This window comes from Mycolicibacterium sp. CBM1 (assembly GCF_054073305.1).
Genome location: NZ_JBSXPP010000014.1, coordinates 115,343 through 173,013 on the forward strand (window position 1 = coordinate 115,343; position 57,671 = coordinate 173,013).

At 66.4% G+C, this 57,671-nt stretch carries 50 protein-coding genes (2 of these 50 running past the window's edge); 16 read left to right on the plus strand and 34 right to left on the minus strand.

The features are described 5' to 3' along the window. Nucleotides 1–261: the 5' portion of a bifunctional glycosyltransferase family 2/GtrA family protein gene (locus ACXDF8_RS18765; RefSeq protein ID WP_457224786.1), read on the minus strand. Its footprint begins 1,008 nt before the window's first position; only the first 261 of its 1,269 coding nucleotides appear in the window; it begins with the start codon at nt 259–261; its stop codon lies beyond the left edge, outside the window. A gap of 825 nt (nt 262–1,086) precedes the next feature. On the opposite strand from ACXDF8_RS18765, the gene ACXDF8_RS18770 reads away from it, so the two are divergent. Beyond that, nucleotides 1,087–1,878 (plus strand): class I SAM-dependent methyltransferase, encoded by a 792-nt coding sequence (locus ACXDF8_RS18770; RefSeq protein WP_457224842.1) that lies wholly within the window; start codon nt 1,087–1,089, stop codon nt 1,876–1,878. 43 nt (nt 1,879–1,921) lie between these two features. Here the strand turns inward: ACXDF8_RS18770 and ACXDF8_RS18775 are convergent, their stop codons facing one another. Beyond that, a complete protein-coding gene (locus tag ACXDF8_RS18775; RefSeq protein WP_457224787.1) occupies nt 1,922–2,785 on the minus strand; it encodes a universal stress protein in 864 nt (287 codons plus the stop codon). Between the two features lie 143 nt (nt 2,786–2,928). Between ACXDF8_RS18775 and ACXDF8_RS18780 the strand changes: the two genes are divergently transcribed. Next, entirely contained in the window at nt 2,929–4,302 is a 1,374-nt protein-coding gene (locus tag ACXDF8_RS18780; RefSeq protein WP_457224788.1) for an APC family permease, read from the plus strand. Nucleotides 4,303–4,404: 102 nt separating this feature from the next. Here the strand turns inward: ACXDF8_RS18780 and ACXDF8_RS18785 are convergent, their stop codons facing one another. Both ACXDF8_RS18785 and ACXDF8_RS18790 read right to left on the minus strand, forming a co-directional pair. Then, nucleotides 4,405–4,842: a hypothetical protein gene (locus tag ACXDF8_RS18785; protein ID WP_457224789.1), complete on the minus strand. Its 438-nt coding sequence runs from the start codon at nt 4,840–4,842 to the stop codon at nt 4,405–4,407. 74 nt (nt 4,843–4,916) lie between these two features. Beyond that, nucleotides 4,917–6,380, minus strand: coding sequence for a sugar transferase (locus tag ACXDF8_RS18790; protein ID WP_457224790.1), 1,464 nt, complete (start codon nt 6,378–6,380; stop codon nt 4,917–4,919). Nucleotides 6,381–7,274: 894 nt separating this feature from the next. Here ACXDF8_RS18790 and ACXDF8_RS18795 point away from each other — a divergent pair. After that, nucleotides 7,275–7,592 (plus strand): NIPSNAP family protein, encoded by a 318-nt coding sequence (locus ACXDF8_RS18795; RefSeq protein WP_457224791.1) that lies wholly within the window; start codon nt 7,275–7,277, stop codon nt 7,590–7,592. Nucleotides 7,593–7,643: 51 nt separating this feature from the next. Here ACXDF8_RS18795 and ACXDF8_RS18800 read toward each other — a convergent pair whose 3' ends face one another. The 3 genes from ACXDF8_RS18800 to ACXDF8_RS18810 all read right to left on the minus strand — a co-directional run bounded on the left by ACXDF8_RS18800 (nt 7,644) and on the right by ACXDF8_RS18810 (nt 9,469). Continuing rightward, entirely contained in the window at nt 7,644–7,961 is a 318-nt protein-coding gene (locus ACXDF8_RS18800; protein WP_457224792.1) for a hypothetical protein, read from the minus strand. A gap of 82 nt (nt 7,962–8,043) precedes the next feature. Continuing rightward, nucleotides 8,044–9,351, minus strand: coding sequence for a threonine/serine exporter family protein (locus tag ACXDF8_RS18805; protein WP_457224793.1), 1,308 nt, complete (start codon nt 9,349–9,351; stop codon nt 8,044–8,046). Further along, nucleotides 9,332–9,469 (minus strand): hypothetical protein, encoded by a 138-nt coding sequence (locus ACXDF8_RS18810; RefSeq protein WP_457224794.1) that lies wholly within the window; start codon nt 9,467–9,469, stop codon nt 9,332–9,334. The genes ACXDF8_RS18805 and ACXDF8_RS18810 overlap by 20 nt, the downstream gene beginning before the upstream one ends. Before the next feature lie 224 nt (nt 9,470–9,693). Here ACXDF8_RS18810 and ACXDF8_RS18815 point away from each other — a divergent pair, with 224 nt between their 5' ends. Next, nucleotides 9,694–10,272: a copper resistance CopC family protein gene (locus ACXDF8_RS18815; RefSeq protein WP_457224795.1), complete on the plus strand. Its 579-nt coding sequence runs from the start codon at nt 9,694–9,696 to the stop codon at nt 10,270–10,272. Between the two features lie 26 nt (nt 10,273–10,298). On the opposite strand, the gene ACXDF8_RS18820 is transcribed toward ACXDF8_RS18815, so the two are convergent. Then, nucleotides 10,299–11,171, minus strand: a complete 873-nt coding sequence (locus ACXDF8_RS18820; RefSeq protein ID WP_457224796.1) for a coiled-coil domain-containing protein — start codon at nt 11,169–11,171, stop codon at nt 10,299–10,301. A 196-nt stretch (nt 11,172–11,367) separates the two neighbouring features. After that, the gene (locus ACXDF8_RS18825; protein ID WP_457224797.1) at nt 11,368–12,243 is read right to left on the minus strand and encodes a universal stress protein; all 876 of its coding nucleotides are present in this window, start codon (nt 12,241–12,243) and stop codon (nt 11,368–11,370) included. 130 nt (nt 12,244–12,373) lie between these two features. Between ACXDF8_RS18825 and ACXDF8_RS18830 the strand changes: the two genes are divergently transcribed. The 3 genes from ACXDF8_RS18830 (at nt 12,374) to ACXDF8_RS18840 (ending at nt 14,862) form a co-directional block, all read left to right on the plus strand. Next, nucleotides 12,374–12,868, plus strand: a complete 495-nt coding sequence (locus ACXDF8_RS18830; protein WP_457224798.1) for a TspO/MBR family protein — start codon at nt 12,374–12,376, stop codon at nt 12,866–12,868. A 67-nt stretch (nt 12,869–12,935) separates the two neighbouring features. Beyond that, complete coding sequence (gene mmuM / locus ACXDF8_RS18835; protein WP_457224799.1) at nt 12,936–13,844, plus strand: homocysteine S-methyltransferase; 909 nt, start codon at nt 12,936–12,938, stop codon at nt 13,842–13,844. Nucleotides 13,845–13,932: 88 nt separating this feature from the next. Continuing rightward, complete coding sequence (locus ACXDF8_RS18840) at nt 13,933–14,862, plus strand: ABC transporter substrate-binding protein (protein ID WP_457224800.1); 930 nt, start codon at nt 13,933–13,935, stop codon at nt 14,860–14,862. Nucleotides 14,863–14,882: 20 nt separating this feature from the next. On the opposite strand, the gene ACXDF8_RS18845 is transcribed toward ACXDF8_RS18840, so the two are convergent. The 5 genes from ACXDF8_RS18845 to ACXDF8_RS18865 form a co-directional block, all read right to left on the minus strand. Next, nucleotides 14,883–16,562: a YncE family protein gene (locus ACXDF8_RS18845; protein ID WP_457224801.1), complete on the minus strand. Its 1,680-nt coding sequence runs from the start codon at nt 16,560–16,562 to the stop codon at nt 14,883–14,885. A gap of 473 nt (nt 16,563–17,035) precedes the next feature. Continuing rightward, nucleotides 17,036–17,347 (minus strand): hypothetical protein, encoded by a 312-nt coding sequence (locus tag ACXDF8_RS18850; protein ID WP_457224802.1) that lies wholly within the window; start codon nt 17,345–17,347, stop codon nt 17,036–17,038. A 78-nt stretch (nt 17,348–17,425) separates the two neighbouring features. Then, the gene (locus ACXDF8_RS18855; protein WP_457224803.1) at nt 17,426–19,819 is read right to left on the minus strand and encodes a PEP/pyruvate-binding domain-containing protein; all 2,394 of its coding nucleotides are present in this window, start codon (nt 19,817–19,819) and stop codon (nt 17,426–17,428) included. A gap of 3 nt (nt 19,820–19,822) precedes the next feature. Beyond that, nucleotides 19,823–20,800: a TIGR03617 family F420-dependent LLM class oxidoreductase gene (locus ACXDF8_RS18860; RefSeq protein ID WP_457224804.1), complete on the minus strand. Its 978-nt coding sequence runs from the start codon at nt 20,798–20,800 to the stop codon at nt 19,823–19,825. After that, complete coding sequence (locus ACXDF8_RS18865; protein WP_457224805.1) at nt 20,797–21,972, minus strand: Rv3169 family protein; 1,176 nt, start codon at nt 21,970–21,972, stop codon at nt 20,797–20,799. The genes ACXDF8_RS18860 and ACXDF8_RS18865 overlap by 4 nt, the downstream gene beginning before the upstream one ends. Here ACXDF8_RS18865 and ACXDF8_RS18870 point away from each other — a divergent pair. From ACXDF8_RS18870 to ACXDF8_RS18880, 3 genes are all read left to right on the plus strand, one after another. Next, nucleotides 21,971–22,597: a TetR-like C-terminal domain-containing protein gene (locus ACXDF8_RS18870; protein ID WP_457224806.1), complete on the plus strand. Its 627-nt coding sequence runs from the start codon at nt 21,971–21,973 to the stop codon at nt 22,595–22,597. The two genes, ACXDF8_RS18865 and ACXDF8_RS18870, sit on opposite strands and share 2 nt — an antisense overlap. Before the next feature lie 101 nt (nt 22,598–22,698). After that, nucleotides 22,699–24,741, plus strand: coding sequence for a toprim domain-containing protein (locus ACXDF8_RS18875; protein WP_457224807.1), 2,043 nt, complete (start codon nt 22,699–22,701; stop codon nt 24,739–24,741). A 9-nt stretch (nt 24,742–24,750) separates the two neighbouring features. Beyond that, the gene (locus ACXDF8_RS18880) at nt 24,751–26,889 is read left to right on the plus strand and encodes a DNA gyrase subunit A (protein WP_457224808.1); all 2,139 of its coding nucleotides are present in this window, start codon (nt 24,751–24,753) and stop codon (nt 26,887–26,889) included. On the opposite strand, the gene ACXDF8_RS18885 is transcribed toward ACXDF8_RS18880, so the two are convergent. Next, complete coding sequence (locus tag ACXDF8_RS18885) at nt 26,886–28,274, minus strand: oxygenase MpaB family protein (RefSeq protein WP_457224809.1); 1,389 nt, start codon at nt 28,272–28,274, stop codon at nt 26,886–26,888. The genes ACXDF8_RS18880 and ACXDF8_RS18885 overlap by 4 nt on opposite strands. A 92-nt stretch (nt 28,275–28,366) precedes the next feature. Continuing rightward, the gene (locus ACXDF8_RS18890; RefSeq protein WP_457224810.1) at nt 28,367–29,551 is read right to left on the minus strand and encodes a lycopene cyclase family protein; all 1,185 of its coding nucleotides are present in this window, start codon (nt 29,549–29,551) and stop codon (nt 28,367–28,369) included. Nucleotides 29,552–30,044: 493 nt separating this feature from the next. Between ACXDF8_RS18890 and pcaH the strand changes: the two genes are divergently transcribed. The 4 genes from pcaH to pcaC are packed head-to-tail and all read left to right on the plus strand — an operon-like array spanning nt 30,045 to nt 32,942. After that, the gene (gene pcaH, locus ACXDF8_RS18895; protein WP_457224811.1) at nt 30,045–30,830 is read left to right on the plus strand and encodes a protocatechuate 3,4-dioxygenase subunit beta; all 786 of its coding nucleotides are present in this window, start codon (nt 30,045–30,047) and stop codon (nt 30,828–30,830) included. Continuing rightward, nucleotides 30,827–31,381 (plus strand): protocatechuate 3,4-dioxygenase subunit alpha, encoded by a 555-nt coding sequence (gene pcaG / locus ACXDF8_RS18900; protein WP_457224812.1) that lies wholly within the window; start codon nt 30,827–30,829, stop codon nt 31,379–31,381. Before pcaH ends, pcaG begins: the two co-directional genes overlap by 4 nt. A gap of 2 nt (nt 31,382–31,383) precedes the next feature. Next, the gene (locus tag ACXDF8_RS18905) at nt 31,384–32,580 is read left to right on the plus strand and encodes a lyase family protein (RefSeq protein ID WP_457224813.1); all 1,197 of its coding nucleotides are present in this window, start codon (nt 31,384–31,386) and stop codon (nt 32,578–32,580) included. Next, nucleotides 32,577–32,942 (plus strand): 4-carboxymuconolactone decarboxylase, encoded by a 366-nt coding sequence (gene pcaC, locus ACXDF8_RS18910; RefSeq protein WP_457224814.1) that lies wholly within the window; start codon nt 32,577–32,579, stop codon nt 32,940–32,942. Before ACXDF8_RS18905 ends, pcaC begins: the two co-directional genes overlap by 4 nt. A gap of 3 nt (nt 32,943–32,945) precedes the next feature. On the opposite strand, the gene ACXDF8_RS18915 is transcribed toward pcaC, so the two are convergent. Genes ACXDF8_RS18915 through ACXDF8_RS18930 form a run of 4 tightly spaced genes read right to left on the minus strand, consistent with a single transcriptional unit; the run spans nt 32,946 to nt 36,338 of the window. After that, the gene (locus ACXDF8_RS18915; RefSeq protein WP_457224815.1) at nt 32,946–33,596 is read right to left on the minus strand and encodes a CoA transferase subunit B; all 651 of its coding nucleotides are present in this window, start codon (nt 33,594–33,596) and stop codon (nt 32,946–32,948) included. Continuing rightward, nucleotides 33,593–34,381, minus strand: a complete 789-nt coding sequence (locus tag ACXDF8_RS18920; protein WP_457224816.1) for a CoA transferase subunit A — start codon at nt 34,379–34,381, stop codon at nt 33,593–33,595. The genes ACXDF8_RS18915 and ACXDF8_RS18920 overlap by 4 nt, the downstream gene beginning before the upstream one ends. Then, entirely contained in the window at nt 34,378–35,130 is a 753-nt protein-coding gene (pcaD, locus tag ACXDF8_RS18925) for a 3-oxoadipate enol-lactonase (protein ID WP_457224817.1), read from the minus strand. Before pcaD ends, ACXDF8_RS18920 begins: the two co-directional genes overlap by 4 nt. Further along, nucleotides 35,127–36,338, minus strand: a complete 1,212-nt coding sequence (locus tag ACXDF8_RS18930) for an acetyl-CoA C-acetyltransferase (protein WP_457224818.1) — start codon at nt 36,336–36,338, stop codon at nt 35,127–35,129. Before ACXDF8_RS18930 ends, pcaD begins: the two co-directional genes overlap by 4 nt. Before the next feature lie 76 nt (nt 36,339–36,414). On the opposite strand from ACXDF8_RS18930, the gene ACXDF8_RS18935 reads away from it, so the two are divergent. Beyond that, on the plus strand, nt 36,415–37,296 hold the full coding sequence (locus ACXDF8_RS18935) for a LysR substrate-binding domain-containing protein (RefSeq protein WP_457224819.1): 882 nt from the start codon (nt 36,415–36,417) through the stop codon (nt 37,294–37,296). Here ACXDF8_RS18935 and ACXDF8_RS18940 read toward each other — a convergent pair. The 14 genes from ACXDF8_RS18940 to ACXDF8_RS19005 form a co-directional block, all read right to left on the minus strand. Next, nucleotides 37,268–38,428 (minus strand): FAD-dependent monooxygenase, encoded by a 1,161-nt coding sequence (locus ACXDF8_RS18940; protein WP_457224820.1) that lies wholly within the window; start codon nt 38,426–38,428, stop codon nt 37,268–37,270. The genes ACXDF8_RS18935 and ACXDF8_RS18940 overlap by 29 nt on opposite strands. A gap of 249 nt (nt 38,429–38,677) precedes the next feature. Continuing rightward, nucleotides 38,678–39,373, minus strand: coding sequence for an AraC family transcriptional regulator (locus ACXDF8_RS18945; RefSeq protein ID WP_457224821.1), 696 nt, complete (start codon nt 39,371–39,373; stop codon nt 38,678–38,680). Between the two features lie 893 nt (nt 39,374–40,266). Beyond that, the gene (locus tag ACXDF8_RS18950) at nt 40,267–41,136 is read right to left on the minus strand and encodes an FAD binding domain-containing protein (RefSeq protein ID WP_457224822.1); all 870 of its coding nucleotides are present in this window, start codon (nt 41,134–41,136) and stop codon (nt 40,267–40,269) included. Continuing rightward, on the minus strand, nt 41,133–43,415 hold the full coding sequence (locus tag ACXDF8_RS18955) for a xanthine dehydrogenase family protein molybdopterin-binding subunit (protein WP_457224823.1): 2,283 nt from the start codon (nt 43,413–43,415) through the stop codon (nt 41,133–41,135). The genes ACXDF8_RS18950 and ACXDF8_RS18955 overlap by 4 nt, the downstream gene beginning before the upstream one ends. A gap of 2 nt (nt 43,416–43,417) precedes the next feature. Further along, on the minus strand, nt 43,418–43,921 hold the full coding sequence (locus ACXDF8_RS18960; RefSeq protein WP_457224824.1) for a (2Fe-2S)-binding protein: 504 nt from the start codon (nt 43,919–43,921) through the stop codon (nt 43,418–43,420). Beyond that, nucleotides 43,918–46,092 (minus strand): oxidoreductase, encoded by a 2,175-nt coding sequence (locus tag ACXDF8_RS18965; protein WP_457224825.1) that lies wholly within the window; start codon nt 46,090–46,092, stop codon nt 43,918–43,920. Before ACXDF8_RS18965 ends, ACXDF8_RS18960 begins: the two co-directional genes overlap by 4 nt. 326 nt (nt 46,093–46,418) lie before the next feature. Next, nucleotides 46,419–47,225 (minus strand): IclR family transcriptional regulator, encoded by an 807-nt coding sequence (locus tag ACXDF8_RS18970; RefSeq protein WP_457224826.1) that lies wholly within the window; start codon nt 47,223–47,225, stop codon nt 46,419–46,421. A gap of 128 nt (nt 47,226–47,353) precedes the next feature. Continuing rightward, nucleotides 47,354–49,207, minus strand: coding sequence for a hydantoinase B/oxoprolinase family protein (locus ACXDF8_RS18975; RefSeq protein ID WP_457224827.1), 1,854 nt, complete (start codon nt 49,205–49,207; stop codon nt 47,354–47,356). Further along, nucleotides 49,111–51,222: a hydantoinase/oxoprolinase family protein gene (locus tag ACXDF8_RS18980; protein ID WP_457224828.1), complete on the minus strand. Its 2,112-nt coding sequence runs from the start codon at nt 51,220–51,222 to the stop codon at nt 49,111–49,113. Before ACXDF8_RS18980 ends, ACXDF8_RS18975 begins: the two co-directional genes overlap by 97 nt. Nucleotides 51,223–51,267: 45 nt before the next feature. Continuing rightward, complete coding sequence (locus ACXDF8_RS18985) at nt 51,268–52,311, minus strand: NAD(P)H-dependent amine dehydrogenase family protein (RefSeq protein WP_457224829.1); 1,044 nt, start codon at nt 52,309–52,311, stop codon at nt 51,268–51,270. A 50-nt stretch (nt 52,312–52,361) separates the two neighbouring features. Further along, nucleotides 52,362–53,285: an alpha/beta hydrolase gene (locus ACXDF8_RS18990; protein ID WP_457224830.1), complete on the minus strand. Its 924-nt coding sequence runs from the start codon at nt 53,283–53,285 to the stop codon at nt 52,362–52,364. A gap of 18 nt (nt 53,286–53,303) precedes the next feature. Then, entirely contained in the window at nt 53,304–54,230 is a 927-nt protein-coding gene (locus ACXDF8_RS18995; RefSeq protein WP_457224831.1) for an alpha-ketoacid dehydrogenase subunit beta, read from the minus strand. 28 nt (nt 54,231–54,258) lie between these two features. Further along, entirely contained in the window at nt 54,259–55,212 is a 954-nt protein-coding gene (locus ACXDF8_RS19000; protein WP_457224832.1) for a thiamine pyrophosphate-dependent dehydrogenase E1 component subunit alpha, read from the minus strand. Between the two features lie 276 nt (nt 55,213–55,488). Further along, entirely contained in the window at nt 55,489–56,799 is a 1,311-nt protein-coding gene (locus tag ACXDF8_RS19005; protein WP_457224833.1) for a 2-oxo acid dehydrogenase subunit E2, read from the minus strand. A 171-nt stretch (nt 56,800–56,970) separates the two neighbouring features. On the opposite strand from ACXDF8_RS19005, the gene ACXDF8_RS19010 reads away from it, so the two are divergent. Continuing rightward, nucleotides 56,971–57,671 carry the 5' portion of an alkene reductase gene (locus ACXDF8_RS19010; RefSeq protein ID WP_457224834.1) on the plus strand. The gene runs 430 nt beyond the window's last position, so the window shows 701 of its 1,131 coding nt (coding positions 1–701); its start codon is at nt 56,971–56,973; its stop codon lies beyond the right edge, outside the window.

A 57,671-nucleotide genomic window follows, 5' to 3' on the forward strand; every position in this document is an offset into this window, starting at 1 on the left:
TGCGGCGATGCGCGGCGTGTCGTCGACACTGGCGTTGTCGGCGATGGTGATTCGAACCGGGTAGGGCAACGCCTCGGCGAGGTAGCGGTGCAGCGTGTGCACCGAACTCGACAGGGCCGCCTGTTCGTTGTAGACGGGAATCACGACGTCCAGGACCGGCACGCCGCGGCGGGCGGCCTCGGCCAGCGCGCTCGGTCGCCGAGCGGTGGACGCGCCGCTCTCGGCGGCGTAGTCAATCAGCATCTTCGTCATGTCCACCATCGTGCGGCCGCGACATGGGCGGGATGTGAGACGAATCTGTTCGAAAGCTATGCGCATCTCCCCGTCACAGCCACCCAGTGAACATCCTCCCGGCCGCATAACTGATCCATAACGTGACCACAGGCCCCGTACACGCGCGATGGGAAAACGTGGAGAGGTACCGCATCACTACACCGAGAGGATCGCGTACATGAAGCGACACAAGGCATTTGTCGGCATAGCGCTGTTATCGGGAGGATTGGCATTGAGTAGCGGCATGGTTGGCCTGGGTCTCGCCAACGCTGCCCCACCGCCGCCGTGTGCACCTGGTATGCCCTGCGGGCCGGGTGGGCCCGGCTTCGGGGGACCCGGGCCCGGTGGGCCCGGTTTCGGGGGACCTGGGCCGGGTGGGCCCGGTTTCGGGGGACCCGGGCCGATGGGGGGGCCCGGCTTTGCGGGAGCGAGGCCGATGGGTGGGCCCGGTTTTGGCGGACCTGGCGCTCCGCCGCCGCCACCAGGACCCGGGCCGGGTTTGTGCCTGCCCCTCGCTCCGTGCGGGCCGCCGCCACCCCCATTCTGATCCGGGGCCTGTAGGGCGAGCCTCCCGACGTCGGCGTCGGGTCGAAAACCTGCCGTCGGCATCGGGGAGTCCCGTGTCCGCACCGATACCAACCTGCATAACTGTGGTGCGCTGTTGATTCGGCTGGTCCTTGTTACCGAGTCATCATGCTTCTCAAAGGTTTTCACAGCAACGTCATAGCCGGACGAAATGGTTCGTTATCTACGGTGGGAGGGAATTATTCGGGCGCGGAAGGAGATACGGTGAACAGTGAGGCCCACGCCGCGATGGCGGTCGGCGCGATGCCACGGGGCGGTCCTGATGCCTCGTGGTGGGACCAGCTGTTCGAGACCGAAGCGCTGGAATACATCGATCGCAGCGACGCGCCTGACCGACTCAAGCAACGGGTGATTGCGGGGCTGGCTGCCGTCGGTGAGCGCTTCGGCACGCACCGCAGGTGCGCTCGGTTAGCGCTAGACGTCGTTTCCGACATTCCCAATCCGAGGATCCTCGAGATCGGCTCGGGTCACGGCAAGGTCTCTCAGGAAATCCTGAACCTACATCCCACGGCAACCATCACGGCCAGCGACCTCGACCCGACGTCGGTGGCCAATATGTCCGGCGGTGTGCTCGGCTCGCACCCACGCGCCAGCGCCCATGTCATCGATGCCACGGCGATCGATTCCGCCGATGACGCCTACGACCTCGCGGTGTTCGTCTTGGGCTTCCACCGCCTGCAGCCTGAGCAGGCGTACCGGGCGATCTCCGAGGCCACTCGCGTCGCGCACCGCTTCCTGGTGATCGACCTGGAGCGATCCTCCCCGCTGGCGATGCTGCGGCGCATGGCCATGGTCCCGATGTCATTGGCGCTGATGCCGATATCATCGATCATCCCGACCATGCACGACGGCGTCATCAGTTCGCTGCGGGCCTACTCACGTTCAGCGTTCGTCGCACTCGGCAAGGCTGTCGACCCAAACATGGAGGTCGAGTTGCTGACCAAGACCCGGGTAGGCGCCGACCCGCCGGCGCTGACCGTGTTGTTCTCGCGGCCCGCTACAGGTTCGAAGTGGTTATGAGACAAAGAGTCTCAGTGCACGGAATCGAACGATCGAAGGCGCCTCAGCCCCGGGGCCACACGATCATTGGGACCGGCAGCGCGCGCATGATCTTGCTCGCCGAGTGGCCGAGAAACAGTCGCCGCGGTTGCGCCAGCCGGCTGGAACCGATCAGCACCACCTCACTGTCGGAGAATTCCAAGCCCTGGACGGCCCCTTCCAGTGAGCCACCCTGTCCGACAACACTTGTCACGTCGGCATCGTCGGCAAGTTGCTCGGCAGCCTTCCCGACCAGCGTCGCGGCATGCTCCTGGGCCAGGGCAGTCCATTCCTGACGCCGTTCCTCGCTTCCGCCCTCGCCCACCGCCACCAGCGACATCAGCCGAAGCGGCACCTTCCACTCGGCAGCCAACCGGATCGCGTTGTCCAACAGGGCCTCGTTACCGGGCCGCATGCCGACCGCGCAGGTGATGCGGGTGATGCGGGAATAGCCCGGATAGTCCGCCGGGGCCAAGGCGACTGGCACCGGCGAGGCGTGCAGCAGGGCGTCGGCCAGGCTGCCCAACCCGAACCGGCCGCTGCGCACGCGGTGATAGGTGCCGACGACGATCAGCGCCGCCTCGCCCTGGTCGGGATCGGTGGCGGCCTCGAGTAGACCCTGCGTGATCGACTCCGCCCGGCGCAGATGGCTCTCGGCGCGCACGTCCTTCGGCACCCGGGCCAGCCCGTCCACCAGCCATTCCCGGCCCTGTTCTTCGACTTCGGCGTTGAAGGCGTGGTCGGGTGAGTACCGGTGAAAGGTCGGCGCATCGCTGGGCAGTACGGAGACCAGATCGAGCGTCGCTCCCGAGGACCGGGCCAGTGTCGCCGCGAGACTGACGCCGTCGACACCGCGCTGGTGAGGTCCGTAACCGACGACATACCGCATGGTTCGTGACGCTAACACGGGGATACCGTCCGGCATGGCCGACTGCGGCGACCAAACGCCGACCAAACATCGTCGGGGCAGACCTCGTTGTGGTAAGTCCCCTTGGGTACGGTTCGGCACGATTCGACGACGGCGAGAACAACATGACTGAGGCTGCCTCGGGGACCACGGGAACCACCACGCTGGCCCGCACGCTCGGACTATGGGCGATAGTCGGGCTGGGCCTGGGCTACATGACACCGACCGTCGTCTTCGACACCTTCGGCATCGTGTCGACCGAGACCGGCAATGTGGTTCCGACCGCCTACATCTTCGCGTTGGTTGTCATGATGTTCACGGCGATCAGCTATGGCCGGATGACCCAGGTCTTCCCGTCCGCCGGTTCGGCATACACCTACACCACCGAGACCATCAGTCCGAATCTCGGCTTTCTGATCGGCTGGGCGGCACTTCTGGACTACCTGCTGCTGCCACTGGTCAATGCGTTGATCATCCGCAGCTACCTGTATTCGTTCTTCCCGTCCGCGCCGGCCTGGATCTGGGTGGTCGTCTACGTCGCCATCATCACCGGAATGTGCCTGTTCAGCATGACCAACACCTCTCGGGTGAACATGTTGCTGGTGGTGTTCGAGGTCGTCCTGATCGGGGTGTTTCTCGTCCTGGCCGGCAAGTCCCTGATCGACGGGATGGGTAACGGGACCCTCTTCTCCACTCAACCGCTGTGGCACGAGGGGGTGCATCTCAACCTGGTGATCACCGGCGCGACAATCGTGGCTTTCTCGTTCATCGGGTTCGACGCGATCACCATGTACACCGAGGAGGCCAAGGACGCCGCGACGGTGCCCAAGGCGATCATGCTCGCGCTGCTGATCGGCGGGGTCATCTTCTTCGTCGCGGCCTTCTTCACGCAGTCGCTGTTTCCCGACGTCTCGAACTTCAGTGAGGAGTCGTTGGAGAACAGCGCGTTGCCCGAGATCGCGTACAACGTGGGTGGGCACCTGTTCAAGATCCTGCTCACCTCGGCGGCGTTCGCGGCTACCGTGGCTTCCAGTCTGGCGTCCCATGCGTCGGTCTCACGCCTGCTCTACGTGATGGGGCGTAACGGCCGCGGGCCGATCGGGCGCTTCTTCGGCTATCTGCACCCGAGCTTCCAGACGCCCGCCTACGCGATTGTCTTCGTGGGTCTTGTCTCGCTGCTGGCGGTCGCGTTCAACTTGGATTTCGTCGCGTCCCTGATCAACTTCGGCGCCCTGGTGGCATTCACATTCGTGAACTTGACGGTGATCGTCTACTTCGCTTACCGGCGTCGCGAGGTGCACGGGGCATCCCAGATCGGGCGAAACATCGTCCTGCCCGCAATCGGGGTCATGCTCACGGTTGTGTTGTGGCTCTACCTTTCGGCCGACTCCACGCGCTACGGAATCATCTGGTTCGCCATCGGAATCGTGGTTCTGCTGTGGCTCACGCGCTTCTTCCGGCGGCCGCTGACGGTGAACATGGGTGAGGCCGATTCCTGAGGGGCAGCGGGGCAGTGCTGCGATTGGCCCGCGCGATGGTCGCCATCCACGTTCCGGCCGTCCCGAACCGGTTGCGCACGCCGGCGAGGGGCCGGCCGGTTCTCACACCTCGACCCGCAGTTCGGCGCCGGGGTGCGAACTGAGCCGGATGACGACAGTGCCGGGCCCCGGCTCGAAGGTGGTGCTGGCATAGCCTACGAACCCGTAGTGCCCGTCAACCGTCGACACTGCGGTGATGTCACCGCTGCCCGACGCACCGGTGTCGACGTTGTTCCACTCCGCGGTGACAGTGAGTGCGCAGGACCCGTCGTAGACTCCGGCGTCGTAGTGGATCGCCACGCGCACAGCGTTTTCGACGCGATCGTCGATCTGGACGGGTGCCACCGATGCGTCCGCACTAACGCTGCCGGCACATGTCGGGGACGCCACGACGGGTACCGCGCCGAGTTGCGCGTAGCTGTCCGCTCGGGCCGGTGCCGCCCCCAGCGAGAGCGCGGCCAGGGCCAGGCCCAGGCCGCCGACAACTCGCAACGCAGTCATGCCCCTGTATCGGCGGCGGTGGCTGCGGTGTTAGCGCCTGGTCCTGGGTCCGCCTTCCGCACCGCACGCGCCCCTCATTCCGCGCCGCGTAGGACGGCGAGCACCGTCATCGCCAGGATCTTGAAATCTAAAGACAACGACCAGTTTTCGACGTAGTAGTTGTCCCATTCCGCGCGATCGGCGATGGACGTCTGGCCGCGCAGCCCGTGTACCTGCGCCCAGCCGGTCAGTCCGGCCTTGACCCGATGTCGTTCCCCGTAGCGACGGATCTGCGTCTCGAACAGTTCGACGAACTCCGGCCGCTCCGGGCGCGGGCCCACCAGGCTCATCTCACCTTTCACCACGTTGATCAGCTGCGGCAGTTCGTCGAGCGACGTCGAGCGGAGCACCTTGCCGATCGTCGTGCGGCGGTCCTGACCCTCCACACCGCCCGGAGCGCTCCCCTTACCCGGTGAGAAGGCGGTGGCAGGGGCCGGGTCGGCCCGCATCGTCCTGAACTTCAGGCACTCGAAGATCTGGCCGTCGCGTCCCACCCGTTCCTGCCGAAAGAACACCGGACCAGGTGAGCTGGCCTTGACCAGGCCCACCAACGCCAGAAACACCGGCGAGATGATTAGCAGGCCCGCAGCGGCGAGTAGCCGGTCGGTGAGATGCTTGACGGCGAACTGCCAGCCGCGCGGATTGGTGTGCGGCAAGGCCAGCAACGGCAGCCCGCCCAGATGGTCGACGCGCGCCCGCTCCCCCACCACGTCGAACATCCGCGGCACCACCCACACGCGCATGTCATGCTGGTGGGCGGCGCGGATGCTCCTGGTGAGTAACTGGTCGTGCACTCGGGAGAAGGCAATCAGCACCGCCTCGGCGCGGGTGTCACGAATCGCCTCCTCGATGTCGTCCGGCGTCCCGATCCAGGGGATGCCCAGTGCCGACTGCTCGGCCGAACCGCGCCACGGCGCATCCGCCGACAACAGCCCGACCGGCGCCAAGCCGTATTCGGGAGATTGCGTCAGTCGGTCGACGATCTGATGCGCGATCTGCCCATTACCGATGATCAGTGTCGGAGCCAGCAGGTAGTGGTGATCGCACAGCCGCCGCCGCGTCATCGACGTGATCAACCGGACACCGAGAATCAGCGTGGCAGCGCACACCCACACCCTCGGCACCAGTGCGCCCAGGTGGCCGGGGAGTCCGGCGAATACGAGAACGCTGAGGGTGACGATTGCGGCCAACGCGACCGAGGTGGTGACAGCGCCGATTTCGTGGACGAACCTGCGGTCGAGTCCACGTCGATAGACCGATCGCAGGGCGAGGAAGACGATCACCAACGCCACGAACAGCGGCGGCATCCAAATCGGTGTTGTGATCGGATTAGCGCGTACCGCCCACTTGACACCGATGATCACCGCGACCGTGGCCGCGGCAGTGTCCAGCGATACCAAAGTGATTGTGCGGAGCGGTTCCGTCCGAATCGCGCGCGCGAACCTGGTGTCCGACGGTAGGGAGTCGAGCGGCGTCAGGGGTTCGGTAACGCGTGGCATGGCAACTTCCCCCACGCCGGTAGCCGGCTCAATCAACTCGTCGTCTGTTCAGGACGAACTCCCGATACTCCCATAACGTTTGCACATTAACGCCAGGCAATCCCCGTCCGCAATGTTTGCTACCAACTCCCCTCAATGTCGCGGACGACAATTTCACGCCGATCGCCGCCGCGGGCGCCGCGGCCAATACTCGAGGAGGTTGCGCGCGCACCGCTCCCGCGGCCGGCCGGCGACGCGACAGCGTCGCCGACATTGGATGCCGGAACACTGCTCTACCCGAGCCGTTTTCAGACCATTCGTCTGATCCCGACTGTCCGTCCGCCGCGCATGAGAATCGACTCGTCCGCCCCCGACCGACGTTCCGGACACCTACGCAGCGCTGCTCGGCCGCGCCTGTTCTCATCGCGATCTGATGTTGCTAGTGAATCCCAACAGCGACATCTAGCCGCGCCGACGCCGGGGCGCGGCCGTCGGTGATGCGGCACCGGAGGCCGACCCGTCCCTCGGCGTGGTTGTCCTGCCCATCGGCTATAAGCCGCGCAATCATCAGATCTCGAACGAGGCGCTCCACCGAATCTGCGGCAAGTCGACTCGGAGCCGCCCAGGATCGACAGTCTTTGGCGAGCAGTCTTTTTCGCGATCGAGCGCGGTGCCATGCCGCCCAGTGGCGCCACCCGCTACAACTGGATCGATGGTCGAGCGGTCCCGACCGGAGTGCGACGGGTCACGCAGTGTCCGCCGTCCTTCACCTGAGCGCCAGGTGCAACGCGATAGCTGCGATACAGGCACTAGCGTCGCTATTGACACCCCCCAGCTCTAGAGTTAGCGTTGCTAGCAGCCCACCGGAAGGGGGCCGTTTCGATGATCTGAATTCCGCTACCAGGAGTGCCACCGATGTTCCAGCTCAGGATCTACACGTTGCGATCAGCCGATGCGCTCGAGAACTATGCGATGGTGCACTGGGTCCGCCACCTGCCAACCCTCCGCAGCTTCGGAGTGATTACCCACGGGGTATGGACCGAACGCGGCGACGACGCGCACCGGCTTGTCGCGCTAGTCGAATACCCAGCAGGCTCAGATCCCGATGAGATGTCACGCCAGATCATGGCAAGCCCCGAATTCGCCTCCGACATGGCGGGTTTCGATATCGCGGACATGGTGGACGTTCAGACCACACTGCTCGACCCGACCTCGTACTCACCGCTTCGCTGACAGGCACGGGAGCTCGGCGAGCACTTACCCGACGGTGTGGCGATGGGTAGTTCATGTCGCAGCAGTGCGCCCGGGGCCACCAGCGACGTCGGGATCGAGGATGTACAACCCGGCCAGTGTCCGATCGTCACGGAAAGTGATGCGAGCGACGAGATCCCCCGCCTCAAACAACAGCGGCGTGTTGGTGATGGTGAAGTCTCCGGCGCGCACGGCGTCGGTGTCACCGCGGCTGGCGTAGGAACCGGCAAGCCCGACGATGTAGTCGTATTCGTGGACCTGCGCGCCGGTGGCATCGCCAGCGTCGAACGTCCACGTGGTAACCAGGACCCGGTCGTCGTCGATGTCGATCACCGACCGCGTCGCATTCACTTCCCACCTTCCCGCGCCACCCCGAGCGCCGCGGCATCGTGCCGCGCGTCGGTGCCACAGCAGCCGCCGCGGTCTGCAAACCCTAGGAGGTGACATGCCCGGTGGTCGGCGGGCCGTGGCGGCGATGCAGGATGCGATCCCGCACGCGAGTGGGCAACGCGAGGCCGATCGCCATGCAGACCACAGTCAGGGTTGCGGTGGCGCCGTTCACCGCGATCTCGCCGAGCAGTTGCGGTGACGCAGTGGCGCCGGTAGCGAGTTCCATGAAACCGGCGACGGCTCGGAACACGAACATCCCCGGTACCAACGCGACCACGGCTGCGAAACCGACTGCGGCGAAGGGGATCCGCTGCCAGCTGGCTACAGGCGTCATGATCGCCCCGACGAGCAGACTTGATGCCAGCGCAGCCAACGGCACGCCGCCATTGCCGACCTGTAAGACCCACCAATGCAACGCGTGAGCCGCCATCCCGATACCGATCGGCCAGATCAACAATCGGTACGGGGTGGAGAAGAACACCGGATAGCAGCCCGCCGCAACACCGGCGGCGAGCACATCGGCGGCCAACGGCACCTGGGCATCGGCGCCGCCCAGGGCCAGTGTGTGACCGGTCAATCCCAGACCGACCACGAGGCCCGCGGCGATAGTGGCCAGTATCAACGACGCGTAGCCCAGCCGGGCGAGGGCCAACGGCATCCGGAAGGCGAGCAGGTCCATCGCACCGATGAGCACCTGCGGACCAGGAACGAGAATCATCGCCGGACACAGCGCCACCAGGGTGCTCTCGGCGCCGACCGGCCACTGCGTGGCGAGCCCACTGGCGATCCCCGCGATGAACGCGGCACTGAAGGTCTGTGTCAGCGGACCGAACGCCCAGTGATCCAGCGCCCGCCGAACGATCGCGCCGACCCCGGCCGCCACCGCGACCGCGATCACGGTCCAGGCTGTGGTGGCACCGAAGACGATGGCGAGTGCGGCCGCACACACCGCCGAGGCGGTCACGAACGCCGGCGTCGACGACGCGGGCAGTCGGTCGGCGGCCGACAACGCCCGTTCGACCTCGTCGCGGTGCAGCGGACGGTCCTCGGCATCGTCGACCGCCGACATGAGCGCGGCAACCTTGCGCATGTTGACTGCGTTGGGCCGTGTCGCGGCAACGCGCGGGTGCGCCCCACCCTGGCGGGGGTCGTAGGCGGTGATCGCCGACCACCCCATGACCAGCACACACGGCTGGTCCAAGCCGCGGGCGAGACGGTCCGCGGCGATGAGGGTCATGCTGGTCGACTGCCCGTGGTCGTGCAGCAGCGCGGCGGCCCGCACGATGGTGTCCAGGGCCGATTCGCCATGCTCGTCGGCCATGCGCTGCTGGTCAGGCACCAGTGACGCCATGGCCGATCGGCATGTGGTCGGTGCCGAGAATGCCGAATTCGGTGCGCACACCGGTGGCGTCGATTCCGATCGCGACTTCGGTGTAGGTGTGCGGCGAACTGTTGTCCTGCTGAGTCACTTCAATGTCCTGTTCAATGTCCTGTTCATGATCCGACGGCGCACGCAGCCCTAGAGCGCAGGCGCACCCATGCTCCGCTAAGACTCTCTGCGTCAGCAGTCCGCGATGTCCAATACCGTTTCTCTAGGCGTTCTCTAGGTGCCCATGCGGGCTCGCGCGTGAGTAGGTAATCGGGACATACACTCAGCCGTGCCGGCCGCGCGGCCTCGGCGAAAGGAGCACGGATGACCCGGACGATCCGCGCCGTCTTAGCAACGTTATGTGCGTTGGTCTTTCTGTCGTGGGCTGGTGGGGTCGCCGCCGCCCATACCGCGCTCACGAGTTCCGACCCCGCCCGCGATGCGCGTATCTCGACACCCGTCACCACCGTCGTACTGACCTTCAACGAGAACATCAACCAGTCGTTCGCCAGCGTCGTCGTCCGCGGCGCCGACGGCCACGATCGGGTCTCCGGACAACCCCGCGTCGACGGGCAGCGAGTCAGCGTCGACGTCGGGCCGCAAGCGCTGACCAACGGGCCCTACACCGTCGGCTATCGCGTGGTTTCTGCCGACGGTCATCCGGTGACCGGCTCGTACGCCTTCACCGTGGTCGGCATGCCCGAACCGACGCCTCCGACTACCGTGTCCGCCAATCCCTCGCCGAGCACCACGGCCGCACCGCCCGCAGCGGCGCCGCCGGCCAGACCCGACACCAAGACGTCGATTCTCACCGCGGGTGCGGCCGGCCTAGCCCTGGGCGGCATCATCGCGTTCTGGCAGTCGCGCAGGCGCCGCCGCGACGACACCGTGGCGACCGGCTGATCGCCCCCGCTGCCCTCCGCGGGAGGTCAGGACACGGTGATGTGGACGTGGTTGAAGTGGTTGGCCACCCGCCACATCGTGTACGACACCCCGAAGCGCTCAGCCTGACTTTGCACGTCGGCGTTGATGACATCGCCGAGCGCCATATCCGAGCCGATCATGATGTCGATGGCGTGGCCGCTCGGGTGATCCGGAATCGGATCCGGGCGCACCCCACCGACGGACTGCACGCCGGGATAGGTGGCGATGACGTACGCGGCCAGGGTTCGGGCGCTGGGGACCAGACCGCTCATACCGACGGTCGGGATTGCTCCGCCGGGGCCCAGCAGCGCCTGCTGAGCGGCAGGCAACGCGTAGTAGGTCGCCCGCACCAGCCGGACCTGGGTCTCCACCTCGGATTGTTTGGTCTCCAGCTCCGCTTGCAGCGCCGCCGCGGCATCGGCGGCTGCCTTGGCCTGGGCGGCGGACTCGGCCGAGGCCGCCTCGACGGCCTGGGCCCGCAGCTGGGCCCGGCGGAAGTCGGCCAGGTGCCCCGACATGTCGTCGGTGATCGCCCGTTGGACGGCCAGCTCGTCGATCAGGCGCTGCGGTGAGGCCGCGGTGAGGAACGCGCTCACGCTGTCGGTACGTCCACCGGCATAGAACGCGGCCGCAGCCTTGTCGACAACCGCCTGGTAGCCGGCCAACTGCGCCCTGGTGTCTTCGAGCACCGCCAGGTCGTCGGCGTGCTTGCGCTCCGCGACGCTCTGCAGCTGCAGTTTGCGGTCGAGGTCCTGCTCGACAGCTTGGGCGGTCTCGATGAGGTGTTGGGCCTGTTCGGTCAGCTCGTTGAGCTTGGCCAGCTCATCCACTTCGGGCTCGGCGTAGGCGACTGCGGCTCCGACGAGGCTGAGCGCCACGAGGCACGCGATCGCTCCGGACGCGGGCCTACCGACGCCCGATCTCGCCCTCATGGGCGGGAAAAACTTCACGACTGCGCATCCTTTGACTGCCGTCGGCGTCTTCTTCGCCGAACTGCCAGGCCCGTGTGCCCCCGGTCCCGGCCAGGTTACGAAACGGACACGGCGTTGTCCAACCGCAGGTCAACCGGGATCACTACCGGACCACCAGCACCGGGCATTCGGCGTGATGGATCAGGTTCTGACTGACCGAGCCGAGAATCGCGTCGGCAAGTCGGCCGCGGCCGTGGCTGCCGACAACTACCAGTTGAGCCTCCCGGGACAGGTCAGTGAGCCCCTTCGCCGGGCTGGCGTCCTTGAAGACCTTGGTGACGTGGGCGTTCGGGTACTTGCCGGCCAGTGGCTGGACCAGCTCGTCCATCCGCGCGCGCTGTTGGGTTTCCAGCACGTCCAGCAAGGCCCAGTCCATGTTCCCCGGGCCACCGAGATCACCCATTCCGACCGCGGCGTCGATCTCCCACATGTGCGCCACCGTCAGGTGTGCGTGCAGCATGCGGGCAATGTCGAAGGACTCTGCGAGCGCACGTGCCGCCGCCTCGGATTCATCGACCCCGACGACGACGGGCAGCGGCTTGTCGGTGCGTTTGGCGACCGGGGCGCGCCAGACCAGCACGGGGCACTGCGTGCGATGGAGGGTTCTCACGACGTGACCACCCAGCGTTCGATGAGCCGACGCACCGGTGCCCATCATCAGCATCCGGGCGGTCTGCGAGGCGTCTGCCAGGACCGTCGCGACCGCGCCTTTGACAGTGGCGGTGCGCACAGGCAGGTCGGGATGGGCAGACCGCACGACGGCTTCCGCCGCGGCGAGCACCGCGTCGCCGTTTCCCTCGGCTTCGGCGGGCTGGTCCGCGCCGGCGAAATGCAACTCCAGCCGTGGAATGGCGTGCAGGAGGGTCAACGGATGCGAGTGTTGCGTGGCGAACTCGGCTGCCCACCGGGCAGCGCCCAGGGCGGCCTCGGATCCGTCGATACCGACGACGACGGGTTGCTTGTCGGGTGCGGTGGTCATGGGTTGAGACTATGGGCTGCCGGCGCAGCATCACTGTCTCCCGCGTGGATCGCTAGGGTTGGCGGGTCGCACAGTAGCCCGCCACGGATACCTCACGTGCAGCTAGAGGTTCCGGCAGAAATGGACGCAGATGACCTCGAAGACCCCGGCCACGACTCGCTCCCGGCACATCCCCGCGCTTGTCGGATCGCTCGTCGCGGTCGCCGTGGCGGCAGCCCTGGGCGGGCTTGCCTCTGCTGGTGCCGCGAGCGAGTACGGACGGCTCGCACAACCCGATTGGGCGCCGCCGCCCAACGTCTTCGGACCGGTGTGGACTGTCTTGTATGCGCTGATGGCGATCGCCGCCTGGCTCGTGTGGCGGGCCGACCCCCGATTCGGTAACCCGGCGATCATCCTGTATGCCGCGCAACTGGTCCTGAATCTGATCTGGTCACCGTTGTTCTTCGGCCTCGGCTGGCGCGGTGTGGCACTCGTGGACATCGTGCTGCTCGACGTGATCCTGGCCGCGACCCTTGTGCTGTTCTGGAAGGCCAACCGAACGGCTGCCGCGCTGCTCATCCCGTACTTCGCGTGGAGCCTCTTCGCGACAGCCCTGAACTACACGGTGTGGTCGCTGAACAGCTGACCAATCTAGGGATCGAGGCCGGCGAACTCACCGCCGCGATGGGTTGCTTCTCCCTTACGGTGTGCCGATGACTACTTCGGGTTTCACCGTGCCCGCTGACGGTGTGCTGATCACCGACGGCGGCCTGGCGACCGAACTCGACGCTCGCGGCCACGACCTGTCCGACGACCTGTGGTCGGCACGGTTGCTCGCCGAAGCTCCCGGTGAAATCGTCGCGGTGCACGAGTCGTTCTTCCGCGCCGGCGCCCAGTTCGCGACAACCGCCAGCTACCAAGCCTCCTTCGAAGGCTTCGCCCACCGCGGGATCGACCGCTCCGCCGCCGAACGGCTGCTGCGCCTCAGCATCGAACTCGCCCGCGCGGCGCGCGACTCGTCGGCTCCCTCCGGATGGGTGGCGGCCTCGGTCGGGCCCTACGGTGCGATGCTCGCCCACGGCGAGGAATACGTCGGCCGCTACGGACTCAGCGTGGCCGAGTTGGCCGCTTGGCACCGGCCGCGACTGGAGGTGCTGATCAGCGCCGAGCCGGACGTGCTGGCGCTGGAGACGGTTCCTGACAGCGACGAGGCCGAGGCACTGGTGGGCTTGGTCCACGAACTCACGGTTCCGGCCTGGCTGAGCTACACCATCGCGGGCGACCGGACGCGGGCCGGTCAGCCACTCGAGGAGGCGTTCGCGGTCGCCGCCGACGTGCCCGAGATCGTCGCCGTCGGCGTCAACTGCAGCGCACCCGGCGACATCCTGGAGGCCGTGGTCACCGCGCGCCGGGTGACTGGCAAGCCGGTGATCGTCTACCCGAACAGCGGCGAGGTGTGGGACGGCGAGAACCGGGTGTGGGTCGGTTCGCCGGGTTTGGACACCGACCTGGCCGCCGAGTGGGTGGCCGCCGGAGCCCGGATCGTCGGCGGCTGCTGCCGGGTGCGACCGACCGACATCGCGGCGATGGCGGCGGCGATCGGCGACTTTCGGTCAGCGTGATCGGTATGACCTCACCCCATGTGGCGAGCCTGTAGTTTCTTTACGCGCACGCAAACAATGCGGCGGATGAGGTGGCGAGAGGGTCGACGTGTTCACAGGACAAGACAACGGGCAGCGTTGGTGGCGGGCCGCGGCGGTGGTCGCCGTGGCCGGAAGCCTGGTCCTGTCGGGCTGCTCCAAGAACAGCGAGACGGCGTCGAGCACCTCGACGGGGCCCACCAACTCCACGGTCGCCGTCAAGCCACCCAAGGTGGACGAGATCGCCGCGACCGTGCCCGAGGAGATCCGCAAGTCCGGCAAGCTCGTCGTCGGCGTGACGATCCCCTACACCCCGAACGAGTTCAAGGACGCCGACGGCAAGATCGTCGGCTTCGACGTCGACCTGGTCAACGCCGTGGCGGCCACGCTGGGACTGACCGCCGAGTATCGCGAATCCGACTTCGCCAAGATCATCCCGTCCATCGAGGGCGGCACCTTCGACGTCGGGATGTCGTCGTTCACCGACACCAGGGAACGCGAGCAGCAGGTCGACTTCGTCACCTACTTCTCTGCCGGAAGCCAGTGGGCGCAGAAGGCCGGCGCGGGTATCGACCCCAACAACGCGTGCGGCAAGAAGGTGTCGGCCATGGCGGCCAGCACCCAGGTGACCGACGAACTGCCCGCGAAGAGCAAGGCGTGCGTCGACGCCGGCAAGCCGGCTATCCAGATCCTGACGTTCGACGGTCAGGACGCCGTAACCAACGCCGTCGTGCTCGGGCAGGCCGACGCCATGTCGGCGGATTCACCGGTGACCGCGTGGGCGATCAAACAGAGCAAGGGCAAGCTTGAAGCTGCCGGACCCGTCTTCGACTCGGCCCCCTACGGCTGGCCGGTGAAGAAGGGCTCGCCGCTGGCGCAGTCACTGCAGAAGGCGCTGGAGCACCTGATCGCCAGCGGCGACTACAAGACCATCGTGTCGAACTGGGGCCTCGAAGAAGGCGCCATCGACAAGCCCGTCATCAACGGGGCCATCAACTAGCGCCGGTAACCGGGCGGCAGCTACGACATAGCCGCGGTATCGAGCACGGTCACACGGGTCACGTACACCGAGGTCAACAACGACAGAAGCGTCGCGTGTGCGCTGTTCGGCATCGTGGTGTCGTAGATCGTCGTGCCGTCCGGGCTCAGCAGCAGTCCAGCGGGCGCCGAACCATGCAGGGTCACCGGACGGCCCACGGGTGCTGCGGTGACAGCGTCCAGCGCGACCAGCTGTGGCCGCTCGTTGTTGGTCGTCTCCACATACACTCGCCCGTCGCCTGGCCCGACGAGAACGCCGATGACGCCGGCCGGCATCTCGGCCGTACCGGTCACGGTGCCGTCGCGGTCGATCACTGCCAGACTTTCCGTGGTCGGCACGTACACGCTGGCGCCGTCAGCACTGGCGACGAGTCTGCCGAAGCCCGGCACGCTGATCGAATCACCGACCGCCGTGCCGTCAGAAGTGTCGACGACGGTGACCCATGTCGGACCGTAGTAGCCCCCTGCGGCGACGAACAGTCGGTCCCCGGCCGGGTCGGGTACCAACGCAGTCGTCTCACCGGTGACGACACCGGGCAGAGTGAGCGTGCCGACCACGTGGCCATCGCTGCTATCGAACACCGTCACCTGGGGAGACGAGTTCTTGACCGTGACCAGGCTGACCCGAGATCCGTTGTCGCTGAACATCGGCGCATAGGCCGAGTAACTAGCCGAGCCGTCGGCCGTGGCCGTCCACGCGACGCTCCCGTCGGCAAGATCGACAGAGATGATCGTGGTCGTAGTGCCCACCGAGACTGCCTGTGCCGCTGTGGTGGCGTCCGGGTTCACGACGATGCCCCCGGCCGCGGATCCGATGAGCGTCACCCGATTGATCAGCGAGGTGTCGGCGGCGTCGATCACCGAGACATATGCGGTCTGCGGCTGACCGTCGCCCTTGTTGGGACTCTGAGTGGTCAGACTCAATCTCGATCCGTCCGAACTCACCATGAGCGCGCCGACCACCGAGCCGCCCGACAGGGTCACCGGGGTGCCGACTATCGCGCCGCTGGCGGTGTCGATGGCCGTGACCGTCTGGTTGAAGCCGCCCCCGGAGGTGACCTGGTAGAGGCGGCCGCCGTCCGAGCTGAGCACCGGGTTGCCCGGCGCCCAGCCGGCGAGGGCCACCGGTGTGCCGATGACGGCGGTGGTCGACGTGTCGACAGAGGTTACGTAGGTTGTCTTGGCTTCACCGTGACTCCACACCGTCGATGTCACGTACACGCGCGTGCCGTCGGGGCTGACGACGGGCGGATACTGCACCTCACCGCCGATACGAACCTGGCCGACAACGGAATTGGAGTCGGTGTCGATCACCGTCAGGATCGAGTACGGCGAGTCGGTCCGGGAGAACAGGCCGGAACGGACGACCGGAGCGGTGATTTGGTAGAGCTGAGTTCCGTCGGGGCTGAGTACGGTGCCGGGCGTTCCACCGGCCACGATGTAACTCGGCGGGGCGCCGAGGAGGCGTATCGCCGTGGAGTTCGGCAGCGAGCTCGGCGGCGCCAATGCGTCGAGCAGGTTGCGGACCGCCGTGGTGTTCACCACCACCACCGCGGCGCGCCTGATGGCTTCTTCTGCCTGGTGGACCGCCCCGGTGAGATTCGGCGGCGGCGGTAGTGCGGCCAGAGCAGGGAACGCCGCACGGGCAGGGTGTGCGGCCACGCCCAGTGTGGCTGCGGCGGGGGTAGGCCGCCTCGTCGACGACAAGGGAGCCGAAGCTGCGGCCGTCACGCTGCTCAACACCGATAGACCCACGGGTAGGGCATCTTTCGAGGGTCTGGCTGGTGATCCGACCGCGTGCGCAGCCCGCACCGGCCCCACCGCTGCGGGTCGGATCCGCTGGGTGTGCGACGAGTCCGACTGTTGAGTGGGGTGACGCGACGACCCGCTGCCTGACGGTGTCCCGCCGTCGGCGGCCGCGACACCCGAACCAGCGGCGATGGCGACTCCCACACCCACGGCGCCCGCTGCCAGCCACAGGCCGGGCTGCAGGTGCGCCATCAGTGTCTCCCGGTTCGATCGCCAAGCTCGCGGTCGAACCGTAGCCGTTGTCGGGTGTCTTCAAGGCCGAATCCGACTAGCGAACTGTCACGCGGCATCGATTCCGTCGCCGCCGGCGAGGGGCTCAAGGGGCGTTACGGCGCGTAGCAGGGCTCCGCGCCGGGTGTGTAGTACGGCAGACCCGTCGGGGAGATGCAGGGCGCCTCACCGGGGAACGCCGGAACCAGCGAATACGCATAGGTCTCCGGGAAGCCGTAGCGGACCCAGTCGCCGGCGACCGCCGCATCGACCGCGTCGCCGGCGATCCCCGGGGTACAACCCCCAACGGTCACGTGCCGGCCGCCGATATCGCCGCACACGTCAGCCTGGGCGACCGGGATGACCGCCGCGGGGACCGCCGACAGAGCAAGCGCACTCAACAGGACTACTGCAGATTTCTTGTACATGCCGTCAGTATCGCGCGCCCGCGAGCGCCCGTTACGGCATCGTCAATTCAGCTACTCCGGGGCAGGGCTCGCGACCGGTCAGCGCGATGACAGCCGGGTGATCAGGCCTTTGTCGCCGTCCACTCTGACGCGATCACCGGTCTTGAGGACATGCGTACCGACGAGCGTGTTGACAACGCACGGTAGTCCGTACTCGCGGGCGACGACCGCCCCATGCGACACCGCGCTACCGATGTCGGTGACCAGCGCCGCGATCACGGTGAAGTACGGCGTCCAGCCGACATCGGTGACGGGTGCGACGAGGATCTCGCCGCGCTGCACGCCGCGCGCTTCGTGGATGGACTTGGCTACGCGAACAGTGCCCTCGGCGATCCCCCGGCTTGCCGGGCGGCCCGCGAGTTGGTCATCGGCGAGAGTGCCCCGAACCCGCGTGAGGATGGGAGTAGGCCGGCCCACCGACACGTCGTCGAACTCCAGCGACTGCTGGAAGGGCAGGGCCTCGCGGCGCTGCAACGCGCGTTGCACCAGGTCGTCGATGTCGCCGTCGCCGACGACCCGCGGCAGCTCGGCACGGTCGAAGAAGAAGACGAGGTCGGCGTCGGGAAGCCGCCCGGACTCCGCCAGCACCTGGCCCAGGTGGTGGTATCCGAGCTTGAGCCGGTGGGCCATCAGCGCCATCTTGGACTTGGTCTCCTCGCGCCCGCGGGCTCCGCCCTGAGCCAGGCGGGCCAGCAACCGGACGGTTCGGGATCGGGGCGCCTCGGCATGTTTGGGCGGCGCTGGCTCCTCGACAACGGAACTGCGGGCAGACTGCACCATCACGTGCATCATCGACCCCAGTCCCTCGGTGTCCTCGGCCCACGCGGGGTCGCGCATGCACAGCTCCCGGTAGCCGCGGTGGCCGTGCCGAATCAGGAACTGCCGCAACGCGGCACCGGCCCGGCTGTCCCCATCGCGCAATTCGATCAGGGCATCCGATGGCGACGCGCCGAGGAACCGCTCGGCGGTGTCGTCGGCGGCGGCGATCTCACGCACCACCGCATGCAGCTCCTCAAGCATCATCGCGCTTTCGACGTCGGTGGCACCGGCCATCAGGCGCGCGGCCTCGGCTTGGCCCTCGTGTTCGTCGAGACCGCGCTTGACGGCGTCGCGCACCAGATAGCTCTCCAGTACGTTTGCGCCCACCGCGGCCCGCGATGACGATCGCACGTGCACCAACGTGACGTAGCAGTACAGCTCGACACCCGCTTCCAGTTGCTGCAGAACGTGTTTGGCGTCGCGACTGGTGGGGATCGGATACGCGGCGATTTGGTCACCGAGCCGCCGGATCGCCGGACCGGCGGACAGCGCATGCGAGGTGAGCCGAATTGTGTTGATCAGTTTGGCGAGGAACGGCTGTGGCGGGTTCGCCTCGAGTTCGTCGACCACCCGCCCGCAGATCGACATGGAGAACTGTTCGAGCGAATTTCCGAGAATGCCCGAACTCAGTGCCGTTCCCTCGGTCATGTTCAAGAACATGTGTCCGTAGAAGTAGCCAACCTGAAGCCAGGGCGTGGCGTAGCGGTCCTGTGCCCGCGCGACCACCTGGGTCGTCTGCATGGCGTAGTCGATCGCATACCCCGACACCGCAGCAGTCAGCGGACAGAAGGCCCCCGGCATCATCTCGCCGATATTGCAGCGGGTGTAGACGTGCGACGGCCCGGCAACCGGGGTGTCCATCTCGTTGAGGTCCCCGGGCAACGTGGTGATCGGCCGGGCCTGCAGCCAACGCAGCTGCCCGCCGGTGTCAATCGCCCATTCCAGATCCATCGGCCTGCCCCAGTGCTCGGCTGCGCGGAGCGCACCCGCACGGATCCGGGCGACCTCGTCGTCGGCCAAGACGGGCTTCTCGCCGACCTCGCGGACGGCTTGAGTGCCGTCCGGGGTGAGCACGAGATGGTCGGAGGTGGCCGATCCGTCGACCAGCGCCTCACCCAACCCAGCGATGGCGTCGATCACCATCAGATCCCGGCGGCCGGAGGTCGGATCGGCGGTGAACACCACTCCGGCCGCGCGTGCGTCGACCATCTGTTGGACCACCACATGCATGATCACCGCGCCGGTAGCGGCGTCATGGCCGCCATAGGATGCCGCTCGTTCGGAGCCGACCGAGGCGGCACATTTGTGGACGGCCCCGACGAACGCCTCCAGCGAATCCACGCCCAGGACGGTGTCGTACTGTCCGGCGAACGACTGCGCGACGCCGTCCTCACCGGTGGCCGAGGACCTGACCGCGACGGGGCAGGCGCCCGTCGCCTGCATCTGGGCGAAGCGGTCTGTCACCGCGTCCGGCAGAGGCAACGCAGAGGCATGGGAGATGACGAAACCCGTTGGGACGGACAGGCCGAGCCGGATCAGCTCGGCCAGAGCCAAGGCCTTGCCGCCGAAGCGGTCGTCGACGATGTCGGCGAACTCGATCGTGGTGGTGTGCACGTGTCAGCCCAACGCGTCGATGATCTCGGCCAGCGACTCGGCGGCAATGGGCCCGGGCTGATACAGGCAGATCCGGTCCGAAACGCCGTCGACACGATCGCGGATGTGCGCCGCCACCTCGGCCGGCGTGCCGCACGCGGCAATCGTGTGGAGCATCTCGTCGTCGATCAACGTCGACATCTCCCGCCACCGGCCCTGTTTGGACATGGCGTTGAGTTCCGGTTGCAGATCGCCCCAGCCGTGCGCCTCCAGCACCGGGCGATACGCCGGGGTGGACCCGTAGAACGACAGCAGCATCCGCGTCGAGGTGTGATCCTCACCCACGGACACGATGATCTCGGGTACCACTGCAAAGTCGGCGGCGTCGCGGCCGGCGGCTGCCAGGCCCGCACGAACGGCAGGCATGGTCTTTTCGTGCAGGAACCGTTTCGACCCGAACGGCATCACCAGCAGACCATCGGCCACTTCGGCGGTCGCGCGAGTCATCTGCGGACCGAGTGCACCGAGGTAGATCGGCGGCGGCCCATACGGATTGGGCCCGGGATTGAAGGTCGGTGTCATCAGGGTGTGCCGGTAGAACTCGCCACGGAAGTCGAGGCGCTCACCGGTGCTCCAGGTGGTGAAGATGGCCCGCAGGGCTCCGACCATCTCCTTGATCCGCGCCACCGGCCGGTCGAATTCGGCGCCGTAGCGTTTCTCGATCTGCGCACGGATCTGCGTGCCGAGGCCGAGGATGAACCGGCCCTGCGAAATCTCCTGCAGGTCGTTTGCCTCATGGGCCAGCTGGATCGGATTGCGGGGGAACGCAATCGCCACGTTCGTCATGAGGTCGAGGCCTTTGACCGTCGATGCCAGCACCAACGGGGTGAAGACCTCCCGCGGACCCTCGAAGGTGAACACGCCGGACGCTCCGGCTTCGCGTAGCACGGCAGCGCGCTCCACCGCATCAGTCGGTCCGAACAGGGCTGTCATGACCTTCACGGCGCCACCGCTTCCTGAACGTCGGTCCAGTCGTGCAAGCCCGACGGGTGGTGCGGGCCGATGATGGCGTGCTCGAACAGGCCCGCGCCGTGATGCGTACTGCCGTCGGGCTCGGTGCAAACGGCCCGGCCCACGTGGTCGATCAGACTGAACGGCGCCCGGGCTAGGGTCTCGGGGTCGGTCATGTCGTAGGACACCCGCTCCGCGGACGGACCGCCCTTCCAGGTGCCGTGTGCCCACGTGGAGTCCCCGCCGTAGCCGGATCCAAAGGCAATGGGCGCGAACAGCTTCGACTCGACGTCCAGCTGTAGTCGGCTGCCGGATCGAGTCAACATCTCGATATGGGCGCCGTAGGGAATGCGCGTGCCGGGCGTGTAGTGGATCGTCGCGCGCACACCGTCGAGCTGTTCGACCCTGCCGTCGGGCCAGCGCCGGGTGCAGTCGTAGAGGCTGCGGTGCCCGTCCGGATCCTCCTGGATGATCAGGAAGATCTGGTAGTCGGGGAAGGCCAGCGGCAGGTACAGCCACCACATGCCGCCGAATGCGGTGTCCGGTCGCCCGGCGGGTTCGGGCTCGCCGATGGGCCGGATGCCCCAGGACCGGTCGCGGCTGCCCACCGATGTGGTCGAGTCGACACTGAGCCGTTCGCCGTCGACGTCGATCCACCCCTCCCAGCACCCCAGCTGGGCAAAACGGCACGCGTGCAACGTCACTCGTCGTTGCGAGTGCATCTGATGGGAATGCTCGAGCGCCGCGGGGAACAGTCCACGCCATCTGAGGTCCGCCGCGACGCCCTCGGTCTCGGCGACGGTGAGGTGCAGCTCCTGTAGGGGCTCGACGACGTCGAGCCGGTACCCGTTGACGTTCTGGTGCAGACGGTCCTCGTCGATCGCGTCACTGAATCGAACGGCGGTCTGCTTGTCGCCCCGGCGTATCAGCAGGTAGGCGTCCTTGACGCCCAGCCGGGGGTAGTAGCCGATTCCCGTCAGCGCCATGAAGCGGCCGTCGCGGTCGAGCACGTTGAAATAGGAGCGGTCGTAGAAGTTGCGGTCCGAGGTCGCCGGGGCGCTGACCGGCACGGGCGCCTGGTGGATCGGGTACTCGTCGAGCGGGCTCAGGATCAACGGGCTCTCCCCTAATAACGATACGATGCGGTCTATATTGGAAATCATGAGAACAGATCCGCCCGACGATGACAAGGGTCCCTCCCGGTCGCCGGGCCGGCCTCGCGACGAGAAGATCGATGCCGCGATCATCCGAGCGACGCGCGATCTGCTCCTCGAAACCGGCTATCCCGCGCTGTCGCTGTCGGCCATCGCGGCTCGTGCCGGGACCACCACTGCTGCCATCTACCGGCGGTGGTCAGGCAAGGCCCAACTGGTCCACGAGGCGATACTGCCCGCTGAAGTCATGGCGATGCCGAGCGCCTCAGGTGATGTCGCGGAGGACATCCGGGCGCTGGTCGAGGCGACCCGCGCGATGTTCGACCGCCCCGAGGTCCGGCTCGCGCTACCGGCGCTGATCGCCGATACCGTCGCCGATCCGGACGTCCACAGCAGGATGATCTCGCGATTCGCCGACGGCCTCACAACTTTTCGCTCCCGAATGGACGAGCCATTCGGGAGATCGCGCGACGACGGCGACCTGCCCCTGCTGGCCGAGGTCGTGGTGGGCAGCGCGATCTTCCGCATCATCATTCGGCACGACGCCCCACTGGACGAGGCCTGGGCCGAAGACCTGACCACCCTGATCAGCGCGGGCTGGCCCGCGCTTTCTCCCGGTTCGGGCACTCTTTAGCAGTCAGGTCAATCGAAGCGCAGCGAGCTGCGGATACACGAGATAGTCGGTCCAGCCGTCTACCATTCCACCGGCGCCCCACCCGATGGAGAGGACCAGACGTGAGTTACACCGCCGCTGACATCACCGAGCTCGACGATGTCCAGCACACCCGTCTGCGGCCGGCGGTGAATCTCGGTCTGGACGTCCTGAACACCGCCCTGCGCGAGTTGATCGACAACGCGGTCGAAGAGGTGGCCGACCCCAGCCACGGCGGGTCGACCGTCACGATCACCCTGCACGCCGACGGATCGGTCAGCGTCACCGACGACGGTCGCGGGCTGCCCGTCGACACCGACCCGACGACCGGGAAGAACGGCATCGTCAAAACGCTGGGCACCGCCCGGGCCGGGGGCAAGTTCTCCGCGCATGTCGACGCCACCAGCACCGGGGCCGGCCTGAACGGAATCGGCGCCGCGGCGGCGGTCTTCATCTCTGCCCGTACCGACGTCACGGTCCGCCGGGGCGGAAAGACGTATCTGCAGAGCTTCGGCCGCGGCTACCCCGGTGTGTTCGAACCCGCCGCCGGCGGAGACTTCGACCCGGACGCACCGTTCACGCGTGCCGACACCCAGAAGCTGCGCGGTGTCAGCAACCGGAAGCCCGACGCACAGGGCACAACGGTGCGCATCCTGTTCGACCCGGCCGTCGTGCCCGATTCCAGCATCGACATCGGTGAGGTGCTGCTGCGCGCTCACGCCGCGGCGCGGATGTCTCCTGGTGTGCACCTGGTAGTCGTCGACGAAGGCTGGCCCGGCGGCGAGATTCCGCCGGCCCTGCTCGAGCCGTTCGACGGCCCCTGGGGTACCGACACGCTGCTCGACCTCATGTGCACCGCGGCCGGCACCCCCACACCCGTGGTGCGGGCTGTCGTGGAGGGCCGCGGCGACTACACGACCGGCCGTGGCCCGACACCGTTTCGGTGGTCGCTGACCGCGGGCCCGGCCGAACCGGCGACGGTGGCCGCGTTCTGCAACACCGTGCGCACCCCCGGCGGAGGTTCGCACCTGACCGCCGCGATGAAGGGGCTGTCCGAGGCTCTTGCCGACCGGGCGTCCCGGATCCGCGACCTCGGCCTCGCCAAGGGTGAAGACGGGCCCGAGCCACAGGATTTCGCGGCGGTCACCGCCCTGGCGGTCGATACCCGCGCCCCGGATGTGTCGTGGGATTCCCAGGCCAAGACGGCGGTGTCGTCCCGGTCGCTGAACCTGGCGATGGCACCCGACGTAGCGCGCAGCGTCACCGTCTGGGCTGCCAACCCGGCCAACAGCGACACCGTCTCGCTGTGGACGAAGCTCGCGCTCGAGTTCGCCCGGGCGCGCCGTAGCGCCGAAGGCGCCAAGGCGCGGTCCCGCGCGGCGTCGAAAGCCAAGGGACTCGGCACGAATCTGTCGTTGCCACCGAAACTGCTGCCCAGCCGGGAAACCGGCCGCGGCTCGGGCGCCGAACTGTTCCTCTGCGAGGGCGACTCGGCGCTGGGCACAATCAAAGCCGCGCGTGACGCGACATTCCAAGCGGCCTTCCCGCTGAAGGGCAAGCCGCCCAACGTCTATGGGTTCGCCCTGAGCAAAGCGCGCGCCAAGGACGAGTTCGATTCGATCGAACGCATCCTCGGCTGCGGGGTGCGCGACAACTGTGACCCCGAGCAGTGCCGATACGACCGGATCCTGTTCGCCTCCGACGCCGACCCCGACGGTGGCAACATCAACTCGAGCCTGATCTCGATGTTCCTGGACTTCTACCGACCGCTCGTGGAAGCGGGCATGGTCTACGTCACGCTGCCGCCGCTGTTCGTGGTGAAGAACGGCGATGAACGGATCTACTGCCAGGACGAGTCCGAGCGCGACGCCGCCGTCGCCCAGTTGAAGGCCACCTCGAAGAAACGGGTGGAGGTGCAGCGCAACAAGGGTCTCGGCGAGATGGACGCCGACGACTTCTGGAACACTGTGCTAGATCCCCAGCGGCGCACCGTGATTCGCGTCCACCCCGACGACGGCGACGCGAAATTGCACCACACACTGTTCGGCGGGCCGCCCGAGGGACGGCGCACGTGGATGGCTGACATCGCCGCCCGCGTCGACACCTCCGCGCTCGACCTCGACTAGGAGGACCCCGTGACCGCCACCCTGGACGTTCCCGAGCAGAACCCCGACCTGGTGCTCGACCAGAGCGCCGACGACTACTGGAACCACTACCAGCTGACGTTTGCGCTCTACAGCGTCAGCGACCGTGCGATCCCGTCGGCGTTCGACGGGCTCAAACCCGGCCAGCGGCGCCTGCTCTACCAGATGCACGACTCGAAGCTGCTGCCCGGCAACAAACCGCAGAAATCCTCGAAGGTCTGCTCGGCAGTAACCGGCAACCTGCATCCACACGGCGGCGCCTCGATGTACGGCGCGGCAGCGTTGATGGCTGCCGAATTCCAGCGCGTGAAAGTCATTGACGGACAAGGCGCTTTCCCCCGCATCCAGGGTGACATCCCCGCTGCCGATCGCTACACCGAGATGCGGCTGTCGGCACCCGGCGCGGCGCTGACCGCCGAACTCGACGACCACGCCGTGCCGATGGTGCCGACGTTCGACGGGGAGTGGACCGAACCGACCATGCTGCCGGCCCAGTGGCCGGTATTGCTGTGCAACGGCGCCGTCGGCATCGCCGAAGGTTGGGCCACCAAGGTCCCCGCGCACAATCCTCGCGAGATCATGGACGCCTGCCGGGCCTTGCTGAAAACCCCGAACATGACCGACGACCGGCTGGTGAAACTGATTCCCGGGCCGGACTGGGGCTGCGGCGCCACCGTGGTCGGCACGGCCGGGCTGCGGGAGTACATCACCACCGGCCGCGGCGCGTTCACCGTGCGCGGGACGGTGTCCGTGGACGGCAAGAACTGCATCATCACCGAGCTGCCGCCTGGGGTTGCGAGTAACACTGTGCAGGAACGCATCCGCGCCCTGGTCGAGTCCGGCGAGATGTCCGGTGTCGCGGACATGTCGGACCTCACCGATCGCCGCAACGGGCTGCGCATCGTGGTCACCGCCAAACGCGGCCACGACGCCGCACAGATCCGCGAGCAGCTGCTGGCCCTGACGCCGCTGGAGTCGACATTCGCCGCCAGCCTGGTCGCCCTCGACGAGAACCGGGTGCCCCGCTGGTGGTCGGTGCGTGAACTGATCGCAGCGTTCCTGTCGCTGCGCGATTCGGTGGTGCTGCACCGCAGCGAATACCGCCTGGAGAAGGTCACTGCACGTCGCCACCTGGTGGCCGGGTTGATGACCATCCACCTCGACATCGACGCCGCGGTGGCGGTGATCCGCGGCTCGGACACCGTGGACGAGGCCCGCCAGGGACTGCAGGAACGCTTCGCGATCGATGCCGTCCAGGCCGATTATGTTCTGGCGCTGCAGCTTCGCCGGCTCACCAAGCTCGATGTCATCGAGCTGCGTGCCGAGGCAGAGAAGCTCGACGCCGAGTTCGCCGCGCTGACCGAGCTGGTGTCCAATCCCGATGCCCGCCGCAAGGTGATCGACGAAGAGCTGGTCGAGACCGCGAAGCTGTTCAAGGGACCCGAGTTCGACCGGCGAACGGTTCTGGACGCGGAGGCCACCCCGGTCGCCGCCGGCACCGACGAGGACGGCAACCGCGAACGCAAGGTCAATGCGGCCTGGCGCCTCGACGACCGGGGGGTGTTCTCCGACAGCCACGGCGAGCTGCTCACCGCTGGTCTCGGCTGGGCGGCGTGGAGCGATGGGCGGGTGAAGTTCACCGCCGGAAACGGCCTGCCCTACAAGATCCGCGACATCCCGGTAGCGCCGGACATCACCGGTCTGGTGCGCTCGGGCGTGCTCCCTCCGGGTTACCACCTGGCGCTGGTGACGCGGCGGGGGAAGGTCCTGCGTATCGACCCGGCCGCGGTCAATCCCCAGGGCGTGGCGGGCAACGGTGTCGCCGGCGTGAAACTGGCCGCAGACGGCGATGAGGTCATCGCAGCGCTACCGGTGTCCTGCGCGAACGGCGAGGCCATCCTGTCGCTGTCGGAAAAGAGTTGGAAGGTCACCGAAGTCGCGGATATCCCGGTGAAGGGGCGCGGCGGCGCCGGGGTCGGTTTCCACCCGTTCGTCAAGGGCGAGGACGCCCTGTTGGCAGCGTCGATCTCGGCGACCGGCTACGTCCGCGGCTCGAGGAGCGTGCGCGCCGAGCCTCGGGCGAAGGCGTCGATCAAGGGCTCGGGAAGCGACGTGACACCTGCCGGTTAGCCGGTGAACCCCTGCCCCGCTGTGGACCTGTCGTGGTGGGTGTAGGTGGCCGGGATGTTCTTGCCGCGGGCGATCTTGTCCAGCATGGCAACTCGTTCGCGGGCGGCAGCTCCGCTCTTCTTCCTGCGTTCACGGGTCGGGTTATCCCACGGCAGGATGTCGGCCACCCTGGCGAGGCCCACGTTTAGTCGGGTGAGGTGCGCGAAGTAGCGGGCCCGGCGCTCCCAGTTGTAGCCCAGCGGTTCGAAGAGGGTCCCGGCGACCATCGCCTCGATCTGCTGGTAGCCGAAGACAACGCCGGCCGGGGCAAGGGCGATGCTCGCCGTGAGCTGGTTGACGTGCCGGGCCACCACCTTCCTGACCCAGCCGGGAAGCGCCTCGGTCAGGGTGGTCAGGTGGGCGGGCCCGGCGATGGCATCCACCAGTTCGGCACGCCAGGGCGACGGGTTGCCACCCCTGGCGAGGACGTAGTTCAACGACTTGATCAGCTCGATACCGGTCGGGGAATAGAGCAGTTCCGGCGCTCCCCACAACCGGCCCGAGAAGGATGAATACTCGGCGAGGTCTTCGAGTTGCTGGTGGGTGAGTTTACGCCCGAAAGCGTGGTCGACGAGGCGTCCCAGCAACATGCCGCTGCCGAAGCCGAGCAACGAGGTCACCGGGATGGGTTCGCCGAACTTCAGATAGACATCGTCGCCCCATTTCCGCCGGAGCCCGCGACTGGCCAGTGCGTGCATCAACCTCACCCGCACGACGTCCTGGAACGCCTCGGAGTGGCGATCGAAGATGTCCGGGAGAGTGAATTCTGCGAAGACCCGGGCGGTTTCGATGAAGCGGCGCGGACCGTCGTCGGCGAAGCGGCCCGTAGCCCCGGTAGCCGCGGAGATATCACCGGTCATCGCGGTCTCGTAGAACGCCCACGACCGGATGATCGTGGTGGCGGCCCACGTGGCTGACATCGCCAGCATCCTGCCGCGTTCGGCGGCGACCAGGTCGAACTGCGCGGGTAGCTGATCCAGGTGCTCGAAGAGGGCGACGAACTCTGGCGGGGGATCGCCGAGGGTGTCGATGCCCTGGGTGAGGGCCTGCTCGAACAGGGCCCGGCCCTGTTCGTGACCGAGGCGCTCGAACGCGTCGACCACGCCGAACATGTATTCGTCACGCTGCCAGAAGTAGTCGTCGCGCAGTCGGGTGAGGTCGCTGGGTTCGACCTCGTTGTCGATGTCGATCCACTCGCCGAACATGAACTCGCGCATCCGGCGCCATTGGTCGGCGAAGTGGTCTCGGCCGGGCGGGATCGGCCGCAGCGGCCGATCGGGATGGTCGCGGCGATTGAAGTCGACATCCTCGAGGAGGATCTGCGGACGCTCACCAGTCACAGTCATCAAGCGACCCAATCTAGGAATTCGCGGGCTTTACTTCGACGGTAACCCACGCGATCGCTATTTGGGAACGATGGTTTCCGGTTTCATGCGAATCAGTCCCCTGCCCCGTCATTGGTTCGCAGCGGACGCATGACGGCCGGCAGCACGAGGTGACGGCGCATCCGCCAGTTCGATTCGCGGAAGAGGCTGGCCATCGCGGCAATGGTGCCGCCGACGTCGTCGCGCGCGGTGAGATAGGCCCAGCGGTGAGCGTCCGGCAGCGAGAAGAACTTCTCGAAGAAGCCGGGGACCTCGGCCGCGGGCATTCGCAACAACGCTTCCAGGCCGATGCGCCGAACCCGGTGGATCATCTTCGCGGCAGCCGGCCACACCGTTCCCTGCGCTGCCGCAAGCGCCCGGTCCGGCTGGCCGGGCAGATGCCCGGCGAGCGCCGCGGCCACCTGGGGCGCCAGGCGAAGGGAGGCTGCCACGCTGAATCCACTCGCCGGGTGGATCAGCGGTGCTGCGGCACCGAAACCGAGCACACCGGCTCCGGAGTGCCGCGGATGGTCAACGGGAAATGAAACCTTCTCTGTGGGAGCATTTTTCGGAAGTGGGATGCCGTGGTGGGCCAGCCGCGCATGGAGTCGGCGGCGCAGGGTCGCCAGCGGCAGTCCGGGCCGCCGGGCCAGTGAGGTCTCCTCCACGAGCACCTTGCCGTCGCCCAGCGGAACCACGTAGAGGAACGTCGGCCACCCGCTTTCGCCGTGGTCGGCGCGCCAGTCCATGAACAGCGCTTCACCGGGGGCGACCAACGGAGAAACCGACTCCTCGTCGAGGATCACGCCGTAGGCCGTCTGTTCGGCCGATATCAGTTGCGGCGCAGTGGGATCCAATGGGCGCCACCGTCCCGCGGCGTCGACGACCACCGCAGCCCGCAGCGTCGACCCGTCGGCCAGCTCCACCACACCCGGCTCCGGCGATCGGACAGCACGCCCGGCATAGACGCCCACGCCGGTGAACTGATCGGCAAGGCGGGAGCGAAGAGCGTCCACGTCGAGAACGACATAGTCCCAGCCCAGGCGGTGCCCGGTCAGGGCGATCGCCCGGCCCGAGGCGCGCGCCGCGACCACGGACGGCGGGGTGTCGACCGGCAGTTCGGCGCTCCACATCCCGTAGGTCGCCACCCACGGCCGATCAGGGTTCGGGTCCAGCAAGCCGACCTTGAGGCCAAGCTGACCGCAGGCTGCCGCCAGAGCCATACCGGCGGGCCCGGCCCCAACCACCAAGACGTCCATGCCCTCCATCGTGCACCTCGCTTCTGGCAGAGCCCCGTTCGGCTGTGCTGGCGTTCGTGCCGGCCATCGCGGCGTTTCCGCTCGGCAAGCCAGGGCCAACGGCACCGGGCCGTCCTGGGCACCAGCGGCACCGCGGACACCGCCAGCGAACACGCGGCGAGGGACGTCTCCGCGGCGGTCACAGCGAGGCCGTCACGCCACACTCGCCGCAGTTGAGTGTGCATGACCTCCCGGGAGGCGATCACCCTCGGGCCAACCAGTAGCAAACCCTCCAGCACACCTACGCGGAGGGAGCTGGCGCGGCCCAAACGCGGTTAGAAGAAGGTGAAGGCCTGGCGCACAGCGCTGATCGCCGGGCGCACCGATCAAGGCCAGCAAACGCCGAGTGACGGGTACCGCAGGGGGTCGGCATGGCCGGTCATCTCACCGATCGTTCCGCTCAGCGAAAGATCATGATTCCGCGGCCGGGGCCGCGCGACTTACCGTAGCTCGCATGACAGCAATCTTCGACGCCAACCCCGACAGCGCGTCGGCGAGCCAGGCGCAAATCAACGCCGAGATGGCGGCGATCGAATCAGCGTATGTCCGCTCCGGGGTCGAGGAGACCCAGCCGCGGCTGGACTATGCGCCCTACCGCAGCAGTCTGCTGCGCCACCCCACCAAGGATCTGCAACACGCCGACCCCGAAGGCGTCGAGCTGTGGACCCCGGTGTTCGGTGACCGCGACGTTAACCGTCTCGAATCGGATCTGACGATCCAGCACTCCGGCGCACCGATCGGCGAGCGCATCGTGGTGACCGGACGCATCGTCGACGGCGACGGGCGGCCGGTGCGTCGGCAGCTCGTCGAGATCTGGCAGGCCAACGCCGCGGGCCGATACGCACACAAGCGCGATCAGCACGTCGCGCCGCTGGATCCCAACTTCACCGGGGTGGGCCGCTGCCTGACCGACGACGACGGTACCTACACGTTCACCACCATCAAGCCGGGTCCCTACCCGTGGAAGAACCACTACAACGCTTGGCGTCCCGCGCACATCCACTTCTCGCTGTTCGGAACCGAATTCACCCAGCGGATGATCACGCAGATGTACTTCCCGGGCGACCCGCTGTTCGCGATGGATCCGATCTATCAGTCGATCACCGACCAGAAAGCCCGCGAACGTCTGATCGCCACCTACGATCACGATGTCGCCAAGCACGAGTGGTGCACTGGCTACCGCTGGGACATCGTCCTGACCGGCAGCCAGCGGACCCATTTCGAGGAGGACAACCGATGAGCACCCTGCTGACCCCGACCCCGGGCCAGACTGTCGGTCCGTTCTTCGGATACGCGCTGCCCTACGTCGGCAGCTCCGAGCTCGTGCCGCCCCAATCCCCCAACGCGATCCGATTCCACGGCACCGTGACCGACGGGGACGGCAAGCCGGTGCCGGACGCGATGCTCGAAATCTGGCAGGCCGACGCCGGCGGTGCCGTGCCCCGGCAGGCGGGATCGTTGCGGCGCGATGGCTGGACCTTCACCGGCTGGGGCCGGGCGTCCACCGACGACACCGGCCACTACAGCTTCTCGACGATCGAGCCCGGCGCCACCGCACCCGGTCGGTCCGCGTTCTTCCTCGTGACCGTGTTCAGCCGCGGTCTGCTCAATCGGTTGTTCACCCGCGCCTACGTGCCGGGTCCGGCACTGGAGGACGACCCCTTGTTGTCGTCGCTGCCCTCCGAACGCCGCCGCACGCTGATCGCCGAGCGCGATGCGACGGGACTGCGCTTCGACGTGTCCCTGCAAGGTCCCGACGAGACGGTGTTCCTGCGCTACCCGGGCCACTGAGCATGACCGACCTGTTCTGGCCCGGCGAGCGGCGTGCCGGCGCGCTGATGAGCGATCAGGCCTTCTTCGATGCCCTCGTGAGCGTCGAAAATGCCTGGCTCACCGTGCTTGTCGAGCATGGAATTGCGTCCCGGGAATCGGCCTCAGACCTGACCGCACTGGTGGATGCCAACGATGCGGGTCGCGTCGCTGACGGTGCGGAGAAGGACGGCAACCCGGTCACCGGTCTGGTCGCACTGCTGCGTTCGCGCGCTGGCGGCGCGACCGCGCGGTGGTTGCACCGCGGGCTCACCAGCCAGGATGTCGTCGACACCGCGCTGATGCTGTGCCTGCGAGACACCTTGGCAACGCTGCGCGAACAGTTCGGCGCCCAGGTGCGCGTTCTGGCCACGTTGACGCGGACCCACCGCGACGACCCGATGCTCACCCGAACGCTCACCCAGCCCGCACTTCCGGGCACCGCCGGGGGGAAGTTCGCCGTCTGGCTGGGTGCGGTGCTCGATGCTGCGGACACCCTCGACGGCGTTCCCGCCCCGGCGGTACAGGCTGGCGGTGCCGCAGGCACTCTGGCAGCCACCACCGAACTGACCGGCTCCGCCGACGCGGCTCTCATGTTGTCAGCCATGCTGGCGGCGAAACTTAGTCTTGCACAGGCACTTCCGTGGCACACCTCGCGGTCGCGGCTGACCCGGACCGGTGACGCGCTAGTCACCTGCTGCGATGCCTGGGGCCACCTCGCCAACGACGTGGCCGCCGGCGCCCGCGTGGCCGAATTGAGCGAGGGCTCCGGCGGAGGATCGTCGACCATGCCGCACAAAAGCAATCCGGTGCTGACCGTGCTGCTGCGCCGCGCCGCGTTGGCCGCGCCCTCGCTCGGGGCGACACTGCACGCGGCATCGGCCGCATCGGTTGACGAGCGCTCCGACGGCGGTTGGCATGCCGAGTGGGCGGCGCTACGGACCCTGGCCCGGCACACCCTGGTGGCCGCCTCCCAGGCCACCGAGCTGTTGACCGAACTGCGCTTCGACACGGCGCGAGCGGCAGCGAATCTTGCTACCGCTGAGGGTATTCACGCCGAGCAGCACGCGATGGCGGAGCTGAGCGGACGCCAACCGCAAGGCACCTACCTCGGCGCCACCGCCCACCTCATCGACGCCGCCCTCGACCGTGCCGCCATCTACCTGAAGGAGACCTCATGAGCACCCGCGACGACGGAATGACGGTGCGCCGGGCGGTACTCGGCGACGCCCACGTCGACCGCGCAGTCGCCGGAACCACCGATTTCACCGCCGAGTTCCAGGATCTGATCACCCGCTACGCGTGGGGCGAGATCTGGACCCGGCCGGGCCTGGACCGCAAGTCCCGGTCGATGATCACACTCACCGCACTGGTGGCGCGCGGGCATCACGAAGAGCTCGCCATGCACGTGCGCGCCGCGCGACGCAACGGGCTGACCGTCGACGAAATCAAAGAAGTGCTTCTGCAATGCGCGATCTACTGCGGGGTTCCCGACGCCAACACCGCGTTCCGGATCGCCTCGGGCGTCCTCGACGAGGAATAGCCCTCAGGACGCCGTCGCCACCTGGCTGTCGTAGAGCGGTGCCCCCGTCTTGGCCGCCACGTCGTCGAATGCCACACCGGGCGCCAATTCCACGACCGTGAACCCGTCACCGGCCACGTCGAAGACACCGAGGTCGGTAATGACCCGGCTGACCACGGCCTTGCCTGTCAACGGTAGATCACATGACGAAACTAATTTGGCAGCACCGGATTTCGCGGTGTGGTCCATCAGTACGATCACCCGCCCCGCGCCGTTGACCAGATCCATCGCCCCACCCATCCCCTTGACCATCGCGCCGGGGACCATCCAGTTGGCCAGGTCGCCGTTCATGGCCACCTGCATCCCGCCCAGGACGGCGACATCGACGTGGCCGCCGCGGATCATCGCGAAGCTCGTCGCCGAGTCGAAGTAGGAGGCACCCGGCAGCACCGACACCGTCTGCTTGCCGGCGTTGACCAGATCGGGGTCGACCTCGTCCTCGTAGGGGAACGGGCCGACACCGAGGATGCCGTTCTCGGCGTGCAGCGTCACTTCCGAGCCCGCGGGCAGGTAGTCGGGGATCAGGGTGGGTAGCCCGATGCCGAGGTTGACGTAGTCACCGTCGGTGAGTTCCGCCGCGGCGCGCGCGGCCATCTCGTTTCTGGTCCAGCTCATGGCGTAACCTCCTGCGATTGCGGCCGCGGCCGGGTGGTCAGCTTCTCGATGCCCTTGCGGGTTGCCTGCTCGGGGGTGAGTTCGTGGACACGCTGTACGAAGATGCCGGGCAGATGGATGTCGTCGGGGTGCAGGTCGCCGACCGCGACGACGCGCTCGGCCTCCACCACCGTGATGCGCCCCGCCATCGCGGCCGGCGGATTGAAATTGCGGGCCGCCGCGTGGAAGACGCAATTGCCCGCCGTGTCGGCGACAGCTGCGCGCACCAGCGCGTAGTCGGTGACGATCGCCTCCTCTAGCAGCATCTGCCGGCCGTTGAAGACCCGGACCTCCTTGGGGGGCGACGCCAGCGCCACGGTGCCGTCAGTGTGGTAGCGCCAGGGCAGGCCGCCCTCGGCGACCATGGTGCCCACCCCCGTCGGGGTGAAAAAGGCGCCGATGCCGCTGCCGCCGGCGCGGAGCCGCTCGGCCAGCGTGCCCTGCGGGGTCAGTTCGACAGTCAATTCGCCGCCTAGGTACTGGCGGGCGAATTCCTTGTTCTCGCCGACGTAGGACGCGATAACTCGGATGATCCGGCGCGCCTCGAGTAGCAGTCCGAGCCCGCCACCGTCGACACCGCAGTTGTTGCTCACGACTGTCAGGTCCTCGGCGCCCTGCTCGATCAGCGCCTCGATGAGGAACCATGGAATTCCGGCCAAGCCGAAGCCGCCGACGGCCAGGCTGGCACCGTCAGGAATGTCGGCGACGGCCTCCGCCGCCGAGCCGACGACTTTGTTGCGTGTCATGGCTGCTCCAGGTGGTCGATGAGGGCCGCGGTGATCACACCGGGTTGTTGGGCGTTGGCAAGGTGGGCCGCTCCGTCGACCACCAGGAGCCGCGAATCCGGGATCGCCTCGGTGATCTCGACGAGCCGTGCGGGCGGGGTGGCCGGATCGTCGGCCCCGGCGATGGCCAGCGTCGGGGCTGTGATGAACCGAAGCTGTTGCCGCAGGTCGGCTTCGGCGATGGCCTCGCAGCAGCCGGCATACCCTTCGGCCGGGGTGGCCGACACCATCTGCTGCCAGTAGGCGCGGTCCCCGGCGTAGCCGTCGGTGAACCAGCGCGCCACGACACTCGCGGCGACCGCTGTGGTTCCCTGCGCCCGCACCGTCGCGGCACGTTCGGTCCATGCGCTGGCCGGCGGCAGCTGAGCCCCGGTGCATAGCAACCCGATCCGGTTGACCCGATCGGGATTTCGAGCGGCGAGGTGCATGACGGTCATCCCGCCCAACGACAACCCGACCAGGTGCGCCCGTGCGAGGTCGAGGCGGTCGAGCAGCGCCACGAGATCGTCGGCCAGTTCGGCGATCGAATACGGCCCCTCCGGCACCGGTGATTTACCGTGTCCGCGGGTGTCGTAGCGCACGACCGTGAAATGCTTTTCCAGCTCCGCGACCTGGGCGTCCCACATCCGATGGCTGGATCCCAGCGAGTTGGACAGCACCACCGCGGGCCCGGTGCCAGTGACCACCGCGTGCACCTCGACGGCGCTCATCGGACGGTCTCGAAGACCGCGGCCAGCCCCTGGCCGCCACCGATGCACATGGTTTCGAGGACGTAGCGGGCATCGCGGCGGCGCGCCTCGTGGGCGGCGGTGGCCAGGATGCGTGCACCGGTCGCGCCGATCGGGTGGCCCAGCGAGATGCCGGATCCGTTGGGGTTGACCCGGTCGTCGAGGGGATCGACTTTCCATTCGGCCAGGACGGCCAGCACCTGTGCGGCGAACGCCTCGTTGAGTTCGATCAAGTCGATCTCGTCGAGCGTCAGACCCGCGCGCTCCAGCGCCGCGGCGGTGGCACTCACCGGGCCGATGCCCATCACCTCAGGCTCACACCCGGTGACCGCCCACGAGCGCAGCCTCAGAAGTGGTGTCAGAGAGTGCCTCTCGGCTTCGCTTCCCGTGGTGACCACGCACATGGCGGCGCCGTCGTTCTGCCCGGAAGCGTTGCCGGCGGTGACGGTGGCCTCGGGGTCGAGCTTGGCGCGGATGGGCCGCAGCGCGGCCAGCGTCTCGACGTCGATGTCAGCGCGGGGGTGCTCGTCGCGGTCGACGACGACGTCGGGCTTGCCCCGTCGTCCCGGCACGGTGACGGGCACGAGTTCGTCGGCGAAGTGGCCACCGTCGTGGGCGGCAACCGCCCTGTGATGGCTGCGGACCGCGAGCTCGTCCTGTTCTCTGCGGCTGATGCCGTAACCACGGCGCAGGTTCTCGGCGGTTTCGATCATGCCACCCGCGATGGGATGTGTGATGCCGCCAGCCGTTTCACGGGCACGGTCCAGCCGGTCCAGCAGTGCGACGCCGCCTTGGCGCACACCGGTGCGCAGGCCGAGGGCGTAGTGCTCGACGTTGGACATCGACTCCGCACCGCCCGCGACGACGACGCGCGCAGCGCCGGTGGCCACCTGCCCCGCGGCGTACAACACCGCCTGCAGGCCCGAGCCGCAGCGGCGGTCGATCTGCAGGCCGGGCACCGCCGTGCCCAGGCCAGCGTCCAGTGCGGCGATGCGGCCGATGGCGGGAGCCTCGCCGTTGGCGTACCCGTTGCCCAGGATGACATCGTCGATGTCGCCTTCGCCGAGACCGGTCCGCGCGACCAGCTCCCGCAGGACCGCGGTGGCCAGGTCAGCGGTGCTGAGCGGAGCCAGCACACCGCCCATCCGCGCGACCGGGGTCCGCAGGGGACTGCAAATCACGACGTCCATACCGCCACGCTATGACGGCCACTCAGTAGATAGAAGGACCCAAATTCGGGACATTGATAGGGCTAGAGTCTCAATCATGGAGCTGCGTCACCTGCGTTACTTCCGGGCCGTCGCCGAGGAATCGCACTTCGGGCGCGCCGCGGAACGGCTTCACATCGCGCAGCCGCCGCTGTCGCAGCAGATCCGCCAGCTCGAACGCGAACTGGGTGTCGACCTGTTCACCCGGACCACCCGATCGGTGGAATTGACACCGGCCGGCCGCGCGTACCTACAGCGCGTGATCACAATCCTCGGCGAGGTGGACGAGGCCGGCGAGCAGGCCCGCCGGATTCGCAGCGGCTTGGAAGGACGGCTGACCATCGGATGCGTTGGCTCGGCGACGTATTCGCTACTGCCCCGGCTGGTGCGAACACTGCGCGAGACATTGCCCGGCATCGAAGTCAGCGTCCGCGGCGAGATGCTCGCGCCGGCCCAGCTGGCTGCCCTACAGACCGGCGCGATCGACCTGGGGCTACTACGGCCGCCGGTCGGCCAACCCGGCATCGACACCGAGACGATCCGCCGTGACCGCTTGCTCGCGGCGCTGCCAGCAGGCCACCGATTGGCGGCGCAAAACGAGCTGTCGGTGGGCGACCTGCGGGACGAGGACTTCATCGCGCACGCCGGCAGCGGTCGGTCGGTCATGAGCAGCATCGTGGCTGCCGCGTGCGCCGACGCCGGGTTCGTGCCGACGGTGCGCCACGAGGTCACCGAAACGTCCACGCTGGTCACGCTCGTCGCGGCGGGCCTCGGCGTGGCGATCGTGCCCGCGCCTACCGCTGCCCTGGACATCGCGGGCGTTAGTTACCGCCCGTTGACACCGGCCGCGTTAGGCGTCGACCTGCTCGCCGCGGCGGCCTCGGCACCCGCGAATCCGTTGATCAGCAAAGTCATTGCGGTCCTGCGACGCCTGGCCTGAATCGCCTCTGCACGGCCTGGCTCGCCAGGAGCCGCTGCGCCAGGTGTGTGAGGTGGATTCCCCACCGGCTTGTCGGATGCATCAAACGAACGCGACGTGGAGTCAACTGCCTCTGCGCCGCTTCGACGTACGGGCGGACAAGCCGTTCATAGGCGGCGAACGCGCGGGAGTAATCTGCACTCCGTTTGATCTCTCCGGCAAGGACATACGCGCCCACCATGGCCAAGGCCGTGCCCTTCCCGGTGAACGGCGTCGGGCAACAGGCGGCATCACCCAGCAGAACGAGCCGTCCCTGCGACCACGTCGATGCCTGCACCTGACTCATCGGGCCGAAGTAGAAATCGGTGACTGCGTCCAAATCCGCCCTGATGCGATCGGCCATCGCACCGCGGCCGGCAAGGGCTTGACCTAGCAACACCTTTCTCGCTGCGGGGGTGTCCGGATCCATTCCTTCGTCTCGTCTGAGAAAGGTGACGAGGACCGTTGTCTGTGTCTCACTACCCGGCCGCAGCGTCATGAACGTTCCGCCAACGCCGTTCACCGTTAAGGCCCCCTGATCATCGCCATCGCGTCGGGGAATCTTGAAGAAAGCCATGTACGCGCCCAGATAGCGGAAGCGGGTTTGCGCGGCCATCACGATGTCTCTGGTGGACGAACTCATGCCTTCAGCACAGATGACCAGCTCGAAATCCTCGGTCTCACCATTGTCAAAGGTGACTGCTATGGCGTCTTCCTTCTCGGCCAGCCCGGTGACGAACCTCCCGAAGCGGTATTCACAGTCGTCTTTCGTGGACTCGAAGAGGACCTGAGCAAAGTCGCCCCGCAAGATCTCGAAATCGTTTGTGAGCGTTCCCAGCGCGCCCTTCGGGAGGACGGCGATCACGTTGTCAGCCGCATCAAGGTACTTCTGGCCGCACTCTCGGGTGTTCTTGGCTTCGATCCTGTCCGAGAGCGCCATCATCTCGATGACGAGTTGACCCGCCCCCTTGATGTCGACATTCTGACCACCGTCCCTGAGCGCCTTTGCCTTTTCGACGATAACGGTCGAGTAGCCGTATTTGTGCAGCCAGTAGGCACAGGTGGGACCGGCGACGCCGCTGCCGCAAATCAGGATTCTCTTCGTTGTGTCCACGGTTGTTTCCCTGCCTCTCAACCCGTTCCGGCTCTCGATCACGACCGGGCGGCGAAGATCCAGTCCGCTGCCCTTGGCCTCGCTTTACTGTCACGTCCGCTGGCCGTGCCGACCACCGGTAAGCAGCCGGCCTATACCGGAAGGTCGCCAATTCGGCGGAGGGATTCGAGCCGAGGTGCACGCTACTGACTGGCGCGAAGACCGGCTTGATAGCGACCTGGGGTCTGACCGACGACGGCGGTGAACGCCTCAATGAAACTGGTCGGGTTGGGACCACCCGCACACGATCGCTGTGTCGGTGACGGACAGGCCGTCGGTGAGATGGATCAAGGCGTGGTGGATGCGCAAGACCGTACGCCAGCGGTGAAAGCTCATTCCCAGCTCGGCACGGAACAGCCGGCTCAGGGTGCGCGCGCTCGCGCCCGCGGTCCGGCCCAGATCGGTCAGGGTTGTGCTCTGGGCGGGGTCGGCACGCACCAGATCCGTGACGACGCGCAGTCGGTCATCGCGTGGTTCAGGCAGGTGCAGGGACTGATCTTGGGCTTCGACAAGCTCGTCGATCACCACCGCGCGTAACCGTTCGTAGGCGCCCGTGCTCGCGTCGTTCCGTTCGGTCAACGCCAGCAGGGCCTCTCGCAGTAGGGGATTCACCGCAAAGACGCTGGGCTGCGCGACGAGGACGCCGCACAGGCCCGCCGGGATGACGACCAGCCGGACATCGGTGCGGCCATAGAAGCGATGCGAGTGCTCGAACCCCGGCGGCGTCCACGTCACCCGGTTGGCAGGCGCGACCCAGGTGCCACACGCGGTCGTGGTGGACAAGAGACCGGAGGCCGCATACACCAACTGACCGTCGCCGTGTGAGTGGATGTCGATGTGGAAGCCGTGAGCGAGCCAGCCTGAGCCGTGCAATATCCCCTGAGGAAAGGGCGGAGGCGTTGTCACGGTTGCAGTTTCCGGCATCAGCCGTCACAGTACCGGCGGAGTCCAGCTATTCAGTGGGTACTCGTCAGTGCCGACCGGCCGATATTTGCGACCCGAGTGACCGTGCACCCTCGGAGGCATCTAATCCGGCCAAGCCGTCGGGCACAGCGCGGACGCAGTCCTCGGCTACCACGGTTTCCGGACCTACGCGTTGGAGACATCCACCGGGGATTGATTCACGCTACCGTGCGCACGCAGTTCAACCGCACCTTCGGTGAGGAAGAGGGCAATACCCGCACCGCGTCAATGCAAATATGTTGCCACGACCATTGGTCGGGCTGCAGCGGCGCATTAGCCACTGCCCGTGCCCCGCCTTGCCCGTCCGCCGCTCGGAAGCTGTGGTCGCTCGACTGACGACTCGGAAGTTGTGGTCGCTCGACTGACGATGGGTGAACCAGAAAGTATGGCGCGAGCTCGCGCGCGGTACTCGCGCTCGCGGAGTTCGGCATAGCGCGTATCGACGAGGAGGTCGCGCACCCTGGCGCAGAATTCGAGGGGATCGATCCCGAACCGCGTATACACCTCCTCGGGTGGCACTCCGCCGAAAGGCGCCCACGTCATCGCCCAACGCAACATGCTTCTCTCATACCAGTCCACGGTCACAAGCCCCTTGATTGCCGCCAATGGAATTCAGTCGATGCACGCGCCTGCACCGGCGGCGACGGCGCCTCGCGGTATCCGGCTCCCGAAGCGTTCGCGACGTCCGGGGAGCGCCATGCTGGCGGTATTGCGAGCCTTCTCTACGAGACCGGGGCTTGCAGCGTTGACGCTGATCCCATGCCCCGCCAGCTCCAAAGCCACTCCTCGCGGCACCATCTCAAGAAAATCCGAAGCGGCATCGATCGCCACACCGGTCACAGCGTCTCCCGCGCCGCTTCCCTGACCGCCCGTCCGGTGGCACGCGCCAGCGCTCCCCGCACCAGTGGGGTGATCAGCTTTCTTCTGTACCAGGCACTTCCGCGGGCATCATCGATTGGACTTATCTGCTGCTGGATCAGTTCGTCCAACGCGTCGACGCGACCGCCACAGTCTTCGAGCGGCCTACCGGTCAGAATCTCGGCTATCCCTTCCACCAATATCGGCCGAGGACCCGCACCGACGACGGACAGCCGGGCGCCACTGATGACGTCACCATCGAGGTCCACGCTGACAGCCACACCCACTGTCGCAAGGTCCATCGCGTTGCGAACGGTGGATCGAACGTAGGCTGACACCGCGGGACGGGCCGGCACGGCAATGGTCGTCAGGACTTCGTCGGGCCTGCATTCCGTGTATCCAGGGCCCAGAAAGAACTCACTGCTGGGTACCGACCGCGCACCGGTCTTGGACGCAAGCACGAAAGATGCTCCACAGCAGAGCAATCCACCTAGGGTGTCACCGGACGGCGAAGCGCGGCATACGTTACCGCCGATGGTCGCCCGGGCGCGGGTCTGCGTCGACCCCACCAGCGACGAGCCATCTGCGATGGCGCCGGCGTAAGCGGGTTCGATGACAGCCGCATCCGCGAGTCGGACACCCGCACCGATGGACAGCCCTGCTGCGACATCGTCAACCCGACGAAGATCCGGCACCGCAGTGAGGTCCAACGCACGGGTTGCGGTGATCACGCCAGCGGCGTACAGGGGTACGAAATCTGTACCCCCGGCCACGACGACGGTGTCCGGACTTGCCAGCTGGTCCAGCAACTCCGAGAACCTTGTCGAACGGACGATTTCGGTGATCATCGCGCCTCCGTTCGCGGCATTGTGGACGGAGCCAGCCCCTCGATCAACCGCAAGATGTTCTCCGGCGTCATCGAGGTCGACTGGGGCTGCATCCCCAGGGCATCGCGTACCGCTGCACCGACCGCTGCTGCCCCGGGGATCGCCGGTGCCTCGCCGATTCCCTTGGCGCCCAGCACGCCCTCAGCGCTGGGGTGATTAGTCACGAACACCACCTCCACGGTGTCAGGACCGTCAGCCATCGTTGGCAAGCGATAGTCATGCAGGTTGGGATTGCGCACGCAGCCGGCCGCATCGGTCAGGATGGCCTCGCTAAGGGCGTAGCCCAGCCCTTGAGCGATTCCCCCCTCGATCTGACCCCGCGCCCCGTGCGGATTCAGAACGGGTCCGCTGTCGTGAATGGCTGCGTAGCGCAGGATCTCGATCGCCCCCGTGGCTTCGTCGATGTCCAACTCGACCGCATGACAGTGGAAGGTGGGCTCGTTGAATGCGCCCACCCATCCTTCGACGCTATCGGTGGCGTACTCGACCGGCGACGGCTGAAAGCGCCCCGTGGCGGCGACCGGCCCACCGGCCAGCATCGCGGCGCCGACGACGTCACCGAGCTGCGTCGCCGACGCCGGGTCACTCTTGCGGCGAACGACTCCGTCGGCGAGTTCGAGGTCGTCGTAGGGAATCCCGGTGTCCTTGGAATGCTGTGAGAACAGCGTCCGTCGCACTTCGTCGAGCGCGTTGTTCAGTGCGGTCCCTACTCCGTACAGGGTGCGACTGCCTTGGGACCCGTGATCGAACAGACCGCGTTCGGTGTCACCGGCTGCGAGGTGCACTTCATCAGCAGTGATCCCGAGTCCGTCGGCAGCAAGGGCGGGCAGCATGTCCGACACCGCGCCGGTCCCGATCTCGGTGGCGCCGGTGGCCACGGTGGCCGAGCCATCTTCGTGTACCGAGAGCGTGACCGCCGAACCGACCGGCGATATCGTCCAAATCGCCGCGCTCAGCCCGAATCCGCGTCGGCGACCCGGCTTGGCCGGAGCCGGGTCGGCCCGCCATTGCTCGAGTCGCTTGCGGCCTTCGGCGAGCACATCCGTGATGGCGGGGTGACGCATCACCTGGGCGGTTGGTCCCAGATCGCCCGTCCTGAGCGCGCAACGCTCACGCAGTTCGAGAGCATCGATGCCGAGCGTCTCGGCGATGTCCTGCATGTGCGCATCGACCGCATAGCACATCTGCGGCCCCGAAGGACCACGGAACGAACCTGTCGGCACGGTGTTGGTGTAGACCGCCCCGGCAACGATATCCACGGCGTCAACCCGGTACGGGCCACACGCCTGGAGTGCGGCTACCGACCCGATGGGCGGAGTGTCGTAATTGTAGGCGCCGGAATCCAGCAGGATCTTGGCCTTCCTGGCCAGGATCTCACCGTTCGCGCTTACTGCGGATGTCAGCTCCACCCACGAATTCTCCCGTGGCGCAGGGGAACTGAACTCCTCCTCGCGGCTGCACAGCATCGACACGGGGCGGCCGGTGGCGATGGCCAGTGCGGACGCGTAGGCGGCCATTCCCAGGTGCAGCTTGCCACCGAAGCCGCCGCCCAGGGTGGGCACTCGCACGTGCACGCGCGTCAGCGGGAGGCCGAACAGCCGGCCCAAGCCGGCCCTCACCTCGAAGGGCGCCTGTGAACTGGTGATGACCGTCAGCTCACCATCGGCATACTCCGCGATGCTGGCTCTCGGCTCGATATAGCTCTGGTGCACCCGATGTCCCTCAGTGACGGTCGTGACGACGACATCGGCCGCGGCGAAGGCCGCCTCCACATCGCCCCGCCGAATGTGTGACGACTGCGTGTAGTTGGGTTCTCCTCGATGCACCTGCCGGCTCCCAGGATCGGCTGCGGCGCGCAGGTCGATCACGGGCTCGAGCACCTCGTACTCGACCGAAACCAGCGTCGCGGCCGCGCGCGCCTGGGCAGGAGTCTCGGCGGCGACGAGGGCAACCGGTTCGCCGACGTAACGCACTTCTCCCGAAGCGAGCAGGGGCTCATCCGGCGCGAAGTGGCCCAGGCGGATGCCTGGTGCGCTGTCCGCCGTCATCACATGGACGACGCCCGGGGCCGCCAACGCCTTGGTGACGTCGATGGCCGTGATCGTCGCAGCCGCGTACGGTGAGCGCACCGCTGCGGCGTGCACTGCGTGACGCGGCACGAGATCGTTTGTGTACCTGGCTCGTCCAGCGGTCTTGGAGTCGACGTCACGGCGTGCGAACTCGGAGCCGACGCGAGTCATCGCTACTCCCCCGAACCCGACGAGGCGGCGCTGGCCTCACAAACAGCGTCCACGATCGGCCAGTAGCCCGTACACCGACAGATGTTGCCCGCCATGGCTTTGCGCACGTCGTCACGCGCCAGCGGGCCCGCGGCGCGTTGCACCAGAGCGCAGGCCGAGACGACGACGCCGGGCGTGCATATGCCGCACTGCGCACCACCACGTATCGCCATCGCGCGGCGAACCTCGGCACCGACTGGTGTCTCAGCCACGCCCTCGACGGTGGTGACCGCACGACCTTCGCACTGTCTGGTGAAGATCAAACAGGAACACACCGCGTCCTCGTCGAGCAACACAGTGCACGCCCCGCAGTCCCCCGAGCCACACCCGACCTTTGTCCCCGTGAGACCGAGATCGAATCGCAGGGTGTCGGCGAGCAACGCGTCCGGCGCCGTCTGTACCTCCACCGGCTCACCGTTGACGAAGAAGGTGGTGCGTTGTCCGGCGTCCGCAGTGCGATCGGTCATGCGGTCGCACCTCGTCCGGCGGGCCGATTGAGCACATTGGCGTACGTCTGATCCGTGGAACCGATCAGGCGGCGCTCCCGAATGTAGGGCAACGGTGTTGCCGGATCGTCGGTGTCGATCTCACGAGCCAGCCGGGCCCCGTCGAAGACTGCGTCAGCGAGCAACATCCGCGGCGACACACAGTCGCCGATCTGGTAGATCGCCGAGATCGCCTCAGCGCCAGCCGCCTCGTGGATGTCGCGCAGGTCTTTAAAGTAGCCCGCATTCGGCACGCGTTGCGTGCAGACCACCAGCGCATCGGCGGACCAGCTGACCCTGTTCTCCGAGACGATGTGACTCTCCCCGTGGGCAAACTTGCCGTCGAAGGAGTTGACGATGTGATTGGTGACGATGTTGACCCCGATGCGCTCCAGCATGGGTCGCATGTGCACATTCTCACCAGTGAAGTCCATATAGGGCGCCGGCGCACCAAAGTGCGTCACCAGAGTCACCTGATGCCCGTCACGTTGGAGTTTTTCGGCGATGCTTGCACCCATGAAGTAGCCCTCGGTATCGAACACCACCACATCTTTGCCCGGTACCGGCTTGCCGTCGCGCAGCAACTGTTCGGGCGTGAAAACAGTCGGCAGGCTGGGACGGACGCCCTCGACCGGCTTGTGGGTTTGGCCGTTGATGCCGGTGCCCGCCCAGCGGGCACCGGTCGCGACTATGACGATATCTGCGCCGTAGTTATACGCCTCCGCGGGCGTCAACACGGTGTTGGTGATCACCTCGACATTCCGCAATTTGTTCAGCTGCACCTTACGCCAATCGGTGACGCGGCCCCAGGCGCTCATACCTGGTAGACGGTGAATCCAGTTCAGGTGGCCGCCGATTTCCGGCGCGCTGTCCACGAGGTGGACGTTAGCCACACCTCGCTTACCGAGAACCACCGCACATTCCATGCCCGCGGGGCCGGCACCCACGATCAAGACATTGGCTTCTTTGGTCTTTGCCGCTACCGGCGGGATGACTTCGGGGTTCCAGCCGCGACGGTATTCCTCGCCGGCGGTGGAGTTCTGGGTGCAGATCAGATGCCAGCGCGCGTTGACCCGAGACACACATACGTTGCAGCCGATGCATTCCCTAATATCCTCGAGGTTGCCTTCCTCTATCTTCTTCGGAATGAAGGGATCGGCGATCGACGGCCGCGCCGCGCCGATGACATCCTGTTGACCGCTGCGGATGACGTCGACCATCATGTCCGGACTGGTGAAGCGGCCGACGCCGATGACCGGCTTCTTGGTGTAGGGCTTGATCTTTGCCACGTACTTACCTTGCGCGTTTTCCGGGTAGAAACGCGACGGACCAGCGTCCTTGATCCATAGCTCGGCATTCTCGCCGCCGACCTGGACGTCCCAGAAGTCAACGAGGTGATCGGCCAACTCGACAAATCCGACTCCTTCCTCGTCAACCCGGATGCCGCCGTCATGGCCGTGTAATGAGTCGATACAGAAGCGCGCGGCGATCACTACCTTCTCGTCGACGGCTTCCCGGACCTGCTCGAGGGTCTCCATCCAGAACCGCGCGCGGTTCTCCAGCGTTCCCCCGTACTCGTCGCTGCGATCGTTGTGAATACGCATGAGGAACTGAACGGGAAGCGTCGCCGACTCGCCACCCCAGATGTTGAGGATGTCAAACCCCGCCGCGACCGAACGCTTAGCCGCTGCCACGTACAGCTGCTGAACCTCACGGATATCGCGCTTGTCCATCTTGATGACCGAGCCAAGCCATCCCGCCTCCTCGAGACGGTCACTGACGTGCCGGCCCGGCATTCGGCTGTCAAAGGCAGTCAGGAAGGCGCCGCCCGCATGCAGCTGTATCCCGGCCAAGGCACCGTTGTCATGCGCCTTCTCCACCAGCAGCGACCAGTTGCGAACATCGTCGGTGTCCCAGATCCGCGAGGGGCTCATCTGGCCGGCCCAGTCGTACTCCGGTGCGATGGTAGTGGCCTCGGTATTGACCACGGCCCAACCACCCTCAGCCTTCATCGCACGGTGGCTTGCGTTCCCTCCAGGGAACACATCGCCGAAGCCGGTGCAGTGGGGCGCCTGGTAGAAGCGGTTCTTCATCGTGCGTGGGCCGATCTTCACCGGCTCGAAGAGAATGTCGTAGCGGGAGGGGCGAGACATCGAACTCCTATTCGCTCTTCAGTGCCACCGGTCTGTGGGCTATGGGTCCGGCAACCCTCGGCGGATATGCGCGAGAGGGAATCTGGCAACAGGGCCATTTCGGGTCTGCTCGCATTGCAAACTCCTGCTCGAATAGTGCTCGCTGCAGCAGGCGGTGTCAAGTCGATCACCTGCGCTGGCGACGCGCCAGCGCACCGAACAGGCGCGGAGACAGCCGACCGTGTGGCACGGAGTGGGACGGGCGCGGGGTGAATGCTCGGGCGCTCAAAAATGCCCGCAGCACACCGCGCTTCAGTGCGGCTGCGGTCAACCCCAGACAGAACGGCTCAGGCGAAACGGTCCATCTGCCGAGCACGCTTACCGATGTCTTCGGCAGCGCTGAGTAATTGGGGCGCCAGCCGCGTCTTGAGCTCCGCTGCCTTCACCGGTCGAGCGATGGACAGGTTCACCGCAGCAACCGGCCGTCCGTCGGAACCCAGAATAGGTGCCGCGATGCCGCGGACGCCCACGGCGATCTCCTGATCGTTGAACGCGTATCCGACCTTGCGAATCCTGGCAAGCTCGTCGTAAAGCACGGCGGCGTCGGTGACGGTGAAATCGGTGAGTTTCTCGAATTTGCTTGCTGCGACGACGGCGTCGACAGCCTCGTCGGCCATAAACGCCAGCATCGACCGCCCCAACGACGACGACACCATCGGAAGCCTGCTGCCTACCACCAGTCGTAAAGCCAACAGGTCGTCGTTGAGCAGCCGAGCCATGTAGACCACCTCCGCGCCGTCCGGCATCGCGAAGTTCACCGTCTCGCCGGTGTCGTGTCTGAGGGCTTGCAGGCGCGGCATCGCCACATCGACGAGCTCGCGGCTGCTCAGCGCCGCCTGCGCCAAGGACAGCACTTTAAGCCCCGGCCGGAAGGTGCTCTGCCGGATCTCCTCCAAATAGCCGAGGCTCTTCAGGGTCTGGCAGAACCGATAGGCGGTGCCCCGATTCAATCCGGTCATGCTGGCGATCTCATTGGTGGTGAGGACAGACCGGCGCTCTTCGAACACCTCGAGCACCGACAGCGCTCTCGCCACCGACTGGATGCCGCCGCTGTCGTTACCGATTTTCGTGCTGGTGTTCGTATCGCGAGCCACGGCGGAAGCATATGCCATCTCGGCCTCTTCACCGACACTGTTACGCCGGAGTACCGGTCGACTGGTGATGAGACCGCCACCGCCGGGGATGTCGCAGGGGTGGCAATCAAGTCTCATGCAAACGACACTCAGCGCGCGGCTACAAGTTCCGCCCGGATACGTTCCGTCTGGGCATGATCCACACGGCCGTCGCCGTCCAGGACAACCCCGTAGGTATCTGCTGCGCGCTGGACCGAGACCCAGCCTTCTTCGACGTCCCTTGCGACCTGCTCGGCCGGCCGCTCGCACGGATCACCGTAGCCCCCGCCGCCCGCGGTCACTGAGACGATCGACTCGCCGTCGGCCAGCGTGATCAAGCCCTGGGCACCGAGCGGCTCCAGGTCACCGCCGATCGTTCTGCGGAAATGCTGGCTCACGCCGCCCGGACCGCCACCACGCACGCCCTGGGCGGGCCCTACCGCACCGTCTGTGCCGTAGGCCACCGACAATTTGGTACCTACCGGTCCGTACTCGACGTGCGCCGAAGGCGCTCCGCGGAAGCGCCCCGCCCCCTCGCTGTCGGCGACGATGTGTTGCCGGAGCACCCGAATCGGGTGCGCCATCTCGGCGCCCTCGACGCTGTCTCGGCGCAGCATCCCACCGCACCCGACATGAAAGATCGTGAGCCAGGCGTCCGTCCACGGTGTGCCGGCACCACCCGTGACCGCGAGGAATATCTGGTTCACGAAGTCGTGGTCTGAGCGTGGGTCGTGACCCGATATCACCGCGGCCGCAGCAGGAATTACCGCGCCGCACTCCGCCATACCTACTCCCTCCCCGATTCCAGCGAACATACGTTGCACCAGATTCGAGACCCGATCCGCCAGGTTTGTCGTCGCGGCGGAGCAACTGAAGGGGTGCCGGGGGATCCCGACGGCGCAGTTTTCCCGCACCGCGACGTCGATCCGCCGCAGGCTCCCGGCATTCGGCGGAACTTTCTCGCCAATCGAATTGAACACACCCAACATCGCGGCCGTCTTCGCCGTCGATTTCGTGAGGTTCAGTCCGTTCGGCAGACAGTCGACGTTGTCGGTCAAGTCGATGGCGATGCGGCGTTCCGCCGGGTCGATCTCGATCCCTACGTTGATCGGGACACCGTCAGGAGCCCCCGGATACGGATCGTGGCATGTGCGATCCCGCAGTGTGGTGGCTGGGAGCTCGCCGATGGCTTCGGCCATCAGGTGCTCGCTGTAGTCGAACCACTCACGGACAAAGTCGTCGAGCGTGTCCCAGCCAACCTCGCGTCCGAGATCGAGCATGCGTCGCTCGCCGAGTCGCACCGAGCCCAGCAGAGCCAGATAATCACCCCACCACTGATCCGGAACGCGAATGCGCATCTTGAGCATTCGAATGATGTCGTCGTTGTCCGCATAGTCGCGCTGCACACGGCAAGCGTCGAACAGCAGGGCGCCCTCCTGGTAGACGTCTATGGCGTTCGCCATGTAGGTGGTGGGCTCGGAGTTACCGCAATCGGCCTGGTGCGCCTTCGCCAGCACGGTGAAGCGGTGCACGCCATCATCATCGACCACAGGAACCACCATGCAGTGGTCGGCGGCGTGTGAGTTCCCGTTGTAAGGAGAGTTATGCAGGAACGCGTCGCCCCGGGCCATCGTCGGGTACGCCTCACTGATCGCCCGGGAGATCAGGTCGGGCCCGCTCATCATGTGAATGGGCAGACTCTCCGCGCCGATCACCAGCTCATGATCGGCACTGACGATGCAGCAGGAGAAGTCGTGCGCGGCGTTCAGGACACCGGAACGGCTGGATCGGAAGATCGTGTTCATCATCGCCTCGACGATGACATTGAGTCGGCTGCTGAGCACCGCCATGCGGACGCCATCCATGCTCATCGAGTCGCTCCTGTCGTGACGGCTGCGGAAACACCGGCGCCTGTGGTGGTCTTCCCGGGCGTTACGTGCAGAGTCCCGGATCGCCGTCGGCAAAATCGGGCTCCTGCGTCGACGAAGATTGCCGTGGTGGCGGTCTCGACCACAGCCGGTCCTTGGCGCGGTTGGTCGACGGGCACATCGGCAAGGCGCCAGACCTCGGCGGTGTGCCAGCCGGCATGTGGAATATAGACATCACGCTGCCGGGCTGGCGTTCCTTCTGCTTCGAGCACCGAGGGTTGCGGGTCGGACAGCTGGCAGCGGGCACGGGCATGCCAGCTTTCGATTTCGATGGGCGAACTCAGGTCGGCGACCGCGAATGTCTCCTGGTGCGTGACGTGGAATGCCTTCGCCAACGCGGCGACACCTTCGGCTGACTCAGTGTGCGCCGGGTCGATGGGGACCTCGAGTGTCCACACTTGATTCGGGTACCGCGCCTCCATCGAGTAGTCGATGTGGCTGGCGACGATATCAGAGCCTGCCTCGCTGATGAACTTCTCCGCACGCTCGGCCAGCTGTTCGATGATCTGGCCCACGCGAGCGTGATCGAAGGCATCCGAGCGGGTCTTGCCGTTGATTTCGAAACCCTGTGACAGCTCGGCAATTAACGCGCCTGCGGCGCTTAACGCTGGCCCCATGACGGGAACGATGACTTCCCGGCAACTCAGTCGACGGCCGATGGCCACCGTATTGAAGCCCGCGGCGCCACCGCCGCCAACAAGGACCGCCTGTGCCGGGTCGATGCCTTGCTGGCTGGTGATCTCCTCGATGGCCCCGACCATATGTTCGGTCGCCAGTTCGTAGATCGATGCGGCGGCCTCCTCGATGGTCAAGTTGAGTGGTTCGGCGACGTGCCGTCGGACAGCTTCGCGGGCCGCCTCGACATCCAAACGTGAACGCCCTCCCAGGAAGTACTCCGGGTCCAAGTATCCGAGCACCACGCAGGCATCGGTCATGGTGGGACGGTCGCCTCCGCGCCCGTAGCACGCCGGTCCCGGCACAGCGCTGGCGCTCTCCGGCCCCACATGCAGCATCCCCCCGCTGTCAACGTAGGCCAGGCTGCCACCGCCTGCCCCCACGCTGCGAACGTCCACCGACGGGAAACCCGTCATGTGGCCGAGAAATGGCTGACCGATCCATGATTCGCGGGTCCAGGGGATCCGCCCGTCGCGCACCACGCTCACGTCGTAGCTGGTTCCGCCGGTATCAGCGACGATCGCCACGGACGACTCGGCGTCATGCTTGGCAAAGAACCGCCCGGCCACAGGCGCCATTGACGGGCCCGAATTGAGGGAGTGGATCGGCGCGTCAGCGACGTCTGCGGCATCGAGCGCACCGCCGGCCGAGGTCATCATCAACAGGCGGCCGGTGAAGCCGGCGTCGTGCAGCCTTTGCCTCGCACCCCCGATGTACTCAGTCATCAGCGGCTTCAACGACGCGTCGATGGCGGCCGACGACGCGCGCCGATACTCGCGCAGGCAAGGGTTCAGCCGGTGCGACAGCGTGACGGGCACATCGGGAAGCTCGCGGGCAAGGATCTGACCGACGGCAATCTCGTGCTCCGGGTTGACGATCGACCAGAGCAAGCAGACTGCCACCGCTTCAACGTTCTTGGCGCGCAAAGCCTCAGCGATCGCCACCACTTCCTGTTCGACCAGCGGTGTGACCACCTCGCCCTGTGCACCGATACGTTCGGCTACCTCGAAGGTCAGTGAACGCGGCACATATGGGTCCGGGTAGGCACGCCGCTGGTTGAAGATCCCGGTGCGCCCACCCTCGCGCAGCAGAAGCATGTCGGGGTGGCCCGCCGTCGCGATGAGCGCGGTGCGGGCCACGTTCCGGGTCAGAACCGCGTTGAGCCCGCGCGTCGTGCCATGAAAGAGCATGCTGCCCTCGCCGAGCAGGTCGGCGCGGTCCCGGCCCAGCTGCTCGGCCGCCACGGCGAACACATCGAGAATGCCTTGGACCGGGTCGGCCGGCGTGGTAGGGCTCTTGAAGATATTGAGGTTTCCCTTCCCGTCCTCGATGACGAGGTCGGTAAAGGTACCACCGGTGTCAACGGCAAATCTCATGTCAGGACTTTCTCATCGTGCGGAGTCGAAGGGCTGCAGAAGAATTCACCGCAGCATGGCTTGTGTCAGATCGGTCCATGCGCTGCTGGCAGGGAGATCCTTGACTGTCTTCAGGCCGGCTGGTGCAGCGAGCACAGCCGGAATGCAGTTCACTAGCTGGGCCGATGTGGCGGGAATCGCGTCCATGCCCGGGTCCAAAGTCACCGAAACGGGGTGTTGGCCGTGGATGGTGAAGGTGTCCACCGATGCCAAGCCTGCCTCAGCCGGGCGCAGATGCAGGATTAGTTCGAGCTCCATGAACGGCTGCCCGCCGACCAATCCAGTGGCACGCTGAGCGAAACCCTCAGTGACGCCGGCGGGCAGACCGCCGTACCCGGTGGATGCGGCAGTCTCGGCGATCATGGGTTCGAAGACCTCGGTGACCGGTCCATCGAGGGTGATGCCAAGTCGTTCGGCCACCAGTTGGATGGATTCGGGAAAGCCGACGTGCCCGGCGATGGATCCGTTAGCGTGGCCGAACTCGAACTCCTCAGGTGTGTAACCGATTCCGAGTCGTCTGTGGATGTTCCTGCCGAATCCCACTACGTCGACGACGCGACGTCCGGTGATATGAGTCACGTCCCAGCTACACCCGGAGGCTGCCGCCAACAGGGCATCGAAGATGAACCCGGGATTGACACCCGTGCCCAGGACGGTGATTCCACCGGTGCGGGCTGCGGTGTCGATCTCCTCTGTCTTTGCCTTATCCCGGGTATAGGGGTACGCCAACTCCTCGCAAGGGGAGATGACGTGCACACCGGCCTTGGCACACGCAATCACGTCGTCAGCCGCGTCGCGAAGGAACGATCCGGTGGCGTAGAGGATGACATCCGGTCTGAGCCCGAGGAGCACTGAGAGATCCTCACCCACGATGACATCGCTGACACTGCTCGAACCGACAACCTCACCGAGCGGACGCCCGATATCGCTCGGTTCTTTGGTGATCGCACCCACAAGTTCGAAACCGCTGCGGTGGTCGATCAGCAGTCGCGCCGCGGCCTTACCGATGCTGCCGAGCCCGCACAGTCCGATTCTGGGTCTGCCTGCCATAGCGTTTCGCCTCCAGATGGTTGGTCGTATTCAATCCGCGGTGCCCGAACTCACAAATGTGAGCTGAAGAAGTCCGCCACTCGTTTGGCCACCACGTTCTGCCGGTCGCGGTCTGCGTACAACGTGAGGTGGTCTGCATTGGACACGATCATCAGTTCCTTGGCATCGCCAGGGATTTCTTCGTAGGCGCGCAGCGCAAGATCCCAGTGGGTGTGGTCGTCGCCCTCGGCGACAATAAGGAGACTGGGCTTGCCCAGCAGGCGCGGCAGATAGGGAAAGACGCTGTAACCCATCAACAGGTCGGCCGATTCGGCGGTCGCCTCCCCAACATACGCCGGCGCCTCGCGCTCTTTCAGAGCCGCAAACGTCTTTTTGCTCTTCGGGAACGGCCAGGTCGATATCTCACCCTCGACGGCTGGCTGATGCTGGAAGTAGGTGATCTCTCCGGTTTCACGGCGCAGGCGTCGTGCCGCCAGAATGGCTTCGTTGAAGCGGCGGAAGCCCAACGTACCGTGAGCAAGTCGCATGTTCTGGTAGCCGTCGGTTACCGGCACTATGCCGCACAGCGCCTTCACCCGCGAGTCCACCGCGCCGAGGATCAAGACGTGGCCGCCACTGTAGGAGATACCCCACGCTCCGATACGGTCACCATCGATCTCCGGCTTGGACTCGATCCAGTCGATGGCATTGCGATAATCCGCGATCTGCTGCGCCGGGTCGATGTGCTGGCGTGGCTCCCCCTGGCTGCCACCCATGTTGCGGTAGTCGAATATCAGTGCCGCGATGCCCTGGTCGGCAAGCGCAGCCGCGTAGGTGGGCTGTGCCAGCTCCTTGACATAGCACCAGCCACCGGCCATCACCACGCACGGAAACGGGCCGTCGCCCTTCGGTCGGTAGTACAACGCTTCCAAGGTGAGGCCGTCGGAGTCGAAAGTGACGGTCGCGGGGGCGACGGTGTCTGGCGTCGTTGTCATGACAGGAACCTTTCGGGGTCAGAACTTCGCGAGTTCGAGGACGGACTGGAAGATGGAGTCTGGAGTGGGGACGATCGCGTCCTCGAGCGCGACGCCGACCGGAATGGGCACCCGATGGGAGCCCACTCGGTGGATGGGTCCGTCGAGTTCGGTAAAGAGCTCGCGCGCAGCCCAACTGGCGACCTCCGATCCCCAGCCGCCATACTCGACAGATTCGTAGACCACCGCCAGCTTGGACGTCTTCCGAACCGACGTCGCCACCGTGTCAAGGTCGAGCGGCCACAAGTAGCGCATGTCGATGACTTCACAGGAGTAGCCGGCCTCGGACATCATGTCGGCCGCTTCCAGACTCGCGCCAACCATCCGTCCGGCGGAGACCATGGTGAGGTCGGTGCCGGGGCGGCGCACCGCGGCGTCGAGACCGCGGAAGCCCTCGGCTGGATCTATCTCCTCGGATAGCCGGAAGTACAGGTTCTTGTTTTCGAAGAACATCACCGGATCGTCGAGCCGGATACATTCGCGCATCATCCAATACGCGTCCGACGGTGTGCTCGGCATCGCGACGACCAGACCCGGCGTCTGCGCAAACCATGACTCCAGTGCCTGCGAATGCTGGGGTCCATGGTTCGTTCCGGCGCCACCGGGCATCCGCACTACCAACGGCACGGAGAACTGGCCGTTACTCATGTACCGGATCTTCGCGGCGAAGTTGATCAGCTGATCCATTGCCAGCATGACGAAGTCGGAGAACATGATCTCGACCACGGGCCGGACACCTTCGGTCGCCGCGCCCGCGGCGAATCCCGCGAGGGCGCCCTCCGAGATCGGGGAATCCAGCACCCGTTCTGGACCGTACTTCTCAATAAGGTCCTTGGTGACCGTGAAGACGCCGCCGAGGGCCCCGACCTCTTCGCCCATGAGCACCACTGAGTCATCGGCGGCCATCTCCGCATCGAGGGCGGCTCTGATAGCTTCAGCGAACTTTAACTCGACCATTCCACTCCAGTCCTGGTGTTGCGTACAGCGTGTCGAAAGCACTCTCGGGAGTGGGCGACTCTCCGCCCTCGGCGCTGCGCACCGCAGCCGCCACGATCTCGTCCACTTCGGCATCGATCCGGTCGGCGACGCCGGGTTCGAGCTCGGCCAGTCGAGCGCGCGCCGCAGCGATGGGATCGTTGGCATCCAGCCAGTCGGTACCTGCAGTTTTCGGGCGGTAGCGGTAGTCAGCGTCGTTGATGCTGTGCGCACGTACCCGATAGACCTCGCACTCGAGGAACGCGGGACGACCCTCACGCACGTAGGAGACGAGCTCGCCAGCGATATCGTGCACCGCGCCAACATCGCGCCCGTCGACACGTTCCGCGCGCACCCCCATAGCCCGCACAATGTCGGTGATGGACCCCGGTGGCCCGAAGAGGCGCTCGGCCGGCATCGAATGCGCCCATCCATTGTTCTCACAGACGAACAGACACGGAGCTTCCCAGAACTTGGCCAGGCGCAACGTCTCCGTGGATGTCCCGTTGGCGAATGCGCCGTCACCGAAGAACGTGACTGCGATGTCATCGGAGCCCGCGCGCTTCTTCGCCCATGCCACTCCCGCCGCCCACGGTGCACCACCGGCGACGATGGCGGTCTCGCCATAGAACCCGTTCTTACGATCGTGGAGGTGCATCGACGCGCCGCGGCCGCCGCTCGTGCCGTGGGTCTTCTTGAACAGTTCCGCGAGCACCGATTCGGCACTGACGCCCTTGGCAAGCGCGTGCCCGTGTCCTCGATGGTTGCTCATCACCGCGTCGGCGGGACGGAGGTGGGCGCACACGCCCGCCGCGCAGCTCTCCTGGCCGAGGGAGGAGTGGAACGAGCCGGCGATATGCCCGGCACGATGCGCTCGCTCGATGGCCATCTCCACGCCGCGGATCAGCACCATCTCTCGGTACAGCGCCGCAAGTCGCTGCACACCAGTCGATAAGTGGCTCTCCAAAGGTTCCCTCCGGGTGATTGCGCGTCTCGACGGCAAGCGGCCGCGACGCCTCGATGAATTGTCGAACTCTCGCCTCGACGCAGCGCCTCGTCAGGTCGGCTTTCCCGACCAATCCGAGTGTGCGCAATGCGAGCAATGGCTCGTATAGTGTGCGATCTTACGGCTTGTGCCGCGTCCCGTCCAGCGCCCGACACCACTGTCACTGATATCGCCCGACGCACATCACAGCTGCATCGCTCCAGCTTCCAGACGGGCACCGATGTCCACCAGAAATCGCGCCGCATCCGCGCCGTCGACGAGCCTGTGGTCGTAGGTCAATGCCAGAAACACCCTGCGCCTGACGGCGATCGCCTCCCCGAGCTCGGCATCGTCCACCACCGCGACCCTCTTGACCACCGCGCCGGTACCAAGGACCGCCACCTGGGGCTGGTTGATGATCGGGGTATCAAACAACGAGCCCCTACTGCCCGTGTTAGTCAGGGTGAAGGTGCCTCCGCTCAGCTGGTCGGCACCGATCCGGTTCGCGCGCGCCCGCTCGGCGAGATCGGCGATATTGCGGGCAAGGCCGGTGACGGTCAGATCGCCGGCGTCTCGAATGACAGGAGTGATCAGTCCACGGGGCGTATCGACTGCGATGGCGAGGTGTTCCCGGTTGTGAAAAACCACCTCGCCGGCGCCTAGGTCCAGCGATGCGTTGAGCAAGGGGTGTGCACGCAACGCCTCCAGGGCGGCCTTTGCAAAGAACGGAAGGTAGGACAATGCAATCCCGTGTTGAGCCGCGAAGCGTTCCTTCACCGCCTCTCGCTTCCGATGGATCGAGGTAACGTCGACTTCCACCACACTGGTGAGCTGCGCACTAGTCTGCAACGAATCGACCATCTTCGCGGCAATCAACCTGCGCCGCTGAGATATTCGCTCGCGTCGCTCTTCGGCGCCGGACGGCACGGCGCTGCGGGTTAGGTCCGCGCGAGCCGGCTCAGCCGCGGGCGCGTCCGCGGCCGACGCTACAGGCTCGGGTTTCGCGGCCGGGATCGACGAGCTCTGCGCACGTGCGGCAACCGCCGCGAAAACACCCTGCTTCCGGATCCGCCCGCCCAGGCCGCTGCCGTGGATCGCCGCGAGATCGATACCGTTCTCGCTTGCGAGCCGACGAACAAGCGGGGTCACGAAGGCGACCGCCGGATCGGCGCCCGCAGAGGGCTCGTACCGCCCCGGGTGCTGCACTGAAGACGCGGGCTGGGGTTGGGGCCGCGGAGCGCGCGTGACGGGCAACTCGCCACCGGCGGCTTCGATGAGCGCCAATTGCGAACCCACGGGGACCGTTTCGTCCTCCCAAGCGGTGATCTCGACCAACCGACCCGTTACGGGAGAAGGAATCTCGGTGTCCACTTTGTCGGTTGCGACTTCCAGTAGCGGCTCTTCGAACGCTACTTCGTCTCCGACTGCCTTGAGCCACCGAACCACAGTGCCTTCAGTGACCGATTCACCGAGCGCCGGAAGGTTGACCACTACGCAGTTGACCACTACGGACATGTTCGACGACGCCTCCGCATCTACTGTCAACGAGCCTTGGGGCCGCCGCCTGAGGCGAGACCCTTGTGGACCCCCTCAGAAATTTGTGTCACTATACGAGCGGCTGCCCGCTATGTGCAATGTGGCCGCCAACGGCACCACCGTCAGGCCTACATCGGAAGCGAGAAACTGATGGATGAAGCTCAATCCTCCACGCTGTTTGAGCCTTACACACTTCGTGGTGGGCGCACCCTGAACAACCGGGTCGTCATGGCGCCGATGACGAGGTCGCGGGCTAGTGAGCCCGGTGACGTGCCGTCGCCGGCCGCAGCCCTTTACTACGCTCAGCGTGCGTCTGCGGGGCTGATTGTGACCGAAGCGACCAATATCTCCCTTTCCGCCAAGGGGTATTCGCAGACGCCGGGAATCTATGACGAGGCCCAGCAGCAGCGCTGGGCCGAGGTGACCAGCGCGGTGCACGAAGCGGTTTCCGGCAGCACGATCTTTATGCAGCTTTGGCACGTCGGTCGCCTCTCGGCTCAGGAGGTCTCCGGTTCGCAACCGGTAGCGCCTTCCGCCCTCCAGGCCCCGACCACGGTGTGGGTCAAGCGTGCCAACGGCTGGACCGGGATGGTCCAGTGCGATCCCCCAAGGGCGCTCCACACCGACGAGATCCCCGGAGTCGTCGACATGTTCACCTCCGCTGCCAAGCGCGCGATCGAAGCCGGCGCCGACGGCGTCGAACTGCACGGCGCCAATGGCTATCTCATCGATCAGTTCATGCGGGGTACCACCAATCGACGTACCGATGAGTACGGCGGCAGTATTTCCAATCGCCTCCGATTCCTCCGCGAAGTGGTGAGTTCCGTTGCCGATGCCGTTGGGCCGCAACG

Excerpts from the sequence above, each read along its gene's own strand:
- ACXDF8_RS18770 (WP_457224842.1), top strand. The coding sequence starts at position 1,087 with ATGGCGGTCGGCGCGATGCCACGGGGCGGTCCTGATGCCTCGTGGTGG.
- ACXDF8_RS18775 (WP_457224787.1), bottom strand. The coding sequence starts at position 2,785 with ATGCGGTATGTCGTCGGTTACGGACCTCACCAGCGCGGTGTCGACGGC.
- ACXDF8_RS18780 (WP_457224788.1), top strand. The coding sequence starts at position 2,929 with ATGACTGAGGCTGCCTCGGGGACCACGGGAACCACCACGCTGGCCCGC.
- ACXDF8_RS18785 (WP_457224789.1), bottom strand. The coding sequence starts at position 4,842 with ATGACTGCGTTGCGAGTTGTCGGCGGCCTGGGCCTGGCCCTGGCCGCG.
- ACXDF8_RS18790 (WP_457224790.1), bottom strand. The coding sequence starts at position 6,380 with ATGCCACGCGTTACCGAACCCCTGACGCCGCTCGACTCCCTACCGTCG.
- ACXDF8_RS18795 (WP_457224791.1), top strand. The coding sequence starts at position 7,275 with ATGTTCCAGCTCAGGATCTACACGTTGCGATCAGCCGATGCGCTCGAG.
- ACXDF8_RS18805 (WP_457224793.1), bottom strand. The coding sequence starts at position 9,351 with ATGGCGTCACTGGTGCCTGACCAGCAGCGCATGGCCGACGAGCATGGC.
- ACXDF8_RS18815 (WP_457224795.1), top strand. The coding sequence starts at position 9,694 with ATGACCCGGACGATCCGCGCCGTCTTAGCAACGTTATGTGCGTTGGTC.
- ACXDF8_RS18825 (WP_457224797.1), bottom strand. The coding sequence starts at position 12,243 with ATGACCACCGCACCCGACAAGCAACCCGTCGTCGTCGGTATCGACGGA.
- ACXDF8_RS18830 (WP_457224798.1), top strand. The coding sequence starts at position 12,374 with ATGACCTCGAAGACCCCGGCCACGACTCGCTCCCGGCACATCCCCGCG.
- mmuM (WP_457224799.1), top strand. The coding sequence starts at position 12,936 with ATGACTACTTCGGGTTTCACCGTGCCCGCTGACGGTGTGCTGATCACC.
- ACXDF8_RS18850 (WP_457224802.1), bottom strand. The coding sequence starts at position 17,347 with ATGTACAAGAAATCTGCAGTAGTCCTGTTGAGTGCGCTTGCTCTGTCG.
- ACXDF8_RS18870 (WP_457224806.1), top strand. The coding sequence starts at position 21,971 with ATGAGAACAGATCCGCCCGACGATGACAAGGGTCCCTCCCGGTCGCCG.
- ACXDF8_RS18865 (WP_457224805.1), bottom strand. The coding sequence starts at position 21,972 with ATGATTTCCAATATAGACCGCATCGTATCGTTATTAGGGGAGAGCCCG.
- ACXDF8_RS18885 (WP_457224809.1), bottom strand. The coding sequence starts at position 28,274 with ATGACTGTGACTGGTGAGCGTCCGCAGATCCTCCTCGAGGATGTCGAC.
- ACXDF8_RS18890 (WP_457224810.1), bottom strand. The coding sequence starts at position 29,551 with ATGGACGTCTTGGTGGTTGGGGCCGGGCCCGCCGGTATGGCTCTGGCG.
- pcaH (WP_457224811.1), top strand. The coding sequence starts at position 30,045 with ATGACAGCAATCTTCGACGCCAACCCCGACAGCGCGTCGGCGAGCCAG.
- pcaG (WP_457224812.1), top strand. The coding sequence starts at position 30,827 with ATGAGCACCCTGCTGACCCCGACCCCGGGCCAGACTGTCGGTCCGTTC.
- ACXDF8_RS18905 (WP_457224813.1), top strand. The coding sequence starts at position 31,384 with ATGACCGACCTGTTCTGGCCCGGCGAGCGGCGTGCCGGCGCGCTGATG.
- pcaC (WP_457224814.1), top strand. The coding sequence starts at position 32,577 with ATGAGCACCCGCGACGACGGAATGACGGTGCGCCGGGCGGTACTCGGC.
- ACXDF8_RS18915 (WP_457224815.1), bottom strand. The coding sequence starts at position 33,596 with ATGAGCTGGACCAGAAACGAGATGGCCGCGCGCGCCGCGGCGGAACTC.
- ACXDF8_RS18920 (WP_457224816.1), bottom strand. The coding sequence starts at position 34,381 with ATGACACGCAACAAAGTCGTCGGCTCGGCGGCGGAGGCCGTCGCCGAC.
- pcaD (WP_457224817.1), bottom strand. The coding sequence starts at position 35,130 with ATGAGCGCCGTCGAGGTGCACGCGGTGGTCACTGGCACCGGGCCCGCG.
- ACXDF8_RS18930 (WP_457224818.1), bottom strand. The coding sequence starts at position 36,338 with ATGGACGTCGTGATTTGCAGTCCCCTGCGGACCCCGGTCGCGCGGATG.
- ACXDF8_RS18935 (WP_457224819.1), top strand. The coding sequence starts at position 36,415 with ATGGAGCTGCGTCACCTGCGTTACTTCCGGGCCGTCGCCGAGGAATCG.
- ACXDF8_RS18950 (WP_457224822.1), bottom strand. The coding sequence starts at position 41,136 with ATGATCACCGAAATCGTCCGTTCGACAAGGTTCTCGGAGTTGCTGGAC.
- ACXDF8_RS18955 (WP_457224823.1), bottom strand. The coding sequence starts at position 43,415 with ATGACTCGCGTCGGCTCCGAGTTCGCACGCCGTGACGTCGACTCCAAG.
- ACXDF8_RS18960 (WP_457224824.1), bottom strand. The coding sequence starts at position 43,921 with ATGACCGATCGCACTGCGGACGCCGGACAACGCACCACCTTCTTCGTC.
- ACXDF8_RS18965 (WP_457224825.1), bottom strand. The coding sequence starts at position 46,092 with ATGTCTCGCCCCTCCCGCTACGACATTCTCTTCGAGCCGGTGAAGATC.
- ACXDF8_RS18980 (WP_457224828.1), bottom strand. The coding sequence starts at position 51,222 with ATGAGATTTGCCGTTGACACCGGTGGTACCTTTACCGACCTCGTCATC.
- ACXDF8_RS18985 (WP_457224829.1), bottom strand. The coding sequence starts at position 52,311 with ATGGCAGGCAGACCCAGAATCGGACTGTGCGGGCTCGGCAGCATCGGT.
- ACXDF8_RS18990 (WP_457224830.1), bottom strand. The coding sequence starts at position 53,285 with ATGACAACGACGCCAGACACCGTCGCCCCCGCGACCGTCACTTTCGAC.
- ACXDF8_RS18995 (WP_457224831.1), bottom strand. The coding sequence starts at position 54,230 with ATGGCCGCCGATGACTCAGTGGTGCTCATGGGCGAAGAGGTCGGGGCC.
- ACXDF8_RS19000 (WP_457224832.1), bottom strand. The coding sequence starts at position 55,212 with ATGGTGCTGATCCGCGGCGTGGAGATGGCCATCGAGCGAGCGCATCGT.
- ACXDF8_RS19005 (WP_457224833.1), bottom strand. The coding sequence starts at position 56,799 with ATGTCCGTAGTGGTCAACTGCGTAGTGGTCAACCTTCCGGCGCTCGGT.